The sequence below is a fragment of the Flavobacterium artemisiae genome, from assembly GCF_042678225.1.
GTDB classification, from domain to species: Bacteria; Bacteroidota; Bacteroidia; order Flavobacteriales; family Flavobacteriaceae; genus Flavobacterium; species Flavobacterium artemisiae.
In genome coordinates this window covers 1-57,671 of the sequence record NZ_JBHUDZ010000008.1, presented here as the reverse complement: position 1 = coordinate 57,671, position 57,671 = coordinate 1, and the positions used below count along the sequence as shown (strand labels likewise).

General features: G+C 33.8%; 55 protein-coding genes, 1 rRNA gene and 2 riboswitches (1 of these 58 running past the window's edge). Of the genes, 25 read left to right on the top strand and 31 right to left on the bottom strand.

The window, feature by feature from the left end; all coding sequences use genetic code 11:
* The 5 genes from ACFSC2_RS09020 to ACFSC2_RS09000 all read left to right on the top strand — a co-directional run.
* Window positions 1-959 carry the 3' portion of an efflux transporter outer membrane subunit gene (locus ACFSC2_RS09020; RefSeq protein WP_379817843.1) on the top strand. Its footprint begins 532 nt before the window's first position, so 959 of the gene's 1,491 nt are visible here — the last part of the coding sequence; its start codon lies beyond the left edge, outside the window; its stop codon occupies window positions 957-959.
* 160 nt (window positions 960-1,119) lie between these two features.
* Complete coding sequence (locus ACFSC2_RS09015; RefSeq protein WP_379817845.1) at window positions 1,120-1,680, top strand: Crp/Fnr family transcriptional regulator; 561 nt, start codon at window positions 1,120-1,122, stop codon at window positions 1,678-1,680.
* A gap of 230 nt (window positions 1,681-1,910) precedes the next feature.
* On the top strand, window positions 1,911-2,237 hold the full coding sequence (locus ACFSC2_RS09010; RefSeq protein WP_379817848.1) for a DMT family transporter: 327 nt from the start codon (window positions 1,911-1,913) through the stop codon (window positions 2,235-2,237).
* A 158-nt stretch (window positions 2,238-2,395) separates the two neighbouring features.
* Window positions 2,396-3,616: a DUF763 domain-containing protein gene (locus ACFSC2_RS09005; RefSeq protein ID WP_379817850.1), complete on the top strand. Its 1,221-nt coding sequence runs from the start codon at window positions 2,396-2,398 to the stop codon at window positions 3,614-3,616.
* A 337-nt stretch (window positions 3,617-3,953) separates the two neighbouring features.
* Complete coding sequence (locus ACFSC2_RS09000) at window positions 3,954-4,400, top strand: GNAT family N-acetyltransferase (protein ID WP_379817852.1); 447 nt, start codon at window positions 3,954-3,956, stop codon at window positions 4,398-4,400.
* 1 nt (window position 4,401) lies between these two features.
* Here ACFSC2_RS09000 and ACFSC2_RS08995 read toward each other — a convergent pair whose 3' ends face one another.
* Window positions 4,402-5,265, bottom strand: coding sequence for a LysR family transcriptional regulator (locus ACFSC2_RS08995; protein ID WP_379817855.1), 864 nt, complete (start codon window positions 5,263-5,265; stop codon window positions 4,402-4,404).
* Between the two features lie 235 nt (window positions 5,266-5,500).
* Here ACFSC2_RS08995 and ACFSC2_RS08990 point away from each other — a divergent pair, with 235 nt between their 5' ends.
* The 3 genes from ACFSC2_RS08990 to ACFSC2_RS08980 all read left to right on the top strand — a co-directional run bounded on the left by ACFSC2_RS08990 (window position 5,501) and on the right by ACFSC2_RS08980 (window position 7,863).
* Window positions 5,501-6,025, top strand: coding sequence for a GNAT family N-acetyltransferase (locus tag ACFSC2_RS08990; RefSeq protein WP_379817857.1), 525 nt, complete (start codon window positions 5,501-5,503; stop codon window positions 6,023-6,025).
* A 28-nt stretch (window positions 6,026-6,053) separates the two neighbouring features.
* Window positions 6,054-6,926: a DMT family transporter gene (locus ACFSC2_RS08985; protein ID WP_379817859.1), complete on the top strand. Its 873-nt coding sequence runs from the start codon at window positions 6,054-6,056 to the stop codon at window positions 6,924-6,926.
* 541 nt (window positions 6,927-7,467) lie between these two features.
* Complete coding sequence (locus ACFSC2_RS08980; RefSeq protein WP_379817861.1) at window positions 7,468-7,863, top strand: DoxX family protein; 396 nt, start codon at window positions 7,468-7,470, stop codon at window positions 7,861-7,863.
* 151 nt (window positions 7,864-8,014) lie between these two features.
* Here the strand turns inward: ACFSC2_RS08980 and ACFSC2_RS08975 are convergent, their stop codons facing one another.
* The 6 genes from ACFSC2_RS08975 to ACFSC2_RS08950 all read right to left on the bottom strand — a co-directional run bounded on the left by ACFSC2_RS08975 (window position 8,015) and on the right by ACFSC2_RS08950 (window position 13,970).
* On the bottom strand, window positions 8,015-8,782 hold the full coding sequence (locus tag ACFSC2_RS08975; RefSeq protein ID WP_379817863.1) for a LytR/AlgR family response regulator transcription factor: 768 nt from the start codon (window positions 8,780-8,782) through the stop codon (window positions 8,015-8,017).
* A complete protein-coding gene (locus ACFSC2_RS08970; RefSeq protein ID WP_379817866.1) occupies window positions 8,763-9,779 on the bottom strand; it encodes a sensor histidine kinase in 1,017 nt (338 codons plus the stop codon). Before ACFSC2_RS08970 ends, ACFSC2_RS08975 begins: the two co-directional genes overlap by 20 nt.
* A gap of 353 nt (window positions 9,780-10,132) precedes the next feature.
* Window positions 10,133-10,873 carry a DUF1223 domain-containing protein gene (locus ACFSC2_RS08965; protein WP_379817868.1) on the bottom strand — a complete coding sequence of 247 codons (741 nt, stop codon included), beginning with the start codon at window positions 10,871-10,873 and terminating at the stop codon, window positions 10,133-10,135.
* A 166-nt stretch (window positions 10,874-11,039) separates the two neighbouring features.
* Entirely contained in the window at window positions 11,040-11,450 is a 411-nt protein-coding gene (locus tag ACFSC2_RS08960; RefSeq protein WP_379817870.1) for an organic hydroperoxide resistance protein, read from the bottom strand.
* Window positions 11,451-11,868: 418 nt separating this feature from the next.
* Window positions 11,869-12,867 (bottom strand): alpha/beta fold hydrolase, encoded by a 999-nt coding sequence (locus ACFSC2_RS08955; protein WP_379817872.1) that lies wholly within the window; start codon window positions 12,865-12,867, stop codon window positions 11,869-11,871.
* 692 nt (window positions 12,868-13,559) lie between these two features.
* On the bottom strand, window positions 13,560-13,970 hold the full coding sequence (locus ACFSC2_RS08950; protein ID WP_379817874.1) for a cupin domain-containing protein: 411 nt from the start codon (window positions 13,968-13,970) through the stop codon (window positions 13,560-13,562).
* Window positions 13,971-14,490: 520 nt separating this feature from the next.
* Between ACFSC2_RS08950 and ACFSC2_RS08945 the strand changes: the two genes are divergently transcribed.
* The 4 genes from ACFSC2_RS08945 (at window position 14,491) to ACFSC2_RS08930 (ending at window position 18,448) form a co-directional block, all read left to right on the top strand.
* Complete coding sequence (locus tag ACFSC2_RS08945; RefSeq protein WP_379817876.1) at window positions 14,491-14,718, top strand: hypothetical protein; 228 nt, start codon at window positions 14,491-14,493, stop codon at window positions 14,716-14,718.
* Between the two features lie 208 nt (window positions 14,719-14,926).
* Window positions 14,927-16,849: a hypothetical protein gene (locus ACFSC2_RS08940; RefSeq protein ID WP_379817878.1), complete on the top strand. Its 1,923-nt coding sequence runs from the start codon at window positions 14,927-14,929 to the stop codon at window positions 16,847-16,849.
* A gap of 296 nt (window positions 16,850-17,145) precedes the next feature.
* On the top strand, window positions 17,146-17,562 hold the full coding sequence (locus ACFSC2_RS08935; RefSeq protein WP_379817880.1) for an OsmC family protein: 417 nt from the start codon (window positions 17,146-17,148) through the stop codon (window positions 17,560-17,562).
* Between the two features lie 112 nt (window positions 17,563-17,674).
* A complete protein-coding gene (locus tag ACFSC2_RS08930) occupies window positions 17,675-18,448 on the top strand; it encodes an alpha/beta hydrolase (protein ID WP_379817882.1) in 774 nt (257 codons plus the stop codon).
* Window positions 18,449-18,776: 328 nt separating this feature from the next.
* Here the strand turns inward: ACFSC2_RS08930 and ACFSC2_RS08925 are convergent, their stop codons facing one another.
* Both ACFSC2_RS08925 and ACFSC2_RS08920 read right to left on the bottom strand, forming a co-directional pair.
* Entirely contained in the window at window positions 18,777-19,745 is a 969-nt protein-coding gene (locus ACFSC2_RS08925; protein ID WP_379817884.1) for a hydrogen peroxide-inducible genes activator, read from the bottom strand.
* Between the two features lie 429 nt (window positions 19,746-20,174).
* Entirely contained in the window at window positions 20,175-20,918 is a 744-nt protein-coding gene (locus ACFSC2_RS08920; protein ID WP_379817886.1) for an SDR family oxidoreductase, read from the bottom strand.
* Between the two features lie 96 nt (window positions 20,919-21,014).
* Between ACFSC2_RS08920 and ACFSC2_RS08915 the strand changes: the two genes are divergently transcribed.
* Together ACFSC2_RS08915 and ACFSC2_RS08910 are read left to right on the top strand one after the other, a co-directional pair.
* On the top strand, window positions 21,015-21,350 hold the full coding sequence (locus ACFSC2_RS08915; protein ID WP_379817888.1) for a winged helix-turn-helix transcriptional regulator: 336 nt from the start codon (window positions 21,015-21,017) through the stop codon (window positions 21,348-21,350).
* A gap of 293 nt (window positions 21,351-21,643) precedes the next feature.
* Window positions 21,644-22,105, top strand: a complete 462-nt coding sequence (locus ACFSC2_RS08910; RefSeq protein WP_379817890.1) for a DUF1810 domain-containing protein — start codon at window positions 21,644-21,646, stop codon at window positions 22,103-22,105.
* Between the two features lie 98 nt (window positions 22,106-22,203).
* On the opposite strand, the gene metQ is transcribed toward ACFSC2_RS08910, so the two are convergent.
* The 13 genes from metQ to ACFSC2_RS08845 all read right to left on the bottom strand — a co-directional run bounded on the left by metQ (window position 22,204) and on the right by ACFSC2_RS08845 (window position 39,212).
* Entirely contained in the window at window positions 22,204-23,016 is an 813-nt protein-coding gene (gene metQ, locus ACFSC2_RS08905) for a methionine ABC transporter substrate-binding lipoprotein MetQ (protein WP_379817892.1), read from the bottom strand.
* Window positions 23,017-23,109: 93 nt separating this feature from the next.
* Complete coding sequence (gene metI / locus ACFSC2_RS08900; RefSeq protein ID WP_379817894.1) at window positions 23,110-23,763, bottom strand: methionine ABC transporter permease MetI; 654 nt, start codon at window positions 23,761-23,763, stop codon at window positions 23,110-23,112.
* On the bottom strand, window positions 23,756-24,787 hold the full coding sequence (metN, locus tag ACFSC2_RS08895) for a methionine ABC transporter ATP-binding protein MetN (protein ID WP_379817896.1): 1,032 nt from the start codon (window positions 24,785-24,787) through the stop codon (window positions 23,756-23,758). Before metN ends, metI begins: the two co-directional genes overlap by 8 nt.
* A gap of 299 nt (window positions 24,788-25,086) precedes the next feature.
* Window positions 25,087-25,557 carry a cupin domain-containing protein gene (locus tag ACFSC2_RS08890; RefSeq protein ID WP_379817898.1) on the bottom strand — a complete coding sequence of 157 codons (471 nt, stop codon included), beginning with the start codon at window positions 25,555-25,557 and terminating at the stop codon, window positions 25,087-25,089.
* A 199-nt stretch (window positions 25,558-25,756) separates the two neighbouring features.
* On the bottom strand, window positions 25,757-27,232 hold the full coding sequence (locus ACFSC2_RS08885; protein ID WP_379817900.1) for an aminotransferase class V-fold PLP-dependent enzyme: 1,476 nt from the start codon (window positions 27,230-27,232) through the stop codon (window positions 25,757-25,759).
* A gap of 196 nt (window positions 27,233-27,428) precedes the next feature.
* On the bottom strand, window positions 27,429-28,418 hold the full coding sequence (locus ACFSC2_RS08880; protein ID WP_379817902.1) for a redoxin domain-containing protein: 990 nt from the start codon (window positions 28,416-28,418) through the stop codon (window positions 27,429-27,431).
* A 244-nt stretch (window positions 28,419-28,662) separates the two neighbouring features.
* A riboswitch (SAM riboswitch) is annotated at window positions 28,663-28,762 on the bottom strand.
* Between the two features lie 212 nt (window positions 28,763-28,974).
* Window positions 28,975-29,922, bottom strand: coding sequence for a DUF4465 domain-containing protein (locus ACFSC2_RS08875; protein ID WP_379817904.1), 948 nt, complete (start codon window positions 29,920-29,922; stop codon window positions 28,975-28,977).
* 39 nt (window positions 29,923-29,961) lie between these two features.
* Window positions 29,962-31,179, bottom strand: a complete 1,218-nt coding sequence (locus tag ACFSC2_RS08870) for a hypothetical protein (protein WP_379817906.1) — start codon at window positions 31,177-31,179, stop codon at window positions 29,962-29,964.
* 4 nt (window positions 31,180-31,183) lie between these two features.
* Complete coding sequence (locus ACFSC2_RS08865; RefSeq protein ID WP_379817908.1) at window positions 31,184-32,425, bottom strand: cell surface protein; 1,242 nt, start codon at window positions 32,423-32,425, stop codon at window positions 31,184-31,186.
* A gap of 39 nt (window positions 32,426-32,464) precedes the next feature.
* Entirely contained in the window at window positions 32,465-33,748 is a 1,284-nt protein-coding gene (locus ACFSC2_RS08860; RefSeq protein ID WP_379817910.1) for a cell surface protein, read from the bottom strand.
* 6 nt (window positions 33,749-33,754) lie between these two features.
* Window positions 33,755-34,900: a DUF5074 domain-containing protein gene (locus tag ACFSC2_RS08855; RefSeq protein ID WP_379817913.1), complete on the bottom strand. Its 1,146-nt coding sequence runs from the start codon at window positions 34,898-34,900 to the stop codon at window positions 33,755-33,757.
* Window positions 34,897-36,942 carry a TonB-dependent receptor gene (locus tag ACFSC2_RS08850; RefSeq protein WP_379817915.1) on the bottom strand — a complete coding sequence of 682 codons (2,046 nt, stop codon included), beginning with the start codon at window positions 36,940-36,942 and terminating at the stop codon, window positions 34,897-34,899. Before ACFSC2_RS08850 ends, ACFSC2_RS08855 begins: the two co-directional genes overlap by 4 nt.
* A 112-nt stretch (window positions 36,943-37,054) precedes the next feature.
* Window positions 37,055-37,256, bottom strand: a riboswitch (cobalamin riboswitch).
* Between the two features lie 93 nt (window positions 37,257-37,349).
* Window positions 37,350-39,212, bottom strand: coding sequence for a TonB-dependent receptor plug domain-containing protein (locus ACFSC2_RS08845; RefSeq protein WP_379817917.1), 1,863 nt, complete (start codon window positions 39,210-39,212; stop codon window positions 37,350-37,352).
* 66 nt (window positions 39,213-39,278) lie between these two features.
* Between ACFSC2_RS08845 and ACFSC2_RS08840 the strand changes: the two genes are divergently transcribed.
* The 3 genes from ACFSC2_RS08840 (at window position 39,279) to ACFSC2_RS08830 (ending at window position 42,116) form a co-directional block, all read left to right on the top strand.
* Window positions 39,279-40,772, top strand: coding sequence for an aminotransferase-like domain-containing protein (locus ACFSC2_RS08840; protein ID WP_379817919.1), 1,494 nt, complete (start codon window positions 39,279-39,281; stop codon window positions 40,770-40,772).
* Window positions 40,773-41,057: 285 nt separating this feature from the next.
* The gene (locus ACFSC2_RS08835) at window positions 41,058-41,660 is read left to right on the top strand and encodes a Crp/Fnr family transcriptional regulator (RefSeq protein WP_379817921.1); all 603 of its coding nucleotides are present in this window, start codon (window positions 41,058-41,060) and stop codon (window positions 41,658-41,660) included.
* 75 nt (window positions 41,661-41,735) lie between these two features.
* Window positions 41,736-42,116 (top strand): helix-turn-helix transcriptional regulator, encoded by a 381-nt coding sequence (locus ACFSC2_RS08830; protein ID WP_379817923.1) that lies wholly within the window; start codon window positions 41,736-41,738, stop codon window positions 42,114-42,116.
* A gap of 4 nt (window positions 42,117-42,120) precedes the next feature.
* Here the strand turns inward: ACFSC2_RS08830 and ACFSC2_RS08825 are convergent, their stop codons facing one another.
* The 7 genes from ACFSC2_RS08825 to ACFSC2_RS08795 form a co-directional block, all read right to left on the bottom strand.
* Window positions 42,121-42,759 (bottom strand): NAD(P)H-binding protein, encoded by a 639-nt coding sequence (locus tag ACFSC2_RS08825; RefSeq protein ID WP_379817925.1) that lies wholly within the window; start codon window positions 42,757-42,759, stop codon window positions 42,121-42,123.
* 106 nt (window positions 42,760-42,865) lie between these two features.
* Entirely contained in the window at window positions 42,866-43,705 is an 840-nt protein-coding gene (locus ACFSC2_RS08820) for a DUF4249 domain-containing protein (protein WP_379817927.1), read from the bottom strand.
* A gap of 4 nt (window positions 43,706-43,709) precedes the next feature.
* A complete protein-coding gene (locus tag ACFSC2_RS08815) occupies window positions 43,710-46,322 on the bottom strand; it encodes a TonB-dependent receptor (protein WP_379817929.1) in 2,613 nt (870 codons plus the stop codon).
* 99 nt (window positions 46,323-46,421) lie between these two features.
* Complete coding sequence (locus ACFSC2_RS08810) at window positions 46,422-47,288, bottom strand: FecR family protein (protein ID WP_379817931.1); 867 nt, start codon at window positions 47,286-47,288, stop codon at window positions 46,422-46,424.
* Complete coding sequence (locus ACFSC2_RS08805) at window positions 47,273-47,482, bottom strand: hypothetical protein (protein ID WP_379817933.1); 210 nt, start codon at window positions 47,480-47,482, stop codon at window positions 47,273-47,275. Before ACFSC2_RS08805 ends, ACFSC2_RS08810 begins: the two co-directional genes overlap by 16 nt.
* A 46-nt stretch (window positions 47,483-47,528) precedes the next feature.
* A complete protein-coding gene (locus ACFSC2_RS08800; RefSeq protein WP_379817935.1) occupies window positions 47,529-48,050 on the bottom strand; it encodes an RNA polymerase sigma factor in 522 nt (173 codons plus the stop codon).
* Between the two features lie 245 nt (window positions 48,051-48,295).
* Window positions 48,296-49,192 (bottom strand): carbohydrate kinase family protein, encoded by an 897-nt coding sequence (locus tag ACFSC2_RS08795; protein WP_379817937.1) that lies wholly within the window; start codon window positions 49,190-49,192, stop codon window positions 48,296-48,298.
* 222 nt (window positions 49,193-49,414) lie between these two features.
* Here ACFSC2_RS08795 and ACFSC2_RS08790 point away from each other — a divergent pair, with 222 nt between their 5' ends.
* From ACFSC2_RS08790 to ACFSC2_RS08770, 5 genes are all read left to right on the top strand, one after another.
* Complete coding sequence (locus tag ACFSC2_RS08790; protein ID WP_379817939.1) at window positions 49,415-50,026, top strand: cysteine hydrolase family protein; 612 nt, start codon at window positions 49,415-49,417, stop codon at window positions 50,024-50,026.
* Window positions 50,027-50,132: 106 nt separating this feature from the next.
* Window positions 50,133-50,672 (top strand): hydrolase, encoded by a 540-nt coding sequence (locus ACFSC2_RS08785; RefSeq protein WP_379817942.1) that lies wholly within the window; start codon window positions 50,133-50,135, stop codon window positions 50,670-50,672.
* Window positions 50,673-50,679: 7 nt separating this feature from the next.
* Window positions 50,680-51,450 carry an alpha/beta hydrolase gene (locus ACFSC2_RS08780; protein ID WP_379817944.1) on the top strand — a complete coding sequence of 257 codons (771 nt, stop codon included), beginning with the start codon at window positions 50,680-50,682 and terminating at the stop codon, window positions 51,448-51,450.
* A gap of 163 nt (window positions 51,451-51,613) precedes the next feature.
* Window positions 51,614-52,399 carry a polysaccharide deacetylase family protein gene (locus ACFSC2_RS08775; RefSeq protein WP_379817947.1) on the top strand — a complete coding sequence of 262 codons (786 nt, stop codon included), beginning with the start codon at window positions 51,614-51,616 and terminating at the stop codon, window positions 52,397-52,399.
* 170 nt (window positions 52,400-52,569) lie between these two features.
* A complete protein-coding gene (locus tag ACFSC2_RS08770) occupies window positions 52,570-53,205 on the top strand; it encodes an NAD(P)-binding domain-containing protein (protein WP_379818617.1) in 636 nt (211 codons plus the stop codon).
* 72 nt (window positions 53,206-53,277) lie between these two features.
* Here ACFSC2_RS08770 and ACFSC2_RS08765 read toward each other — a convergent pair whose 3' ends face one another.
* Window positions 53,278-53,637: a hypothetical protein gene (locus ACFSC2_RS08765; protein WP_379817949.1), complete on the bottom strand. Its 360-nt coding sequence runs from the start codon at window positions 53,635-53,637 to the stop codon at window positions 53,278-53,280.
* A gap of 178 nt (window positions 53,638-53,815) precedes the next feature.
* On the opposite strand from ACFSC2_RS08765, the gene ACFSC2_RS08760 reads away from it, so the two are divergent.
* The 3 genes from ACFSC2_RS08760 to ACFSC2_RS08750 all read left to right on the top strand — a co-directional run bounded on the left by ACFSC2_RS08760 (window position 53,816) and on the right by ACFSC2_RS08750 (window position 57,498).
* Complete coding sequence (locus ACFSC2_RS08760) at window positions 53,816-54,622, top strand: helix-turn-helix domain-containing protein (protein WP_379817951.1); 807 nt, start codon at window positions 53,816-53,818, stop codon at window positions 54,620-54,622.
* A gap of 82 nt (window positions 54,623-54,704) precedes the next feature.
* Window positions 54,705-56,357 carry a serine hydrolase domain-containing protein gene (locus tag ACFSC2_RS08755; RefSeq protein ID WP_379817953.1) on the top strand — a complete coding sequence of 551 codons (1,653 nt, stop codon included), beginning with the start codon at window positions 54,705-54,707 and terminating at the stop codon, window positions 56,355-56,357.
* A 10-nt stretch (window positions 56,358-56,367) separates the two neighbouring features.
* On the top strand, window positions 56,368-57,498 hold the full coding sequence (locus tag ACFSC2_RS08750; protein WP_379817955.1) for a hypothetical protein: 1,131 nt from the start codon (window positions 56,368-56,370) through the stop codon (window positions 57,496-57,498).
* 93 nt (window positions 57,499-57,591) lie between these two features.
* On the opposite strand, the gene rrf is transcribed toward ACFSC2_RS08750, so the two are convergent.
* Window positions 57,592-57,671, bottom strand: a 5S ribosomal RNA gene (gene rrf / locus ACFSC2_RS08745); the annotation flags it as partial.

Genomic DNA, 57,671 nt, shown 5'->3' with positions numbered 1-57,671 from the left:
GCAATCGCAAAAAAGCGGCACAACAACGTTTTTTTGCTTCACAGCAAGGAATGCGATTATTACAGACAAGACTTCTTGGCGATGTTGCCGATTTGTATTTTAAACTAATTGCGCTCGACAAACAAGCTTTAATTTACAATGACAACTTAAAAACGCAGGAAAGAGCATTGGATATCGTTTCGGCACAAAGATCGGTTGGTAAAGCTACAGAATTAGCGGTACAACAATTTAATGCACAAAATAATAATATTCATGCCGAAGCTTCGGAACTTAACTTAAGCATCGATCAAACCGAAAAAGCTTTATTAACACTTTTAGGGGAATACGGAGGAAAAATCGACAGAAGCAACGATTTCTTGTCTGGACATTTAGAAGTCTTAAATCAAAAGATAAGTGTCGATTCGATCATTCATAAAAGACCAGACGTATCTGAAGCTTATTTTGAATTACTAGCAAGCAATGCGGACGCTAAATCGGCTCGTGCAGCCTTTTTTCCGACTTTGAATTTGGGAGGTTATGCAGGTTTTAACTCTTTTTCGTTCAGCACTATTTTTGACGCAGGTTCTTTCGCCTGGCAATTATTAGGCGGATTAACGGCTCCTGTTTTCAATAAAGGACAAATAAAACAAGAGTTTTATGTTTCGAACAGAAAACAGGAAATCTCTTTTCTTCAATATCAAAATTCGGTTACAACGGCTTTTAACGAATTAAGCGCTTTATTGCATAGAAATGAAGCTTTTGAAGATGTTTTAAAATTTAAAATGAAAGAAATTGATCATCTCGAAATTGCGGTAAATGTCTCAAATGATTTGTATTTAAGCGGTTATGCTAATTATTTAGAAATTATTAATGCACAAAAAAACAAACTGCAGGCAGAACTTGACTTTGTTGATATTCAATTACGAAATGCCAACTCTCAAGTATTATTGTATAAAGCTTTAGGCGGCGGAATTAATTAGCGTTTATATATTGGTCAAAAATTGCTTTTACATTTTGAATTAGTTTCTTGTGCGGGCGATTTTATATCCCATTTCAATTCTGAAATGGGATTTTTTTATAGAAACAACGTGCATTTCCCGTTTACTTTTTACCTTTATTCAAAATAATAAAACTCCATTGATGGATATTTCCAAAACCCTTGACCTCATATACCAGCTTCCAGATCAGTCAAAATTGGCACTACAAAATAATGTTACCGAAGTTTCTTTCCCGAAAGGGCATATTTTACTAAAAGCCAATAAAATAGAATCGAATATTTACTTTATAAAAAAAGGATTGGTAAGAGCTTTTGTAGAAAGAGATAATGAAGTTACGTTTTGGTTTGGAAAAGAAGGCGAAACCGTTATTTCAATGAAAAGTTATGTAGAAGATCAGCCTGGTTACGAAAATATAGAACTTTTGGAAGACTGCGAATTGTACGAACTTAAAACCGAAAATCTCAGAAAATTGTTCAGCGAAGATGTTCACATTGCCAACTGGGGAAGAAAATTTGCCGAAAAAGAACTAATCAAAACCGAAGAAAGATTAATTTCCAGACAATTCAAAAATGCTTCTGAGCGTTATTTGGAATTAATGAAAGATCATTCGGAAATTATTAAAAGAGTGCAATTAGGACATATTGCATCTTATTTAGGAATTACGCAAGTTAGTCTAAGCAGAATTCGAGCGGAATTAAAATAAATCAGTAATCGAAATTATATATTCAATTCAGATTAATTTAAATCCATACAAATCTGCTTTAATCTGTGTAAATCTGCGTGAAAAAAATCTATACGCAAAAAATATTTCATCCATATTAAATTAGATTTTTCCTGTTGATCGAAACAGATTAAAATAACTTCATTTTTTATCATTTGTTAAATTTTAAATCAATTTCATAAAAGAACTTTGCATCATAAATTTTTAACGTTATGAACTGGATTATTTTAATCATCGGCGGGCTATTTGAGGTAGCTTTCGCTTCTTGTCTTGGAAAAGCAAAAGAAACAACAGGCACCGAAATGTACTATTGGTATATCGGATTTTTCGTTTCTCTAACTATAAGTATGTTATTGCTAATGAAAGCTACAGAAACACTTCCATTAGGAACAGCTTACGCGGTTTGGACAGGAATTGGGGCTGTAGGAACTGTATTGGTTGGTATTTTTATTTTTAAAGAACCAGCTGCTTTCTGGAGATTATTTTTTCTAACTACTTTGGTTGGTTCTATTGTTGGTCTAAAGGCCGTTTCTCATTAATTTTTTTAGTTTTTTTAATAATTCTATAAAGGCGAAATACATAACGTGTTTCGTCTTTTTTTATATAAAATTTCAATTTCATTTATTCGCTTCCTGCAGCTTTCATTTAACAGTTCTCCGAAAAAAAATTCCGTAATTTTGCATCAAACCCAAATTACATGAAACGCTCCGGTACGGCAGATCTTCCTTTACATTATGGCCATGTTCCTTTATGGCTTGCCGACCGTATGTCAAAATTGGGTTTTGCGATTGTAGAAACTATTGCATTAGAATTTTCTACTTCCGAGGTAATTTCAAAACTAAGCAATCCGTTTTGGTTTCAAAGTTTTGGCGCCGTTATGGGCATGGATTGGCATTCGTCTGGAATTACAACTTCTGTTTTAGGAGCATTGAAAAAAGCTGTAAATCCGCATTCGCAGGAACTTGGAATTTATATCTGTGGCGGAAAAGGAAAACACTCCATGAAAACGCCGCAGGAACTTTTGTTTGTGGGTAATAAAACTGGACTCGACGGAAATGATCTCGCCAATTGCAGCCGACTTACTGCAAAGGTGGACAACACCGCAATTCAGGACGGATTTCAATTGTATCAGCATAATTTTATTGTAGATAATAAAGGACAATGGGCTGTGATTCAGCAGGGAATGAATCCAGACTCCAAAACTGCCAGAAGATACCATTGGCATTCTAAAGATTTACAATCATTTATAAACGAACCGCATACTTTTATTTACGGTGAAAATCAAGGCTCAATTCTAAATCTTACCGCTGGAACCGCTGAAAAATCAAGAAACGGAATCTTGGAATTAACCAAAGAATCTCCCACAAAAATCATCAAAGAAATGCAGCATCTTTCTATGCCTTCGCATCATGATGTAAGACTCGAAGATGTTAATATGAAACGTCTAGGAGCAATGTTGTGGACAACGCACGAAAACAAACCGGAAGATTTTGAAGAACTTTTGCTCTTAAAAGGAATGGGACCAAGGGCGTTACAATCTTTAGCTTTGGTAAGCGAAGTTATTTACGGAACTCCTACCCGCTTTGAAGATCCTGCACGTTTTTCTTTTGCACACGGCGGAAAAGACGGACATCCGTTTCCTGTTCCGATTACTATTTATGATGAGACAATTTCTACTTTGCAAAAAGCAATCAATAGAGCAAAAATTGGAAACTCAGACAAAATCGAAGCCATCAGAAAACTATCTGAAATTTCTATAGAAGCCGAAAAGGGTTTTACACCCAATAATAATCTAGATGAATTAATTCAAAAAGAAAGAGCTGAATCCTATAAATACGGCGGTAAAACGGTATTCGGAGACGCAAAACCTCCAAAAAACAAACCCATTAATCCAAACAATCAATTGGAATTGTTTTAATTCTATGAACAATTCACAATATATACACCCAAAATTAAACATAGCCCGCGGTTTCAACCGCGGGGAACGTATTGTAAAATACTGTGGAATAATTGTATGAAATTATATTGTGTCATTATATTGCGTCCCCGTGGTTGAAAACACGGGTTATATTGAGATACAGAATCTAAAAACATATATTTTACCAATCATCCATTATCTAATTACCCCAATTATCTAATTTTCTAATTATCTAATTAAAACAATAATGCATTTCCAGCATCACATGATAAAAAAATAGCATTTTTAAACATTATTCTCTGTTTTATCTTTGACAAAAAAAGAATAAAAATAAAACATGACATTCAGCTATTCCATTAAATCATTTGATGAATTAACCAATCACGAAATGTACGATATGCTTCGATTACGAAGTGAAGTTTTTGTTGTAGAACAAAATTGTCCCTATTTGGATTTGGACAACAAAGACCAAAAAAGTTTTCATTTATTATATTATGTTGATAATCAATTTGCGGGTTGTACGCGTTTGCTTCCAAAAGGAGTATCATATCAGGAAATTTCCATCGGAAGAGTCGTAATTACACCCTCACATCGCGGATTGGGTTTAGGCGTAAAATTGATGGAAGCTTCTATTTCGGGTTGTGAAGAAAAATTTGGAAAAGGTTCCATTCGTATTGGAGCACAATATCATTTATCCAAATTCTATCAATCTTTAGGCTTTGTAGAACAAGGTGAAGTTTACGACGAAGACGGAATTCCGCATATTGAAATGTTACGTTCTTAGTTTACGGAATAATTAATTTGAGAACATTGGCCAAAATCGGATTATGATCTTCAGTTCTCCAATTGATATACAAATCGGTTTCTAAAGGCAGTTTTATAAATCGGATTCCTGGAATTTCATGAAAAAGATACGAATCGGGCAAAATCGCAATTCCGAGTCCTTTTCGAACCAAAGCAATAATCGCAGAGCCAAATTCAGAATGGAGATAAACTTCGGGAGCATTTTCAAAAGAATTGAATAAACGGCGAATTAAATCGCTGTAACTGCTTCCTTCGTCATTTGTAGGTAAAATGAATTTCTGCGAAGCAAGTGTTTCTTTGGTAAGATCTTCGGGTTTTTGATACGGATGATTCTCGGGAACAACAATCGCTAAATTATCCGTATGAAATTTCTCCGACTGAATTTCACGAGAAGTATTAATATCTCTCGTAATCGCAAGATCAATTTTATAATTGAGCAGAAATTCCTGCTGATGTTCATATAAAACCTGAATGAGTTTGATTTTAAGTTTTGGATATGCAGCAGAAATACGAGATAAAATATCGGGCATGATCGAAGCCGAAATAGAATCAGGATGTGCAATGGTAATTGTTCCGCTTTCGCCAAGCTGAATCTGGCGGGCCGATTGATGGATAAATTCGAGTTTACTCAATTCCACTTCCCATTTTTCTTTTAGAAATTGGCCGGCAGCAGTAAGTTTGACATTTCTTTTATTACGCTCAAAAAGCTGAACACCAAGCTGATTTTCAAGAGACTGAATCTGACGGCTGAGTGCTGATTGTGTAATATTCATTTTTCCGGCCGTATTCCAGAAATGAAGTTCGCGGGAAAGCGCTAGAAAATATTTAATTTGCTGTAAATCCATTGATGCAATTTACGCATTTATAAAGAACAAAAAACAAGTTTTAATGCATTAAAATGATTTTTAAAACACATAGAATCATAGATTATAGATCTGGATAAAAAGGCGTTTCACTTATTTAAACAAACATAGGTGTTGGCAAACCTAAGGTTTTAAAACCTGTTAGGTTTCGGAACTAATAATGTGACATTTAAAAACGAGTTTCTTTTAATAACTCCTAAAAAACAAATAAAAAACTATGAACGATCTAAAAATAAAAAAAGCCTCAATTGACGATTTAGAAAAACTACAGTCAATTGGACGACAGACTTTCTCAGAAACATTTGCCGAAGTAAATTCAGAAGAAAATATGATTCAATATTTGGAACAAAGTTTTGCTACTGAAAAGCTTATCAAAGAATTGAATAATCCGTCTTCTTATTTCTATTTGGCAGTTTTGGATGAAAAAGTGATTGGTTACCTAAAACTAAATACGGGAGAAGCACAAACCGAAAAACAAGATTTGGATGCGCTCGAAATTGAGCGTATTTATGTAGCAAAAGAATTTCACGGCAAAAAAGTCGCGCAGGCACTTTACGCACAGGCAGAACAAATGGCGAAAGAATTAAAAGCTTCCTATATGTGGCTTGGCGTTTGGGAAGAAAATTATCGCGCTGCTAGTTTTTACACCAAAAACGGTTTTGTACAATTTGACACACACATTTTTAGATTGGGCGACGACGAACAAACCGATTTATTGATGAAAAAAGTCTTAATTCACTAAAAATAAATAAGCTGTAAAAGCTTCAAAGATGAAAAAACAACAACTTTTACTGTTATTATTAATCCTAGGAACTGCTTTTTGGGGAATCTCCTATTCTATTACCAAACTGGCGATCGGCGATTATTCTCCCAATACCTTTTTATTTTATCGTTTTTTATTGGCCGTAATTGTTTTGAGTATCATTTTTTGGAAATACGTTAAAAACATAAATAAAGAAGCTGTAAAAACAGGTTTTATTCTTGCTGTTCCGATGTTTTTGGGCATACAGCTTCAAACGGTCGGACTAAAACATACCGATGCTTCGCAATGTTCTTTTATTGCCGGAATGACCGTTATTATTATTCCTTTATTAAAATTGGCTATTTACAAAACCAACGCTTCTTTAAAAATCTGGATTGCCGCTTTGACCGCTTTAACGGGTTTATTTATTATTGCCATAACCGATAAATTCCAAATAAACATAGGTGATTTATATACTATTGCTGGTGCATTTGGTTTTGCTGTTTATTTGATTTCGGTCGAAAAACATTCGGCAAAAATGAATCTTTTGTATGCTATAGTTCCCATGTTTTCTTTCTGCGCTTTGTTTACCTTTTGCCTTGCAATTACAGATTCGCAGGCAGATTGGTTTCCAGAAAAAAATACATTCTGGATCGGTGTTGTTTATTGCGCTTTGTTCTCAACGGCTTTTATGTACACCGTTTCAAACATTTCACAGCGCTATTTATCTGCCGAAAGAGTGGCGGTAATTTATTTATTCGAGCCTGTTTTTGGAGCCATCGGTGCTTTCTTTATTTTAGGAGAAAATCTTTCCTGGCGCTTACTCTTCGGCGGAAGCTTAATTTTTGCAGCCACAATTATTTCTGAAGTGGATTTTAATCGTAGAAAAGTTAGGGGTTAGAAGTTAAAAGTTAGGGGTTATAAGTGAAAACTTGAAACTTTGAATAAAATTTAAACACATAGAATCATAGATTTTTAGGAGTGGTAAAAGGCGTTTCACTTATTTAAACAAACATAGCAAGACTTGCTTTTCTTTGCACAAAGCTTTGTCAAAGTTTAAAACTTTGACAAAGTTGCATACGCCCCAGCTATGTGTGAGAAACGAGTTTCTTTTTAATACTCCTTTTTTATAATTCTAAAAATCTATGTTTCTATGTGTTGCAAAATCAATTACAATATCAAAAATCAAATTCAATTACAATTTTCAATACCAATAGCTATCACGCTAAAATCTAAAATCTATATTCTAAAATCTAAAATCCACATTCTAAAATCTATATTCTATATTCTATATTCTATATTCTAAAATCTACAGTCTAAAAATCTAAAATCAACAACTGTCCACTTAAACCCCAACTTTGTCCGCTTCACTATTTTTCTGATATGATGGCGAGTTGTTTCGACGCACCTTTGTCTCGTTAAATAACTTAAAATCAAAAATCATGAACTCAAAAACAACAAAAACAATTTATTGGACAGGTGCAATTTTAACTTCTCTTTGGTTTGGTGCCAGCGGTTTTTTTGAACTAACAGGAAATCCATTAGTGTGGGGAATCACACAGCAATTGGGTTATCCGTCGCACTTTATTTACATTTTAGGCGTATTCAAATTATCGGGCGTAATTACTTTATTGATTCCAAACAAATTACTTCGATTAAAAGAATGGGTATTTGCAGGCGTATTCTTCGACATTATTTTCGCTTTCTTTTCAAAAATTGCCGTATTAGGTTTTTCTGCTGCAATAGATGCGATTATCGCTTTTGTAATGGTAAGCGTAACTTACGCCATGTACAGAAAATTATATACTGCGACGTACAGCCCGACATCTGTAAACTAACTTTACGTAAACAAAAATTGCCTAAGACAAATCTTAGGCAATTTTGTTTTTTTTATCTTAAACTTTAATTCAAATGAAAAAAATAGTCTTTATAATATGCTGCATTTTAGCAGTCGTACTTTCTTTAAAATGTTTTATTCCCGACTAAATCTTATCGGTTTTCCAGCCAATTCAAAAAAGCTGTTGATTTTTCTTTTCCTACCAATAATTTTTCTTCTGTTGGAACGGTTAGTTTAATCAGCAGCTTTCGCGAAAAATAATGTTCGGCTTCGCGAATGGCTGAAAAATTCACCAAATATTGTCTGTTCATTCTAAAGAACTGAATCGGTGCCAGTAACTTTGAAATATCATCCAAAGACTGCGTCAATTGATATTCATTTTTATCAAAAGTCATAATCGTCGGCGTTTCATTTTTAATGAAAAAATAAGCGATATTTTCTGTTAGAACGGTTTGGTATTTATTGTTTTTGAAAACCAAAAAACTGCTTTTTCCTTTGTTCTCGCCGCTTTTGGTTAACAGATAATCAAAGTCAGGCATCTGCTTGTTATTTCGCTGAAAAAAATTCTTCAGCTCTCCAGCTTTCTTCATTGCCTGTGCAATACTTTCGCGCGAAAAAGGTTTCAGCACATAATCAATTCCGTTTGACTTAAAAGCTTCTATTGCATAATCGTCAAAAGCGGTGCAGAAAATAACAGGCGAAACCACTTCGACATTTTTAAAAATCTCAAAAGACAAACCATCTGCCAGCTGAATATCCATAAAAATAAGATCGGGCTGATCGTTTTCAGAAAGATAACTAATTGCTCCGTCAATACTTTGGATATAAGATAAAATCTGAACATCGGGACGAATGCTCAAAATCAACTGCCCCAATGCTTTGGCGGTTTTTACTTCATCTTCAATTATTATGATTGTCATAAACTGCTGGTATTTTTACTTTAAAAAGGATTTCGTTTTTTTCTATTTCTATTTCTTTGTGAATGAGATGCGCAAATCGCTGTGTAATATTGTCTAAACCAACTCCAGTTGACAAAACGCCTCTTTTCGGCTGAATCTTATTTTCAACCACAATAAAATCATTTTCAGAATAGAGCTTTATAATCAAAGGTTTTTCTAAAGAAACTATATTGTGTTTGATGCAGTTTTCGATTAACAATTGCAGTGTAAAAGGCGGAATCTGGACATTTAAATGTTTTTGATCGACCTCATTCAACAATTCAAAACCTTCTTCAAAACGCGCTTTCAGGAGATACACATACGAATCCAGGATCTCGATTTCTTCTTTCAATAAAATCAAATCCAGTTTACGGCTTTCGAGTGTAAAACGATAAAAATCAGATAATTTTAAAATAAAATCAGAGCTGTTCGGATCGTTGATGTCGACCATCGATTTTAAAGTATTCAAACTATTAAATAAAAAATGCGGATTAACCTGCTGTTTCAAAAGATCGTACTGCGCACCAAGATTAAGCATTTTTGTACGCTCCAACTCTACTCCCATTTGTCGGGTTTGGTAATTTTGAAAAAGCAGATGCACAAACATATAAACGATCAGGTTGATCAAAACCCCGCGAAGTTCAAACATAATCGGCGCGTCCATTTGTGCAAACTGAAAAAGTTCCTGATGCGCCACAACCAGAAAAACCATGAAACCGATACCAAAAATCACACTGACGAACAATCGGCCGTTTACAAAATTTTTGGAAGTGCGTTTGGTGGTAAATTTTGGCAGACTGTAAATATTGTAATACCAGATAAACAGCGAAAATAAAAACGTAATCGAAGAGTTGATTACAATATCTGACGGCTTGGAAAAAGTATCAAATAATTTGGGAATTGAGGCTAAAACAGCAAGCAAAACAGAACTTCCCCAAACCAAACGCTGGGAAACCTGAAAGCGTTTTATTTTTTCCATATATAATTTGTTTTTTTAGAATCCTCTTGGTCAAAGATAGGATTTTTTGTTTTGAAGTATTCACTTTTGCAAACACGAAAAAGCTTCATGTAGAAGCTTGTTTTACGAAATATTTTTTAACACATAGCCCCGATAGCTATCGGGGATAGATATGTGAGGTCCAGAAAAGGCGTTTCACTTGTTTAAACAAACATAGACGTTGTGTAAATCTTTGCGAAAAGCTTTGTCAAAGTTTTAAACTTTGACAAAGCTGCCAACCTTAAGCTATCTGTGGAGAAACTAGTTTCTCGACCCTACTCTTTTAAAGAAAATAAAAACCTATGTTTCTATGTGTTTGATTTTTTTTCAGCCCATTATAAATTTTCTCGATTTATTGCCAAAACGGCTCCATTAGCAACATTCTGAACAAATCCGATAAGTTCAAAATCTTTAGCATTAAAATCTTTTGGAAGATTTAAGGTCATATTTCCTTTTACATTTGAAGCCAGATTTATACTTTGCAATTCGCGTACAATTTGATAATGAGACAAAACTCGATTGGCATTTTCGCCTCTTTTTACATTACTTTTTGCCGATTTCTGAACCACAGCCACAAACAGTCTATTGTTTTTAGAAACTTTATCAAGCGTATAATTAACCTTTAATTTTGAGTTCAAAATACTGGAATCGAGCGTTAAATCTAGATTTTGAGGTTTCGAAATTGTGTTTTTGATCGCAGACCGAACTTCTTTTTCGTTAGAACCAATTCCGTCGATTTTTCCGTTTACAATAAATTGCGGTGTGTAAATTGGTTCTTTCCCAAGCCATTTCGCATAATCGTATTGACGATCGGTAAATTTTGGCTGACTGAAAATATCTTTCCAACCCTGTCTGTCCCAATAATCAACATGATACGCTAAAATATAGATTTGATTATTGTTTTCATTTTCGATTTTTCCGAGCAATTCATCTGCCGGCGGACAGCTCGAACAACCTTCTGAAGTGAATAATTCTAAAAGAGTAAAACCTTTAGTATTGGCGTTTTGACTAAAAATTCGATTTCCCTGAAAGAGAAAAAGAACAACCAAAATGAGTATTATTTTTATATTTTTCATTTGATAAAGTTTCTTTATAATTTCCTGCAAGGTTTTCAAAACCTTGTAGGTATATTTTTTTAGGTAATACGGCAAACCTGCAAGGTTCCAAAACCTTATAGGAATATTTTTCTCAGGTAATACGACAAACCTGCAAGGTTTTGAAAACCTTGCAGGATTAACAGTTTTAAAGAATATTGAATTCTACATCAATATTTCCTCTTGTCGCCTTAGAATACGGACAAGTTTGATGCGCGCCTGCTACAATTTGTCTGGCAGTTTCGTAATCAATTCCTGGAAGACTGATGTCTAATTTTGCCTGAAGCGAATATTCACTTCCTGTCAGACACAAATCCACCGAAGCATCGACAGCCGTTTCTGCCGGAAGTTTTACATTTAATTTCGCAGCTGCAAATCCCATTGCGCCGATAAAACAAGCCGACCATCCCGCCGCAAACAATTGCTCTGGATTGGTTCCAGAACCCGCACTTCCCGGAGGAGTTAGTTTGATATCCAAATTTAAGTCTGAACTTTGAGAAGCTCCATTTCTACCGCCTGTAGTGTGTGTTTTTCCTGTGTATAAGATTTTTGTTTCCATGAGTTTTTTAAATTTTAGAATTTAGATTGTTGATTTTAGATTGTTTAAAAAATTATGATTGATTTTAATTTTTGATATTGAGATTGTGATTAATATTGCATTGATTTTTTAAACACATAGAAACATAGGTTTTTTATTTTTCATTAAAAGAGAATAAAAAAGAAACTCGTTTCTCACACTTAGCTGGGTCTTTTAGGCAGCTTTGTCAAAGTTTAAAACTTTGACAAAGCTTTTCGCAAAGAATTCCACATCGGCTATGTTTGTTTAAATAAGTGAAACGCCTTTTTAACCGCTTCGATAAACTATGATTCTATGTGTTTAAATTTTAGAGATTGATTTACATTTTGACCTCCTGAGCAAAGTCGAAGGATTTTTAGAATTTGAGATTTACTAATTATCTAATTGACAAATTATCTAATTATCTCAATTCCCCCACTACATCAATAATCGCCTGAGCAAAAGCTTTCGGATCTTCTTGCGGTACATTATGCCCGATGTCTTTTAAAATTCGGTGATTGTATTTACCTGTAAATTTGTTGGCATATGCTTTTCCGTCTGCGTTGGCACCGTCAAAATTGCTGGCAATGGTGATTGTTGGTATTGAAATTGAAGGTCTTGCAGCCAATTTTTTTTCTAAAGCATCGTATTTAGATTCACCTTTTGCAAGCGACAAACGCCATCTGTAATTATGAATTACGATTGCTACGTGATCTGGATTGTCAAAAGACTGTGCCGTTTGATTGTATGTTTTGTCATCGAAATTCCATTTTGGAGAAGCCAGTTTCCAGATTAATTTATTGAATTCGTTAGTGTTTTGGGTGTAACCCGCCTGCCCTCTTTCTGTAGCAAAATAATATTGGTACCACCAGCCGTATTCAGCAGTCGGAAGAAGCGGTTTTTGGTTGGCTTCCAGATTTACTACAATATAACCGCTTACCGAAACCAAACCTTGTACACGTTCTGGCCAAAGCGCTGCAACGGCAACCGCAGTTCTCGCACCCCAGTCGAAACCGCCGATAACGGCTTTTTTGATTTTTAAAGCATCCATTAAATCAATTACATCTTGTGCTAGAGCGGCTTGTTGTCCGTTTCTGAAAGTTTGGTCAGAAAGAAAACGAGTCGTTCCGAAGCCGCGTAAGTATGGCGTGATAACGTGATATCCTTTTGAAACCAATTGCGGCACCACTTCATTATAACTGTGAATATCGTAAGGCCAGCCGTGAAGCAAGACTACTGTTGTTCCGTTTTGTGGCCCTGCTTCGGCGTAACCTACATTTAATAATCCGGCATTGATTTGTTTGAAAGTCCCAAGCGGATTTTCTGATTGTGCGTTGCTAAAGTTTACGCTTAATAATAGGATTGCCATTAGAATAAATTGGCGTAAAATCTTGTTTGTTGTGTTTTGTATCGTTTTCATAATTTATTGTTTTATAGATTATTTGATTAGTTAATTTCTTTGTCAAAGGTATTTTGAGAAGCCTCGTTTTGAAAGGAGAAAAAAGGTCAAGCGGACAAATTAAAGGTTGAACTGGACAGAAGTTTGGGTTGTTTTTTTTAACGCAAAGCACGCAAAGGTTTTTTACTTTGAAGGCTTACTAAAAGCGCTAAGAACGCAAAGCTTTGTGTGCTCATTAAAATAAACTTTGCGAACTTTGCGGTTAAATATACCACAGATTCCAATGATTAAAAGGATTTCTTTTTCTCGCAGATTTTTTAGATTCAATCAGCATGATCTGCCAAAATCTTTTTAAATCTGCGTGAAACAAAAACTTTTCGGTTAAATATGCCACAGATTCCACTGATTGAAAGGATTTATTTTTTCTGGCAGATTATTTTATATTCAATCAGCATAATCTGCCAAAATCTTTTTAAATCTGCGTGAAACAAAAACTTTGCGGTTAAATATTCCAAGATTCCAATGATTAAAAGGATTTATTTTTTTCTCGCAGATTTTGCAGATCAGCAGATTTTTTACTTTATCTGCTAAATCTCCCAAATCTGCGGGAGAATAAACTTTGCGAACATTGCGTAAACCTTTGCGAACATTGCGGTTAATTACACACAGCATTTCAACTTGAAACCTGAAACCTAAAACTTGAAACCTAAAATTTATTTCATCTTCAAAATAGGTTTTCCTTTTTCTACTATATAAGTTGCGAGTTCTGCCGCATTTAGATTCGTATTATTTTTTGCCGAATGAAATTTTCCTGCTGGAATAAAAAGTACTTCGCCAGCTTTTAGCGTTACTGGTTTTTCGCCTTCGATTTGATATTCTAATGTTCCTTCGATTACATAAATAATTTCTTCGCCGGGATGAGAATGATAGCCGAAAGCGCTGTGTTTTTCAAAGTCAATTCGCGCCTGAACCATTTCGCGTCCTGAAACACTAAGATCGTGTTGTTGAAGATTGGTTCTCTTTACTCCTGTCTGCGCCGCAATTTGATTCGGAACCAAAAAGGCGATGATTCCTAAAATGATTATTGCGATTACTACCCATGTTTTTTGTTTTTTAGTTTCCATAACTTTTGATTTAAATTATTTGTTATCAGTTAATTTCTGAGTCAAAAGTATATCTGTAATGATTCTTGCGGAATCAGAAAATAGGTGAAACGGACAAAGTTCGGGATGAAATGGACAATGCTTGGAGTGTGGATTTTTAACTACTTTGTTTTTTTAGCCGCAAAGAGCGCAAAGGTTTTTTTAATCTAAATGCGCGAAGTTCGCAAAGCTTTGTAAATAATAACTTTGCGACCTTTGCGTTCCCGATAGTTATCGTGATTGCAGTCTTTGGGATTAAATAGCAGTTAAATTTTTAATAACTTTGTTTCCAAGTACTCAGAATACTTCTTTAAAAATTATAAGAAAAATACTATATTAAATGCTTTTTTTGATATCTTTGGAGTCCTAAACACAAAGTACAATGAAATCAAAAAAATTTTTGCCCGTGCGGTATGGTGGCGGTATTGGAAACAACCGTAACGCTCTTTGTGGCGTAGGACACCTTAGCTGTGCGGGTTCTTTTTTCCTAAACACAAAGCTTATGAGTACCAACACCCTTTCAAAAGAAGCTGAAATCAGGCTTTTGGATTTTTTCAATGACAGAATTGATCCTATGTCTATGGCGAAAGCATTACGAATGGTAAATTTTAACCTCGCTCTAAATGCCATGAACGACCAAAACTTCACAACCGAAAAGGCACTAAGAGACTGTTTCATTTGGTTGAATGAATTAGCCGAAACTTTAAATCCGTATCTGGATTTGGAATAAGGTTTATCTTTTGAAAAATTTAAACCCTTGATCTTTAAGAAGATTGAGGGTTTTGTTTTTTATTATGATATATAAATTTACAGATTTACACAATAAAACTTTAAAAAATTATTTTATACTTAAATTAAATCCAATAAAACTACACATATGTTTTTTTTATTGTTAAATAAAAATTTATAATTTTATCAAAACACAAATAAAATATAAAATGAATATTGAGAAAATATATGAACTTAGAAAAAGCTTTACAATATTAGCTTTAACTGGACGAAAAGGATCTGGATGTAGTGAGGTAGCAGAAAGGTTAATACAAGGATGGACTGATGATAACGCAATTTTTAGGCATCCTGATACATCAAATATTTCTCATAATTCATATAGGAAGTATAGAATTGTTTACGAATATTCTAGGGAAAATTTTAAACCTCATATATTGATTTCATATAAAAAGATACTCTTTCTCTATATTTTGCTCAAAGATCACGATTCGTTAATAGATTTTTTAAAAGGAAGTAGATTAAAAGAAGATTTTGCTAAAAGCAATCTCGAACATCTTTGCAATTTTGAAGATGAAATTAAACATTTACAGAAGTGCAAAGATGAATTCCAATCACTTCACAATAAAATAAATACAATTTGGAAGAATCGCAGGAAAAATGAAAAAGCGGATCATTTAAAAGAACTTTACATTTCACAGGAATTTCAAAATTTATCAGACAATTTCTTTAATATTCTTGAAATACACTCGACTGTAAAGCGTAATAAGTTATTACAAATTATAGGTAATAATCTTAGAAAATCAAGTCACTACAATGATTCAACCAACTTTAATTTAGATAATGTTTTCGCTGTTGTAATATTAATAAATGATATTATTAAATCTTTTACAAGAAAAAGCAAAAAAGATAAAACTGTTACTGAAATTGTTATAGATTCATTAAGAAATCCACTAGAAATTATGTTTTTTAGACAACGATTTTCAGCATTCTATACAATTGCAGTAAATCGAACGGAAGAGATAAGAGAAGAAGTAATTAAAAAAAGATACGAAAAAGATGAACAGATAGACGTGCATAAACTAATTTCAGAAGAGTACAATGGAGCAAAAGCAAAAGACTTTTATAAGCAAAATGTTTCCCAATGCATTCAAAATGCTGATATTCATTTAGCTTTTAAAGACTACAAAGAGATCGATGAATTAAATGAACAAGTTAACTTAAAAAATGAAAATGTATCTCCATACTTTTCTTGGCAAATGCAACTTCTGAAATTTTTATCTTTAATTGATCAACCTGGAATTGTAACACCCTCTCCAGAAGAAAGATGTATGCAACTTGCTTTCACAGCTAAATATAATTCAGGTTGTATATCGAGACAAGTTGGAGCTGCAATTACAGATGAAAATTATGCAATAAAGGCGATTGGATGGAATAATACACCTGAAGGTCAAGTGCCTTGCGCATTGAGAAACGCAGATGATTTATTGTCAGGTAAAGATGATTATGATGCTTTTACAACCTATGAAAAATCGAACCCTGAGTTTCAAAAAACTTTTAAGGATAACTATAATAATACAAGAGTTGAAGAGAAACGAAAAGATTTAAAAGGAAGAAATCTTTGTTTCTGTTTCAAGGGCTTAATAAACTCATACTCTGATGGAAAAAACCAAGTACATACTAGGTCTTTACATGCAGAAGAAAGTGCTTTTTTACAGATTTCAAAATATGGAGGACAAGGAATTTTGAATGGTAAACTATTTACAACAGCCAGTCCATGTGAATTATGCTCAAAGAAAGCATATCAATTAGGTATTAAAGTAATTTATTATATAGATCCATATCCAGGAATATCCCTTGAACACATATTAACTGCAGGTTCAAACGATCGAAATCCAAAATTACGATTATTTCATGGTGCTATAGGAAATGCATATCATTGGCTTTACGAACCATTTATGGCATATAAAGATGAACTTAACTTAATATTAGAACACACTACTAAAGATTTAGCTTCAATGAAAGAGGAATTATTACTCATTAAGACTAATGAACTTCTTTCTGCAAAAAATGATTTACAAGCGATGATAGAAGAAAATGAAAAATTAAAAGAAATAATTGCATCAAAAAAGTAATACTAAATCGTTACTGATAGTTTAGATTCGTGATCATGAAGAAGTTTATAGACATAAAAGAAACTAAATAATATAAATATTTTAAAAAATAAAAAAGCGCATCTCTTTGGAGTTTGCGCTTTTTTATTTCATTAGACAACAATATTTTCATTTCATAAAATCAATAATTATAAAAAAATTTTATAACAACAAAAAATTATTAATTTGATTAATAAACACCTTCCCTATACCTTTGTCTCATCAAAATCAAAGAAATGATTTGATCATCTAAAAATTAATCATAAAAAATAGAAATCATGAAATTTACAAGAAGAGCAAACGCAAACTGGAAAGGTACAGGAATGGAAGGAAAAGGAACCATTAGTACACAAAGCACAACTTTGGATAATGCACAATTGTCTTTTAAAACTCGTTTCGAGCAAGGTGTTGGAACCAATCCTGAAGAATTAATCGCAGCAGCACATTCTGGCTGTTTTACCATGCAGTTAAGCTTTTTATTATCAGAAGCTGGTTTTGTTCCAGAAGATTTAGACACAACCGCTAAAGTAACTTTTGAAGACGGAACAATCACTTTAATTCAGTTAGAACTTACCGGAAAAGTTCCTGGAATCTCTGAAGAAGTTTTTCAGCAAACAGCACAAAAAGCAAAAGAGATTTGTCCTATTTCTAAGTTATTAAACACTGAGATTACTTTATCAATCACTTTACTTTAAATAAATTCCAAATTTTTAAAATCCCAAATTCCAAACTCTGAATGGAAAATTGGAATTTGGAATTTTTGTATTGGAATTTCTAATTAATCTAAAATCTAAAATATTTAAAATCATGAAAACACTATATAAAAGCTATTTAGCATTCGCAGCAATAATCTTTAGTTTATTATTAACATCAGTAAATGTAAACGCGCAAAAAACAGCGCCACAAATTAAAAACGTAGTATTAGTACATGGCGCTTTTGCAGACGGTTCGGGATGGAAAGGTTTGTACCAGATTCTAACTAAGAAAGGCTATAATGTAACCATCGTTCAGAATCCGTTGAGTTCTTTGGAAGATGATGTGAGAGCAACAAACTTGGCTTTGGACAAACAAGACGGACCAACAATTTTGGTAGGACATTCTTGGGGCGGAACGGTAATTACTGAGGCTGGTAATCATCCAAAAGTTGCGGAATTGGTTTATGTTGCGGCTTTACAGCCTGATAATGGCGAAAATTCTGTTCAATGGCTTCAAACTGCGCCTCCAGCTCCAGAAAATGGTGTATTGAATCCAGACGATAAAGGAATCGCGTATTATGATAAAGCGAAATTCCACGCTGGTTTTGCAGGGGATTTAAGCAAAGAAGATGCCGATTTTATGTATGCTTCGCAAGGTGCTTTTTATGCTAAAGGTTTTTTAACACCGATCACAAAAGCGGCTTGGAGAACTAAACCTTCTTACGGAATCGTAGCGACTGAGGATAAAAGTATAGTTCCGAGTATTCAGTACGCTATGTACAAACGTTCAAACACTAAAATCACTGAAATTAAAGGAAGCCATGTGGTGTTTATTTCACAGCCTGAGAAAGTGGCGAATGTGATTATTGAGGCTTCGAGAAAATAAATTCCAATTATTTTTAAATTCCAAATTCCAAGTTTTTCTTGTCATTTCGACCGAAGGGAGAAATCACACTCGTAACCACAAAGATTGCTGATTTTCTTTGCGGAAATTCTAGTGCGATTTCTCCCTTCGGTCGAAATGACAAGATTGCGTGTAATTGGAATTTTTAATTTTAATTTTTACTCAAGTTTTGTCATTCCGAGGAACGAGGAATCTTCGCCAGTAGCTCCGCAATTAGAATCGACAATCTTTGTAGAGCTACTGGCGAAGATCCTTCCTTCGTCAGGATGACAAGATTATGTGTAATTGGAATTTTTTCAAATATTGAATTTTAAGAAACCTTACTTACCGCCTTAATAAAATAAGGCGAATCATTCCAGCGGATTTTTCTGTAATTAAAATCTTTTTTAAGTGATTCGGGAAGGCAGTTCCAGATGGCTTCGTTCATTTTTTCGAGCAATAATTTCTTGGAGAAAGAATCGGAAACTACAAGGCTGATTTCTCTTACGGGAACCGGCTCTTTGAAAGGTTTAAAAAGTCCGCCTGTTTCGTTTAAGGTCGAAAGTTTCGGAATAATCGCAAATCCTAAATGCGCGCGAACCAGATTTTTTAAGGTTTCTATAGAATTGATATCGTATGTAAACTGCTCTTTTATTTTGTCTGACGTTTTTAGTCCGCAAATGTCAAGCAATTGTGCGTTGTAGCAATATTCGTGATGCAGGAGTAATAATTCGGTTTTGTCGCCGGGCTGCATTTCGTAAAATTCATCATTCGCCATTGGGTGCGATTGATTTAAATACGCTACAAAAGGTTCTTTAAAAATAACATGCTCAATTAAATTCGGATTTCCGGTTGGCGTCGCCATAATCGCAACGTCAATAGCGCCGTTTTCTAAATCCCTCATTAAGTGTCCGGTGTAACCCTCTTTAATTATAAAATGCACTTTTGGCGCCGCTTCTTTCATGGCCTGAATAAACAGCGGAATTAAATAAGGCGATAGCGTAGAAATAATACCAAGCTTCAACTCTCCTTCCAGCAGATTTTTTTCGTTGATCACAAAATCACGAATTTCATCGACTTCTCGAAGAATTTTTTTGGCTTTATTGATAATTTCAATTCCTAAAACGGTTGGAGTAAGTGGCACTTTATTTCGATCAAAAATCTTGATTCCAATTTCTTCTTCCAGATTTTTTAACTGAATCGTAAGTCCAGGCTGCGTTACCATACAAACTTCAGCCGCTCTTGCAAAATGGCGTTCTTCGTCTAAGGCAACAATATATTTTAACTGCTGGATGGTCATTTTTTTTTTAAGATTCTAAGATGCTGAGTTACTGAGATGCTAAGTTACTTAGATTATTAGAAACTTAGTTACTGAAATGCTAAGATACTAAGTTACCGAGTTTTTATTTTAAGTTTCTAATGAAACTTTGAGAAAGTTACCCCAAAACGTAAATTATTTAGAAATCAAAATATTATGATTTTTTTCACAAAAAAACAAAATCCAAAACATCCAACTTATCGTACATATACAAAACGGCTTTAGGAATGGAGTAAATGCAGATGGAGTAGTTTTTGGAGCATGTTGCATTTATCATTTCTAAATCTTGTTTTTTAAATTAAACTTATATGCCTTAAAAAAAGCGATCTTAAACGGATCGCTTTTATTTTTTGTATTTGATATTAAAAAACTTTAAAGCTCAGCAAATTAGTAGCTTAGAATCTCAGCACCTTAGACTAAAACCATTCCTCCGTCCATAATAAAATCGGAACCTGTTATAAAAACAGCCGCATCACTGCTTAAATACGAAACCATTTTAGCAACATCTTCTGATTTTCCCATTTGTTTTAGCGGGACTTTTTCTATTACAACATCCATAATGTTTTTAACGGTTTCGGAGTCAAGTCCTACTTTGTTCATTACTTCGGTTTCTGTCGGTCCGGGACTAACCGAATTTACTCTGATTTTTCTAGGTGCTAATTCTACTGCAGCCGATTTCATTACAGAATTTAAAGCTGTTTTACTAGCCGAATAAACCGATGATCCCGGCCCTGGCATACTTGCAGTGTTTGAAGAAAGAAATACTACCGAAGCACCATCTTTGAGCATTGGTACAAAGTTACTTAACGTAAAAAATGCACCTTTTAGATTCACATTCATTATATTGTCAAACAACTCTTCTGAGGTTTGTTCGATGGTGCCTAAACCTGCAATTCCAGCATTGATAAATAAGGTATCAATCGAACCATAATCGGTTTTTATCTGGCCGGCTAGTTTTTCGATATCCGAAACTTTAGATTGATCGGCTACAAACGGAATCGCGTCTAATTCTAAAGCAGCTTTTTCGATTGCGTCTTTTCTTCTTCCGGTAATTATTACAGTTGCGCCTTCGGCTTTAAATTGTTTAGCTGTCGCGTAGCCAATACCGCTGTTTCCTCCTGTTATTACTACTATTTTGTTTTTTGAAGTATTCATTTTGAATTTATTTTAAAATTATTTGACAAATTTAAATCCAAAATGGTATAACTTTGTAACCAGTATCACGGAGTATACCAAAGTAATTTTTTAATCATGGAAAGAAATCAAAAAGAAGAAGTACAAGCGCTTCAGGACACGCTGCATGTTTTGGGCGGTAAATGGAAACTGCCGATCATAAATTCGATCTGTAACGGAAATCATCGTTTTAGAGAAATCGAACGTTCGATTCCGGGCATTACTACACGCATGCTTTCGCGCGAACTTAAAGATATGGAACTCAATATGATGATTGAACGTATTGAAGACCGTGATGCCGAAATTCAGGTAAAATATGTATCTACGCCCTACTGCAAAACTTTTGCGCCTGTTATTGAGGCGATGATTGCTTGGGGAAAACAGCATCGGTCTGAGATTGTTCGTCAGTATTAATTTTTTACTATCAATTTTGAACGCGGATTGGGCGGATTCGCTATCGCGAAGACGCGGATTTATACGGATTTTTTAATTATAAATTTGTTTGTTGATTCTATAAAAGCATCTTTTTCAATCGGTTAAAATCTATAGCTACGTTTTATATAATTATCATTTCACTAAAATTGTAATTATATAAAAACGGAAGAAAATTGTATAACTAAAAGCAAGCACTGTCCGTCTACTTTTGGGTAAAGAAATTCATAATTGCTTTCTCAAAATTACGAACCATTTAATACCATAATCAAAAGATGATTTACGCAAAAAATGATTTGACACGCTTTTTAGATGCACAAAACAAACTCTATCTAACTGCTTTTTCTGAAATAAAAAAGGGTAAAAAACAAACCAACTGGATGTGGTTTATATTTCCTCAAATAAAAGGATTGGGCAAAAGCACACTCTCTGATTATTATGCAGTAGCAGATTTAGAAGAAGCCACTGCTTTTTTAAATCATCCTATTTTATCAAAACATTTGATCGAAATTTCGAAACTGCTTTTGACTTTAAGTAAAAAATCAGCAGAGAATATTCTTGGAGAATTAGATTCAAGAAAACTTCGTTCTTCTATGAGTCTTTTTGTTCAGGTAGAAAATGCAGATCCTGTTTTTCAACAAGTTCTGGATACATTTTTCTATGGGGATTTAGATTTGCTTACTTTAAATTTTACTCAAAAATCAACTCAAATTGCTGCGGAGCCAGTTCTCTCGTAACCTAAAAATACACAATTAAAATCGACAATTAATTGGAAATAAAAACGTCCGTAAACCTAAAAATTTACAGACGTTTTTTGTTTTTAATCTATTTTATTTTACCAGCCTTTTACAGCACCGCCTTTAAATTGTTCTTCGGCAGCTTTTTCTACTTCTGGAGATTGAAAAGCCTGTAAAAACTGTTTTACTTTTTCATCGTTTTTATTGTCTTCACGGCTTACCACTAAATTTACATAAGGTGAATCTTTATCTTCAACAAACAAAGCATCGTGAGAAGGAACCAATCCTGCAGCAGAAGCAAATGTATTATTGATAATCGCGATTGAAACATTTTCATCATCTAAAGCACGAGGCAATTGAGGTGCTTCTAATTCTAAAATTTTCAAGTTTTTAGGATTGCTTACGATATCAGTAACTTTTGGCAGTAAACCAACTCCGTCTTTTAGTTTCAGCAAACCGTTTTTCTGTAAAAGCAACAACGAACGTCCACCATTTGTCGGGTCGTTTGGAATAATGATCGTGCTTTCATTTTTAAGTTCCGAAAGGTTTTTGATTTTCTTTGAATAAGCTGCAATCGGGTAAATGAATGTTTTACCGATAATGGCTAATTTATAACCTCTCTGTTTCGATTGTTCGTCCATATACGGTTTATGCTGAAAAGCATTGGCATCGATATCTCCTTGGCTTAAAGCTTCGTTTGGAATAACATAATCGTTAAAAGAAACTAATTCTACTTCTAATCCGTATTTTTCTTTGGCTACTTTTTTTGCCGCTTCGGCCACTTTTAATTCTGGCCCCGTTGCCACACCCACTTTAATAAAATGCGGATCATTTTTTTTATCGCTTCCGCAATTTGATAAAACCAATGCTAAAGCTAAAAGTCCAGCTGTTTTTAAAATTTTAAATTTCATAAGATATATTTATTTACAATTCTCTATTCTCTATTTTCTATTTTCTATTATCTATTTTCTATTATCTAATTGACTAATTATCTAATTATCTAATTACCTATGATCAAATCGCTTCGATAAAAAATCCCCAACAAACTGAATCAAGAATACCAAAATGACCAATAAAATCAATACCGAATTCATCGTAACGGCATCATAACCAATATAACCGTATTGATATCCAACTTGTCCTAAACCTCCCGCTCCAACGGCACCGCCCATTGCAGAATATCCTACCAATGTGATTAAAGTAATTGATGCGGCATTTATTAAAGATGGCAAAGCTTCTGGTAATAATACTTTGTAAACAATTTGAAACGGCGTTGCTCCCAAAGCTCTTGCAGCCTCAATTAATCCAGAAGGAAGACTTAATAAACTATTTTCTACCAAACGAGCGATAAAAGGCGCTGCACCAATGCTCAGCGGAACCAAAGCGGCGCTGACACCTATTGAAGTTCCAACAATGGCACGCGTAAACGGAATCATCCAAACAATCAAAATAATAAATGGGATTGAACGAAAAACATTTACTAAAAATGATACTGTTCTGTTTAAAACAGGCTGTTCTAATATTTGATTTTTACGGGTCAGGAAAAGTAAAATTCCTGTTGGAAGACCAATAAAAAAACCAAAAAAGCCCGATACAAAGGTCATAACAATGGTTTCCCATGTTCCTTTTAACAATAAATCTATAATCGAATCAGACATAACCTATAATTTCTGTTTTAATATGTTTTGAATTAAAATATTGAATCGCCGCATCATAATTCTCGCGTTTTCCTGAAAGTTCGATCAGCATTACACCAAAATTAACGTCTCCCGCCTGATCCATTTGTGCGCTTACGATTTTGAAATCGGTATCAAAAAGCCTTGAAACTTCTGAAATAACTGGTTCGTTTACTGATTTTCCTGTCATTTCTAATTTCAATAACGGATTCAGATTTCCGTTATCTTCTTTTTGTAATTTTTCCTGATAAACCGCAGGAACATCAATATGAAGCGAAGAAGAAATAAATTCTCTAGTCAATTCGTGTTTTGGGTCGGCAAAGATTTCGCCTACACTTCCCTGCTCTATTAATTTTCCATGGCTGATTACGGCAACCTCATCACAGATAGATTTTACAACTTCCATTTGGTGTGTAATCAATAAAACGGTGATATTTAAACGTTTATTGATGTCCTTCAATAAATTTAAAATAGAACGTGTCGTTGCAGGATCTAAAGCGCTTGTTGCCTCATCACACAACAATACTTTCGGATTATTGGCTAAAGTTCTCGCAATGGCAACTCTTTGTTTCTGCCCTCCCGAAAGACTTGCAGGATAATCGTTTGCTTTTTCTGCCAAACCTACCAATTGCAGTAATTCTGAAACGCGTGTTTTAATTTCACTTTTTGAAGTTCCGACCAATTCCAGCGGAAAAGCTACATTCTCGAAAACGGTTCTTGAAGAAAGTAAATTGAAATGCTGAAAAATCATTCCGATTTGTCTTCGTTCAATCGCCAATTGTGCGTTTGACAATTGCATTAATGCTTTTCCATCTACGATAATTTCGCCCGATGTTGGTCTTTCTAATAAATTGACACAACGAATCAAAGTACTTTTTCCGGCACCCGAAGTACCAATAACGCCAAAGATTTTCCCCGGCGGCACCGTAAGCGAAACATCAGACAAAGCCGAAACTATTCTGTCTTTTTGATGAAACGTTTTGGTTACATTTTTTAATTCAATCATTTGTTATTCAGATTTACAAAACAAAAAAGCCTTTCAGATTTTATGAAAGGCTTTTTGAAATACATAATATCATTTATATCGAAGCCAAATCAGAAAATTTCATAACTGCATCACAGCACATCATTGTACAGCTGTTATAATAATTCTTCATATTCAGGCTATTATTTCTCATTGTGGCTGCAAATTTAAATAGTTAATTTTAATTTTAAAGCATAAATCATTAAAACTTTTATTATCCTATCAAAATTATAGACTACTATAACGATTGCTGTCGATTTTAGCTTCTTTTTTCTTCAATTTTAGTCTTGTTTTGCATCTAATAATATGGCTAATTGGATACACGGAAATTCGGAACGATTGCTCCAAGCATGATTTGTACCACGCTGAATTACAATATCTCCAGCTTTCAATAAGGTTTCTTCTTCATCGACTATTAAATAAATTTCGCCCGAAATAATTATGATATAATCTAAAGTATCGGTCTGATGCATCAAAGGATGCGGTTGTCCTTCAGTAGCCACAATTCCTAAATCTTTATCGGGCGGAATTTGTACGTAGCGAAAATAACTTCCGTTTTTGGGCGTATTTGGAAAAGCGGTATTTTCTATACTTTTTTCTTCGAATTTTGCAGGTGTACTGTCAGTTGACCAAATATCAGAAATAATTAATCCCGGAAAATGTTCTGACACATTGGTTACGATTGCATCTTGTTCTATTATTGATTTTCCATTTCGTAAACCTGTTACTATTCTTCTTGGAATTGTTTTCATTTATTTTTTTTATTTATAGCCACAGATTTAAGTGATTAGTAAGATATTTTTAAACACATAGATTCATAGTTTTTCTTTGTGTTTAAAAAGGCGTTTCACTTGGTTTAAACAAACATAGCTGCAACTCGAAACCAGACAGGTTTTAAAAGCCTGTCTGGTTTAAAGCTGCAATTTTTATCATAAAATTTAGGAAAAGAAATTACCCAAGTTTAAACCATTCTTGAACTTCTTCTTTAATATTTTCTTCTGTATGAATGTTTTCAAATTCATTTGCAGCTTTATTATAGCGATAATCTTTCTCCCATTTTTTGTAGTTTAAGGCCACTTGTTCAATTGCATTACAAACAAACAAAAGTTCCGCGTCGGTCATAATGGGATGCAATGACAAACGAACCCAGCCTGGTTTGTTGGTTTGATTTTTCTCTAATAATTCACTTGTAATTGCTTTAGAACGTTTTTCATCAATATTGAATAAATAATGCGCATAAGTACTCGCGCAAGACCAGCCTCCGCGTGTCTGAATTCCGAAACGATCATTTAAAAGTCTTACGATTAAATTGTAATGAATATCTTCAATCACAAACGAAACACAGCCGATTCTATCACTTTTAAGATCACCCAAAATTGACAAACCTTGTATTTTTTGAAGTTTAGAAAAACAGAGACTCAAAAGTTCTTTTTCTCTTTTTGCAATCTGCTCCACTCCCATTTGATCTTTTAATTGTAAAGCCAAAGCTGTTCTCATTACTTGCAGAAAACCTGGAGTGCCGCCATCTTCCCTAACTTCTATAACATCGCTGTAACAATAATTCCCAAGTGGATTTGTCCATTTTACATTACCGCCGCCAGGATTATCTGGAAAATCAGATTGGTATAATTTTTCGTTGAAAACCAAAACACCGCAAGTTCCGGGTCCGCCGAGGAATTTATGAGGCGAAAAGAAAATCGCGTCCAATTGCTGTTCAGGATCTTTTGGATGCATATCGATTTTAACATAAGGTGCCGAAGCTGCAAAATCTACAAAACACAATCCGCCGTTCTGGTGCATGATTTTGGCTAATTGGTGGTAAAGCGTAATAATTCCTGTTACGTTCGAACAGGCCGTAAACGAACCTATTTTTAAACTTCTGTCTACATATTTTTTTATTTCTAATGAAAGAATTTCAGGATCAACCAAATTGTTTTCATCAGAAGGCAGAATAACTACATCGGCATTGATTTCATACCACGGAACTTGATTAGAATGGTGTTCCATATGCGTGATAAAAACTACTGGTCTGTCTTTTTCTTCTGCATTTTTTCGCAAACCTATAATACGCTGCAGTTTAGATAAAGCAGCCGTCATTCCGGTTCCTGTTGTTACTAAAACGTCTTGATCATTGGCATTAACATGTTTCTTAATAATCTCTCTCGCATGTTGATAAGCGTACGTAGAAGCTTTTCCTGTTTGACTTGAAAATGAATGTGTATTGGCAATCATCGGACCGATTTTGTTGAGCATGACATCCTCAATCGGAATGTATAATCTTCCGCTGGCAACCCAGTCTGCATAAAGCAGTTTCTGTTTACCATAAACCGATTCAAAATTGTGGTTTACACCTATTGTATTTTTTCTGAACTCTGAAAAGTAACACTCCAATTCAATTGATTCTGTTGGTGTCTCAATAGCATTCATATCCTTATCATTTTTAATTATTATTTATTATCAGTTTTATAGAACAAACATCCTTGCGAGCAAAGTTCTCTATGAATCTTTGTCAAAGTTTTAAACTTTGACAAAGATCTAATCGTTTGACTATGTTTGAGAAACTAGTTTCTTTTAATTCTCCTGTTATAAGATCAAAAAATCTATGTTTCTATGTGTTTAAATCTTAACTCTTATTTCCTAAAAGCGATTTAAGTGTAGTTTGTAATTCTTCTCCATGAAGGTTTCTCGCAACGATAATTCCGTTTGGATCTACCAAATAATTGGCTGGGATGGCTCTTACTCCATATAACTTAGCTACAGCACTGTTCCAAAAAAGTAAATCTGAAACATGTGTCCAGTCCAAATGATCATCTTGGATTCCTTTTACCCAGTTTTCTTTCTTTTTGTCTAAAGAGATTCCAATTATATTAAAACCTTTATCATGAAATTCTTTGTAAGCCGCAACGATATTTGGGTTCTCTCTTCGGCATGGACCACACCATGAAGCCCAAAAATCTACTAAAGTGTAGCCTTTTAAGTTTTCTGAAAAACGAACTGGCTTTCCGTCTGGGTTATTGGCGGTAAAATCAGGGGCTTTTTTACCAATTGCCAATCCATCCAAAACAATTGCCAGTTCTTTTAGTTCTTTCACGTAAGTAGAACTTTGAAGGTTTTTATCTAACAAAGCAATATTTTGTGTGATTTGTTCTGGCGTTAATCGGTACGACCAGTTTCTGTATAAAACATATGCCGACACTATAGAAGCGGGATGTTCTGTTATAAATTTGCTGATTTCTATATCATTGGATTTTTTATATGCCTCAAACAAATCTTGCGATGCAGAACCTTCAACAACAGAATTGCTGTAATATTTCTTCGGATTTAATTTTACCGAAATTGGTCCTTTTTCTAGGAAAATATACAACGGACTTTGTGCTGTATTAACGCTTAAACCATACAATTCTGGAGTTTTGACTTTCGTTTTAAAACTAAAATTTCCGTCTTTCACTTTAACCGAATCAATCGTAGTGAACATTTTATTATGAAACTTTTGCAGATAAACATATTGTGCAACAGTATCTACTACAGTTCCTTTTAACTGTATATTATTTTCTTGTGCCTGAGTTTGTGTCAGACTAAAAATCAATGCAAAACTTAAGAGTATTTTTTTCATATAAATAAAAGTTTAAAATTGGATATAAAAATTCATGGACCGATAGCAAAATGGCCTTTGTTAGATTGCAAAAAATGGGAAATAAAAATTAACGACCGCGCATTCGGAAAACTACATTCGGGCTTTGAATGGCAGAAAAAACAGATTTTGCTGGTTGGCCTTTTAAAAAGAATAGCTTCGTTTTCATTTTAATAATTTATACGTTTTTCAAAATTTAAAGCTTATTCAGAATTTCCAACGAAATCTCTTATCTGTCCGCTTCTGCGGAAGGATTTAGCACCTTATTTGGCAACAGGTTGCTAAGACATCACTGGGCCGATTCCCTCAGTCTTTCTGGATAAGTCATGCAAATATATATTAATTATATCAAATTAGTAGAATATAAACTTATTTTTTTTGAAAACTTTTTATTTAGAGAAATAAAATGACACATTTTAGGCAATAAAAACCACAGTAAAACTCTTTTAATCAAAATATTATCATTCTAATTTTAATATAAGCACCTTCAAAGTTTATCAAAAAGAAAAGAGCCATTAAAAAAATGGCTCTTTAAATATTACTCTACTCGTTTTACCGATAATTTATCTAGACAAAAATAAGCAGCTGTATTCATTCCGTAAATAGGATCCGAATCTGTTGAAGCCATTTGGAAAACAAGATATTTTACATCTCCTAAACTCGCTAATTCAGTTGTCGAAACATTTATCCAGCCTGTAGGCATTACTAAAGACGATCCTGTATAATCTGCCAAAGAATGCTCAATCGGATTTGTGATTGTTCCGTTTTCATCCACACCATAAATCAAAAGTTCAAAATGATCTCCAGAAGCAAATGGCTGTGCAAAACCGTCTCCGTTTAAACAACCATAATAAGGCCAAGGATGAATATTAATTTTTAATCCTTCAACTGAATACAAACCAGTGTTTCCGATTTTAATCCAATTTGAAAAACTTGACTCACTAAAAGTAGTTCCTTGTGGTGAAGCAGGATCCATATAACTAGACCAATAAGCAACAATATACGGATCTCCCGTAGTTCCTGGCGTTCCAGCTGCAATAGTTGAAGAAGTTCCAAAACCGCTTCCTGCCATAGTCCCCCACTGATGAGCCACCCAGCCGTCTGAGCCGCCTGGACCCGCACCAGAACCGTAATCTGTAATATCATTTACGTTTGAAACAATAAATCCGTCCCAGTAATTATAGCCAACAGAAGTTGCTGTGTGAGAAAAAGTAAAAATATCAACACTCAAATTGGTATTAGACACATAGGTGTTTTCCCAGTACTTCCCTCCTGTTGTTGTCGTTCCGTTGGTCAATAAAGAACTCGTCAGGTTAAGCGTCGTAGTAGTTCCTATAGAAGGATCTGTAACTGCTGTTCTGGCTGTTTTTGCTGAAGCACTTTTTAGCGCCGAGGCATTTTCACTACTTAAAACGTCATCGTCGCTGCTGCAGGATGCAAATCCAAGCATTAAACCAAGCGTCAAAAAATAAACTGCTTTTTTCATAATTTATAAAATTTAGGGTTAATATTTATTTGGTAGTAATTATTGTTTCGGAAAATTCAAATCTGAAATTTCCTGAAAAGTACTTGTCAATAAATCATTCGATCCTAATGCTTCAAATGTTGAAACATACACTTTTACGAAATCTACTCCCGGTAAATGCACTTTTTTACCGTCTTTGTCCACTGCCCAGCTAATATCAATTGAAGGATCTTTGATACCGCCGTAACCCCATTCAAAAGTTCCAACATTGTAACTTGTGCCAGCACCATCACTGACATCTTTTACTGGTATTGCCAATTTTGTTCCTTTTAAAGTATAAGTATCAGCTTGCCATGCAGGGTAATAGTTGTTTCTTCTTCTGGTATTTGTTCTCGTAATCGAACCAGATCCGCCTTTATTATCTGTCCACGGAATATAAGCTGTGTCGTACTGCCAGCTGAGAGTTCCTGTTACAGGAGTTGCGGTGGGATTCGGTTTTTTATAGGTAATCTCATAATTCTTAACCGTTGTTGATTTATAGTATTCGCTTCCTGCGATTTCGTACCATTCGTTTTCATCTGCAATTCCGTTTTTGTTTGCGTCATATGCTACTGCAATACTTACAGGCGAATATTTTGCAGTACTAGAAGTTTCTGCCATTTTAACCACAAAATCGCGTTTACCGTAAGTATTAATTACGGTGTGGTCAAACGCAGTTACGATGTATCCTCCAAAAGTTCCTAAATAAACTGCGCTTCCGCTTTTTACACTTTCCTGTGTTTTCTGCAAAGACTCTTCTTTTGTTGCATAGGCAATCGTATTAAAACTTGGCGCTGGTAAAAAATCGACAAGTGTCAGCGCTTTGGCTGTATATGTTTTTCCACTTTCAGAAACTGTAACTTTAGTTGACGCTTGTTTTACAATTTTATCTACCGTTACAGTAAGATCAACATTATAATCGGCTGCTTTTGGCGTTATAAACAATAACGTTTTGCTGTCGCCAATAATCGAATCTTTTGCGACACCATCTTTGCCTGTAACTTTAGTAGACCATTTGTATAGTGCTGTTTTGCCTTCACCATTTTCAATTGTTACTTCTGGTGCAATTTCTGTCACATCGTAACGCTGAACAGCAAATGCTGCTGCTAATTTTATAGAGATAACCGGATCTTTTACAGGCTCTTCTATCACTTCATCTGTTTTCGAATCGTCGTTACTGCACGCATTAAAAGAAATACAAGCCATTAGAAATAAACTATACTTTAAATACTTTTTCATGTTGTTAGTTTTTTGCTTGTTTTAAATTGTATTTTTTTAAGATGTGAAGATCTCCTGCTCCCGAAAATACTGTTGCCATTGAAGATTGCTGCTGGCAAAGTCCCATAGGCTCGCTCACACAATTCACCACTTTGATGAAATCGATTCCTGGAAGATTGGCTTTGTTACCGTTTTTATCAACTGCCCAATCAATATCAATATCTGGATTTACGGCATTTACATATCCCCATTCTGGAGACTTAGAATTCCACAAAGTAGTCTGACCTGGACGTGCCGTTTCAAAATCTACATCCAGCTTTGTTCCTTCATAACTTACTTCTGTCTGTGTTTTCCATAAAGGATAAAATTCTTTCTTCGCTTTTGGTCTGGCCAGATAATACTTTTCTTCTTGATTATTTTCGCAGTATACATGTTCGTAATCGAGGAAAAGCGCACTTGATGTTACCAAAGGTTCGTTTGCCCCTTTTTTACGATATGTAATTTTAAAATTCTTTACTGTATTTGATTTAGTATGCTGACTTCCGATTATTTCGTACCATTCGTCCTCGTCTGGTTTTCCGTTTTTATTTTTATCATAAGCAACAAATATTATCCCTGGTGCCGGCGGATTGGCTTTAGGAACCGTTGGATTCGAAATATCTCCTCCGTACACTCTAAAATCACTTGCTCCTGCAACATTCACAATCGTATGATCGAATCCAACCACAATAGAACCTCCAAAACCTCCTAAATCTACAGCATAGCCCACACTTGTTTTGTCAATTCTTCCTAAAACGGTTTTCATTACATCTTCTTTAGAATTTCCGTCTTTGAATAAATCGTTGGCAAACATTCCTGGTGCTGGATCAAAATCAAAAATTCGAGTAACATACGCATTGTAATTTGCTGTTTCGTTTACAACATTTACAATCGTACTTTTCGTTCCTTTTTTATCACCAGAAGTAACATTCAAGATAAATTCATAAGAACCCGCGTAAATTGCTATAAATCGTAAGTCTTTTGTGTTTCCAACAATAGAATCTGTAACCTGATCTACAGGATTTTTAGTCATGATCCATTCGTATTTTGCAGTTGCACCAGCATCAGAAGCATTAATATCTAAAACTGTAAAAGTCGGCGTCTCATACTTTTCCTGAAGTGTAATTTCAATTTTATTGGCATTTTCGTCTGGCTTGTCGTCACTGCTGCAACCAACAAAAGCAAACAAAAAGGCAGCCAACAAAAAATGGGTAACATTTTTTTTCATAACTTGGATATAATAATTTGGTTTGATACTAGTTAAAAATTATCGGGTTGGAATATTTTCTCCCAAAAGATGTAAATCGGTCGCACCTGAAATCTCTGTTGAAGTTTCTCCCAGCCATCCTGCCTGCTGATTCAATCCGTTATAAACTTTTACAAAATCTATTGCTGGAAGCTGGACTTTATTACCATTGTTGTCTATTGCCCAATCAATATCAATAGCAGAATCATCGTCGTTGTTTGGCGCATTATCTGCATATCCGTATAGAAAAGCATATTGAACATAATAGCTTCCGTTGCCGCTTTCGTCAACCGCATTATCTGGCAATCTTGTTCCTTTAAAAGTAATCGTTGCCTGATCTTTAAGCCATTTTGGCCAATAATCTAAAGAATGATTATAGGCGTTATTTTGCGCCAGATACCCCTCTTTTCCTTGATTGTCTTTCCAATAGATATATTCCATGTCAGTAAAAAGAACCGATCCTGTTCCGCCTCCTGGAACCGGCGTTTTGTTTGGATCAGGTCTGTGATAAGTTATTTCGTAATTGCGAATTGTTTTTGCCATTTTATGACCTCCGCCTTCAATTTCAAACCATTCATCATCTGGAAGTCCGTTTTTGTTTTTATCATACGAAACCATGATTACTCCTGCTTCACTGCTTCCGCCTCGAAATTCCGCATTTGGATTTGGATTGGCTTCTGCCCAAAAAGCATTTCCTAAAACCCTGAAATCACGTTTCCCTTTTACGTTTACAATACTATGGTCAAAACCAAAAACAACATAGCCGCCAAAAGCTCCAAGCGAAATAAGATCTCCGTTTTTCTTTGCCAGATATGAATTTGCTCTTCCCAAAACCCTATCCGCAGTATCTCCATCATTGGCAACTGGGAGGTCATTTACAAACTGCCCCGGTGCTGGTTTAAATTCAAATACTTTAGAAATAAAGCCTTTTAGTTCTTTGGCTTCAGCAGTTACGGTAACGGTTACTTTTTGCGTTTGAGTCGTTCCTTTGTCTGTAATAACCACATTAAACTGATAGGTTCCTTCCGTAGCAGCGGCAAACAAAGCTTCTTTTGAAGTAAGATTGGTCAATGAATAATTTTCTGATGAAACATTTGCAGCCGACCAACTATAAGTCGCATCTGAGCTTGCAGTTGTTTTTGGACTTAAAGTCAAAATCGTAAAACGTTGTGTTTTAACCTCATTAGTCTGCGATTCGCCACCCGTTTCAGGATTGTCATCACCGCCGCCTGAACAGTTTGCGAGCATGATGGCCAAAATGGTCAATACTGTTATTCGAAAATGTTTACGTATTCTTGAATTCATATTTTTTTATTTTTTGGTTATAAAGGCAATATGTGCAGGAATATTTCCCGCTGTAGTTTTCCATTTTAATTTTCCCTCTGGTGTAAAACAGTAGATATAGCCCGTTACGACATAGTTTTGCGCATCGGTAATGTAGATTTCTTTGGTTTCTGGATTAACTTGAAGTCCATACGGAATCATGATGTTTTTGTCGGTTCCGTCGGTAATAATTTTGTCGCTTATAACTTTTTTGGTTCTGGTGTCGAGAATTCCGTAAGCAATTTTATTGCTGTTGGTAAGATAACTCCAGGAAACACTGTAATAGTAAAGCAGATCGTCGACTAAACACATTCCCAAAGCAGGAATATCGAGTTGCATTTTTTTCTCATCGGTTTTAGTATCAATTACAAAAAGATTTGATGGCGTGTTGTAGTAATCACCGCGTGAACTCACATAAATATCACCGCGGCTGTCGATCTGCATTCCGTAGAGATTTATGCCGACATCTATTTTTTTGATTTCTGTGAAAGTTTCCAAATCAATAACCGAAACCGTTCGATCATAATTCGGAACGCGATAACCGCCTGAATTTGCTACATACAATTTTCCGTTATGAACCACCATTTGTTCCGGCTGATAACCAACGGTTACTTTTCTTTTTATTTCTAAAGAAGTCGTATCAATTTCGGCTACAAAACCAATCTCTGCATTTGGGCTAATGGCAACCGGACCCGCATACGAACTCACATACGCTTTGTCTTTGTAAAAAGTCACATAACGGCAATTTGGAATATCAATTTTTTTGATGCGTTTTGCTGTCCATTTTTCGAGAACTTCTACTTTGTTCGAAACATTAATAACTGCATATACTTTATCGCCGTAGATTTGAATATCGTTTCCAACATCGCCCAGTTCTTTAACCACATTCGGGTTTCGTTCCGAATAAACATCGGTCGTGTAATTTCCCGTTCGATAATTAAAAACGTCAATACTGGCTCTGTTCATTCCCATATTACCTTCGTTAAGAAGATAAAATCCTTCTATATTTCCGTCACTTCTCGGCGCCGCAACACTTACGTCTGACGAAAGAAATATTGTTTCATCTTCACGGCAGGAAACCAGCGAAATGGCAACGGTTAAACCAAATAGTATTTTTATAATGCTCTTTTTCATATTTCAAAACTGATTATAAATTTGAATGTTCGCCCCGGCATCGGATAATTGTAAATCACTTCATAATGCTGATTAAAGGCATTGTTGACTTCTACCGTTGCATTCAATTTGTATTTATTGAAAATAAAGGCCTTTTGAACTGCCAAATCGTGCGTATACCACGGCTGCACTTCGTTTACTTTAATATTATTGACGTTTCCGTTGTATCGTTTTCCAACGTAGATAAAACTGTAATTGAAGTTCCATGATTCGTAACCTGCATTCAAAATTCCAGAACCACTGTGCCAAGGAGTGTACGGAATCTGATCGCCGTAAGAAGACAATTCTAAACCTGAAAATTTGGTAAAATCCTGACTTTGAGAATACGTATAAGTCAGATTGACAGCGAGATTTACTTTATCAATATGAGTTCCCAGATTGAGAATTGTTTCAATTCCTTTTCCTTTTACCTGACCAATATTCGTCATCATCCAACGGAATAAATTTCCTGTCGGAGCCGCCACAATCTTGTCTTTGGTATTGGTATAATATGCATCTGCCTGAATGGAGAATTTGTCTATAAGGCTTTCTTTTAGTGAAAAGTTATAAGTAAAACCAACATCATATTGGTTCATATATTCGGGTCTTAACGTACTTGAACCCACCATTGTATAATACAAATCGTTGAAAGTCGGCATTCTGAAAATGCGTTTGGCAAACGCTCTTAAATTGAAATCGTACTTTTTAAAAGGTGTATAACCAAGGAATAAAGCGGGTGTAAATTCGGTTTTGTTTGGCGCTTTTGCATTAAATTTTACTTCTTCGATTACGCGGGTTGCCAAAACGTTTCCTAAAACTTTAAAACCTTCATATCGGTAAGAAGTCGCGAGCGCAACAAGCGCTGTAAAACGCTGAGGGAAAGAAAACTGAGTCTGGATTCCTCTTCTGGTAGCGTTTAATTTATTATATTGAAAATCAGTTGAAAGCGAAACATCCCAAGTGGGTAAAATGCTGTAAAGATTAACCGCCGAAAAATACGCTTCCTGCTGAAAGTAACTGTCATCTGATTGTGCGCCTTCCGTTACGATTTCGCCTAAAACACTAGTGGTATCTCGGGCAATATAATGTGTATAATCGTAAGCAAATTTCCCTTTTGCCTGAAATTTATATTTTTCTGAAACATCTTTGGTGAAAAAACCCTGCGCAAAAAAGTTTTTATCAAACTGTCTGAAACCGTCTCTGAATTTATTCTCTACAATCGCTCCCGGCGCGCCTCTTTCAGAATCGTAATAATAAACTTTTGCGTCCCACGAACCGTTGTTTATTTTGCCGTAAACACCAGATTCAAATCGAAAAGCTTCGATATCGCTGTTGTATCTTGTTGCTGTGGTATCGTAGGCAATACTTCCGTCCTGATTTTTTCTTTTGTATCTAAATTTATATTCTCCGTTTGATTTGATGTATTCGAAACTCATACTTAAACTAACTTTATCGCTCAGTTTTTGCTCCCATCTAAAAGAAGGATCGTGATAATCAATCGACATGGTTTTATAACGAACGAGGAGATTTGTTTTTTTACCTCCAATAAAAACAGGACGTTTTGTTCTTAAATAAATGGCTGAAGCTGAAGCAAAATCTTTAGCCGACTGAAAAATTTCACTTTTCTGACCATTGTACATTGTCAAAGATTCCATATCGTCAAGCGAATATTTTCCGAGATCGGTTACACCGTTTTGGGCATTGCCGAGCTGGATTCCGTCATAAAAAACACCAACATGATGCGTACCCATGTTGCGGACATCGACTGTTTTTAGTCCGCCTACACCGCCATAATCCTTGATTTGAGTTCCTGCAAAATACCGAAGTGCGTCTGCCACATTATGACTGGCTAGTTTTTCGAGCAGAACACCCGAAAGACTTTGTACCGGAATAACTTCCTGATAAGGTTTTCCTTTTAAAATAACTTCTTTTAAAACACGCGAACTATCTGTGACTGCCTGCGAATGAAGCCAAAAAGGAAATAATAAAATAAAAGCTAAAAGTGTTTTTCTAAAATTGTACATCACGATTTATTTAAAAAAACTCTCGGTGATGTAATTACAAAAACATAGATATAGGCCTGCTGTCCTATAGCAGGTTACCATCTTGTGTCGTCAACTTCATACCACGAAAGTTTTAAACTATGTGATCGTGGCAGGTCTCCTGACTTGTTCCATCTTTAAACGGCCTTCTCATCCCGCAGGGCGGGGCAATGGCATAAGTAATGTTTAAAGACTTATATAGAACTTACAGTAGCGGGTCTGTTCAGGATTTACACCTGATTCCCTTTTAACTATTTTTTCCTAAGAAAAAACAGACCAAAATCAGGCGCAAAGATATAATTAAAACATACAAAACCCTGCACAAAAATGTAAAAAAACATTTCGTGCAGGGTTTTATCCAATAACTAATTCTAAAAAAATAAGTAAAATTAAAACGTTACAAACTTAGCTCCCAAAGTAAACCATCTTGAAGGCAGCGGAATTGCTCCGACTTCATAATAAGTGGTATTAAAAATATTTTGAGCATCTAAGAATATCGTGAATTTCTTAATTGACTGACTAACTCTAAAATCGTTAATCCAATAAGAAGGTCCTGTAATTCTTTCGTTAAAACGAGTAGCAAATAATACCGATAAATTTCTATACTGATAATCTATTGTATTGGTTACTTGGTGCTTTAAAGACGAAATTAAATACTTAGAATATATTTCTGTTCTTGAACTCTTAAATTCTGAATCTAAATAAGTGTATCCTAAAACGATATTCAATCTTGAATCTTTAGAGAAATCAAATCTGTAATTACCGCGAAGATTTACTCCGTTTGTGCTTAAATCTCCCGTATTTTGACTCTGCCAAGGCTGCGTAGTCAAATTACGCATCCAATCGATATAATTGTCAATTTTTCTGTAGAAATAATTCGCATTTAAGCTCAAAGCTTTTCTGTTGAATTTAAATCCGATTTCGCTTTGAAAAGCATTTTCTGAATCTAAATCAGTATTTCCAATATTTCCTGTTTGTTTCAAATACAAATCGGTAAACGATGGAATTCTCTGGCTTGTGCCGACATTTGCAATTACTTTAAACTCTTTTGTAATATCGTAACTCGCATCGATTCCTGGATAAATCTGCCATTTGTAATCCGAATTATAGTTTAAATAAGTTCCGATATTTACATTTAATCGTTCTGTAAAATTCGTTCGGTATTCTGCGTAGATTCCAACATTTTCGCGATCGTGATCACCAATATTAGACGAATGGATATCTTCGTTTCTAAATTCAGCTCCAAAACCCAATTCGCCTTTGCCTAATTTTACTGTTGAGTTTAATTCTCCTGCAATCGAATTGGTATAGTGCTGGCTTCTTCCAACGTTTAAATTTGCCATTCCTAAATAACGATAATCGTCATAATTGTATCTGTAAGTTACTCTAGGCATAATTTTCCAACTGTCAGTAATCGAATGTTTTGACTGAATATTAGCAAAAGTTGTCTGTACAGCTTCGCTTGAATTTTTGTCGCCCGGTGCCGCGTAGAAAGCATTTGCGCCAAATCCGTTATTGATGTAACCTGCAGAAGCTTGGATTTCGTTTGCATCATTAAACTGTACATTTCCTTGGTAGAAAATTTTATTGTTTTCGAATGCCGTGTTGTAACGGTAACCGTTGCTTTTATCATGCGAAGCAAAAATCATGTGCTGTTGTTTTTCTTTTCCTAAAACAGCACCAACCTGAACACCGTTTCCGTAAAAAGTATCACCGCTTCCTTCAGTATCTTTTTCAAAATTAGAACCAGCATAAGTGCTTACTAAAATTCCAGAATCACTCGGTTTTTTAGTAATAATATTAATGGCTCCCGTTAAACTGTTGATTCCGTAAGTTCTTGCCGCTGGTCCGCGCACTACTTCAATTCTTTCGATTGCTTCAACCGGAAGAGGCAGGTTTAACATATTGTGAGCTGTTTGTGAGTCAATTACTTTTGCTCCGTTTAATAACACAACAGTCTGCTCAAAACTGCCGCCATCAACGCTGATGTCAGCCTGAGTTCCAAAAGGTCCTCTTTGTCTGATATCAACTCCGTTAGCATATTGTAATACTTCTTGAAGTGTTCTTCCAGGAAGTTTTTTAATTGTTTCACTTGTAATTACGTAAACGTTTCTATTTTCTTTAGAAATCGGCGTACTAAAACGGTTCTGATTAATAATTACCTCGTCAAATTCGAAAATCGAATCTTTTTTAGTTTGAGCGTAAAAATTAGTACAGATTGATGTTAGTACCAATAGATAGATTTTTTTCATTTTGGTTAAAAATTTTGGCAAAAGTAGTACCTTGCCGTACTAATAAAGTATGCCAGTTTTATAATTATGAATAGTCCGGTTGAAATTCCTTTTAAAAGTTTTATCGAGCTTAAGCCAGAAGAAAACACAGCAATATATTTACAGATTGTTTTTGAATTTATAAAAGCCATTCAAACCGGATTTCTTCCCGAAGGAACAAAACTTCCCGGCACCAGAATTTTATGCAAAGTATTGTCTGTAAACAGAAATACAATAATAAAGGCTTTTCAGGATCTGGAATCGCAAGGCTGGATAGAAACGCTCCCGAACAAAGGAACGTTTATTTTATCGCAGCAAAAACAAAAAAGCAAAGCCGATTTTACGATTTCAAAAGAACAAATTCCTGCTGATGCGACGATTGGTTTTACTTTTAAAAAATCTACTATTCTAGAAAATCCGACAGAAATAAGTAATCTTCCGTACCAATTTAATGACGGACTTCCTGATTTACGTTTGGTTCAAACCGATGTTTTGGCAAGATTGTATGTTTCTAAATTAAAGAGGCAAAAAACATCTAAAACCTACGAACAGATTCTGCTTCGCTCCCACTCTAATTTTAAAACTCATTTTTCTAATTATCTAAATTTAACCCGCGGTCTGCGTATTTCGACTTCTAATCTTCTGACTACAAGCAGTCATGAAATTAGTTTGTATCTGGTTACAAAAGCATTGATTGCACAAGGAGATAAAGTAGTTGTGGCTTCTCCAGGCTATTATAATTCGAATATGACACTGACCAATACTGGCGCACAGATTGTTTCAATTCCTGTAAATGCTGACGGAATCGATACTAAACGACTGAAAGAGATTTGCGAAACTTCTAAAATCAGAATTTTATATCTGACTTCCAATTATCACTATCCAACTACGATACCGCTTAGTGCGAAAAAAAGAATGGAGGTTTTGGAATTGGCCAATCAATACGGATTTATTATTTTGGAAGACGATTATGATTTTGATTTTCATTACGACAATAATCCCGTTCTTCCGTTAGCTGCTTTTGATTCTAATCAGCGTGTTATTTATATCGGATCATTTGGAAAATCGCTGCCGTCTGGCTTTAGTTACGGCTTTGTAACTGCTCCTGCCGAATTTATAAAGGAATTAGAAAAACATCAAAATATCCTAGAACCTGGAATTGATGTGATCAAAGAACAGGTTTTAACAGAATGGATTTCTGAAGGTGAAGCGCATCGCCTTTCAAAAAAAAATAAAAAAATCTACAAAGAAAGACGCGACGATTTTGTTTCAATTCTGAATGAAAAATTAGGCGATAAAATAAAATTTAAAATGCCGCCGAGAGGTTTAGCAATCTGGGTAGAATGGCTGGATCGTTTTAATTTGATTCAGTTTCAAAAAGAATGTGCTGCAAATGGTTTATTTCTTCCTAAAACTATTTTGTATCAAACTAAAGATTTAACAGCAACGAGATTGGGATTTGGGCATTTGGAAAAAGAAGAAATGGAAAATGCTGTTTCTATTTTGAGCCATTGTTTGGAGAATATTATACAAAAACTTTAATACTCTCTCGCAGATTTTGCAGATTGAGGGAATTATAAAAATAAAAATCTGCAAAATCTGCGAGAGAAAAATTAAAACATAAAGTATGTCATCCTGACGCAAATCTGCGCCAACTATGCCTTCTGTTTTAAACGAATAATTTGCCGTCGTTGTGAATTATATAACAAATTATTTCAAAAAAGTAAAGTTCCAAAAAATCCCATCATCTAATTTTGACGCACTATTCAAAAAAAATCTTCGTTTTTTTAGAATACTATTTCCCCATAACATTTTTATACGCGCCGAATGATAGATAAACAAATTGATAATATACGCCAATTAATACTTAATTATATAGAATTAAGTGATGAAGAATGGAAACTTTGCTCAACCATGTTTAAAGTGGACCGCATTCACAAAAAAGACATTTTACTCGATCAGGGTTCTGTTTGCAAAAATATTTATTTTGTTTTGGATGGTCTTTTGAGGATTTATTTTGTAGATCAAAATGGTGTTGAGAAGACTTTTCATTTTTCTACAGAAAAAACTTTTGCTACAGATTATGAAAGTTTTCTAAAGTCGATTCCATCCAGTTTTTATATTCAGGCAATGGAAGATACAATCGTAATCACCATCACAAAAGATATCTTGCAGGATGTTTACAAAATAATCGGACAAGGACAAAAACTAGGAAGACTTATTGCTGAAGATTATTTTTTTATGATTAATGATAAAATAAAAGCTTTATATACACAATCACCAATAGAGCGCTACAATACAATGAATGCCAAATTTCCGAAAATATTGCAGCGCGTATCACAACATCATATAGCTTCTTATCTCAATATTAGTTCTGTTCATTTGAGTCGTTTGAAATACAGTGAGAAAGATGGTTCAGAAAACCATTAACAAATGTTATCATTTAGAATAAAATTTTCACTTTTCTTTGTGTTCCTTCAACACAATGAATTATACTCCAAGAAAATGATAACACACTCCGTCAAAAAAAACATCAGAAGCATTCGAGAACTAAAAAATTATACGCAGGAATACATGGCCGACGAATTAGGGATTTCACAAGCTGGCTACAGCAAAATTGAAAAGGGAAAAACCGATTTGAGCTTTAAGAAATTAACCCAAATTGCTTCTATTTTTGAAATAAGTCCAGAAGTTTTATTTCATTTTGATACTCAAAACTATCTTGACAATCTCGGGCATCACGAACCAGAATTAATAAAAACAGCTGATGAACCTTTGATTACTGTACAAAAATTATACGAAGATAAAATCAGGCTTTTAGAATTACTGCTTTCAAAAACCGATTTAGAATTAAAACGTTACACCGAAAAATACGGCAGAATCTAGTGGATTAAAAATCAAAAATATGCTGTAACGTAATAACCGTTTTTCCTTGTGGAAGAATTTTTGGTGCTTTTGCCAGTTTTTGAGCCAAAAGTAAAGTTGAAAGCGGTTTGAATTTTCGCAATATCCCAAACCTATTTAAAAAGGAGATTAAATTTACTGAGATTTTCTCTCCCATACGCGTTGTGCCTTCTCGTATCAAAGATCCGGGTTGAAAAACAATATATTGGCTAAAAAGAAATGATTCAACTTTTTCTTCCAACTCGCCTTTCATTTTAGAATAAAAAACACTGCTTTTTGAAGAGGCTCCATAAGAAGAAAGCAAAACAAAAGAATTTACGCCATTTTCCTTGGCAATCTGAGCAAATAATGCGGGAATATCAAAATCGATTTTCCACTGCTTTTCTTTTGAACCGGCATCAGCCAATGTGGTTCCTAAACACGAAAATGCAACATCTCCTTTAATGGAATCTCGCAATGCATCGAGATCAGAAAAATCGGTTATGATTTCTACTAATTTAGGATGATTTCTACCGGTTGCTTTTCGCACCAAAATAACCACATTTTTATAATCGTTATCTTCTAGAAGTATGTCTACAAGATGTTTTCCTGTAGAACCTGTTGCTCCAATTACAATTGCTTTCATAGAAATGAAATTTAAAATTCAGATTCAACTGAAATTATTAAACTTCTAAGGTACAAAAAAAATATCCGGCAGAACTTTCGCTCAAATGCCGGATATTTTTTTTGTGTTATTTTACCTGATAACTTATTTTATCGGCTTCACAAAGCCTAAAATAACCCAGTGCAAAATTGTTTTGTTCGTTAACATTTACAATATTCCCTCTAATATTTGCCGGCGGCGCCATAAACGGATTGGCACTTTGGGCTTCTAAAATCAAATTCATATAATTAAAAAAATTCTTAGAAATACCTCTATGCGTAATATTCACAACATTACCAGCTACCATATCTTCATTAGAAAAACGAGTATTGATTTCGTTTCCGTTGTACAAATCATCATCAGTTAGTTCGTATTCAGGAAACAATAAAAAACTACTTTGATAATCTGTCAAATAGTAATTGGTTTGATCTACTGGATCTGTGTAATAAAAAGTCAATTCGATAGCATCTTCTCCAGAAAAATCGGGAACCATTTTTTGTTCTATTTTGTTAATCGGTACAACAGAAGTTAGTTTTTCTACAGCAGTAAAACTTTTTCCTTCGGCCGTTACAAATAGTGTATAATCTGCATTAAGAACGGGAACAAAATTAGTGCATTTGTAAACCCCAGGTTCTGATTCTGCAAACGTAAAAACATCTCCGTTACTGTTTTCGATTCTTACAGCAGCACCCGAAACTTTTGGCGTGGAAGTACTATAATACGAAGCCATTTTACTAATTTTTATAATCTGTTCGTTTCCTGCAGTTCCTTTCTGCCACATAATTTCGGCATCAATTACAATTTTTGCTTCTCCAGTCTGCAAATCGACATCTACAACTTCTTCGCAAGACGAAAAAAGGATTATCATCATAAAACTAAATAAAGCCAATACTTTATTCTTCAAAATATCTTTTCTTAATCCCTGCATGTTATTAAAATTTAAAATTATAAGATATTCCCGGCACAAGTCCGAAAATAGATAAACTTCTAGCTTCGTTTACTCCTGTATCATCGTTTGTTGTAAATCGCATCGAAGCTGTATTTTTTCTGTTGTAAATATTGTAAATACTAAATACCCAATAGCTTTGCCAGCCTTTCTTTTTATCTGGTTTTGGCGTATACGTTGCAGCCAAATCTAGATGATGATATAATGGCAGTCTGTTTTCGTTTCGTAAAGAATAATTCGGAATATTAATACCTCCAAACTCATAATAGCCATCTGGATAAGTTGCTGGACGTCCTGACTGTAAGGTAAAATTGGCATTAAAAGACCATTTTGGATTCAGTAAATAATTTCCAACAATATTCAAGTTATGTAATTTATCATAAGACGATAAATACCATTTTCCATCTGCAATTCCTGGTTCATCAGGCGTTCTTCCCGGAGTTTGCTGTTCTGCTCTCGAAAGCGTGTAGGAAAGCCATCCTGTCAATTTTCCTGCATTCTTTTTAAACAAAATTTCCATTCCGTACGATCTCGCTCTTCCGTTCAAAATAACTTGCTCGATATTATTGTTTGCCAAAATATTAGCTCCATCAATATAATCGATTCGGTTTTGGATTTTTTTGTAAAAAAGTTCCCCTTCAAAAGAATAATCCCCGTCTTTAAAGTTTTGGAAATATCCTGCTGCATATTGGTCCAAAAGCTGGGGTTTTGTAAACGGTCCGCTTGGTGTCCAGATATTCATTGGCATTGGCGACTGTGTATTCGATAGCATATGAATATACTGCGCCATTCTGTTGTAACTTGCTTTGATAGACGTATTATCATTAAAAGCAAATGAAATTGCCGCTCTTGGCTCAAAATTGTTGAAATTGCTTATTGATTGTCCTTTTTTATAAGAAATAGTTCCTGTTGGAGTTCCTTCTTCATAAATATTATACAACGGATTATAAATTACTGCTTTTCCGTCTTCATAAGTACTAATATCTTCTCCTCCTAAACGGAAAAATGAACTGTAACGAAGACCATAACGAATGGTTAATTTATCAAAAAACTGATTTTCTAAATCCAAATAAGCGCTGTATTCTAAAGCTCGTTTTTTGTCTAACTGTTTGTAATTAAACTGAGAAGTAGAACTAGTTGGTCTTACAACACCCGGATTAAAATCATAGTATAATCCGTCAATTCCGTAATTAACTTTGAATTTTTCTGATTGCGTATAATTCCAATTGTATTTTAAACCGTAACTTTTAATGTTGCTGTCCCACTCAAAATCTTCTGCGGCCATTCCGAGATTAAATTTATAATCACTGTAAAAAACAGACATATTAGTAATCAATCGATCAGAAAAACTATGTTTCCAATTTAAATTTCCCATCGTATTTCCGTACGTACTGGCAAATCTTTCATTGATATCAAAAACGTCGCTTCCAAAATAACCTGAAAATGCAAGACTGTTTTTAGAATTAAAACGGTAATTAATTTTTGCATTCAAATCATAAAACATGGCAGAGTTTTTATTGTCTGCCAGTTTTAAGAATAAATGCGCGTATGAAGTTCTTCCTGCTAAAATGAAAGATCCTTTCTCTTTCTGAATTGGTCCTTGAACCAAAAGACGACTCGAAATTAATCCGATTCCCCCGTTTACTTTATATTCATCAAAATCTCCAGTCTGCTGACTTACATCAAGTACAGATGAAACGCGCCCGCCGTATTTAGATGGAATTCCTCCTTTGTATAAGTCCAATCCGCTGATTACATCGGCATTAAAAACAGAGAAAAATCCAAACATATGCGAGTCGCTGTACACAGGTGCGCCATCTAACATTACTAAGTTTTGATCGGCCGCGCCTCCGCGAACGTTAAAACCAGAAGAAAGATCACCTCCGTTAGTAACACCTGGAAGACTCAAAATCGATTTTAGAGGATCTGGCTCTCCCATTGCAACGGGAATACGTTTAATATCTTCCATCGTAAGACTGCTCACACTCATTTGAGTATTTCTGACATCAGTCTTTTTTGATGTTTTTACAATTACTTGATCTAATTCCTGACTGTTCGATTCTAGATTAAAATCTATTCTGAAATCTTTCTCTACTGTAATCTGTTTTTCTTTGTTTTGAAACCCTAGGTAACTTATTACAACAGTATAATTTCCTTTTTCTACATCTATCGAAAACATTCCGTTTAGATCTGTAGTTGCACCAACTTCTAATTCTTTAATAAAGATATTAGCCCCTATAATTGGTTGATTTGTTTCGTCCAAAACCTTTCCACTCAGCCGGCTTTTTTTTTTAGTCGTTTTAGCTGCTTTGTGCTTCACAAAAATATTGTTTCCCACTATAGAGAACTGAATCACAGCATTTTTGTTCAACTCATTTATAAGACTTTTGATGTCAACATTCGTATATGTTTTCTTTTCTGTAAAATACTTTTGACTTGTATCTATTTGATCTGTAAAGGCAAATTTAAAATCGGTCTGGCCTTCGATCTGTTTAAATAATTCTTTCAATGTCAATGATTTATCTACTGTTACCGTCACCTTTTGTGCGAACATTGATAAACTGAATAAAAAAAAGCACGCGGAAATTATATGCTTCATGAATTTTTGTATTTTTGATTTATATTAAATGGATAGTCTTGTGCTATCCTGACCTTGAGGAGGATGTGTAGTTTCGCGGCTAGTACATCCTTTTCTTTTCTACTGAAAAGTAATTTCTTTTAATTCTTCATTTATTTCAAAGTTTAGGTTATACATTTCAGCTAATAATTGGACTAAATCTTTTAAATCTTCTTTTTTGTTTATTCTAATCGTAATCGGTTTTTCAAGATACTCCGAAGGAATTGTTACTTTATAACCATAACTCGTTTGTATATAAGCCACTACCGCAGAAAGTTTTTCGTTATCAAAATCGGTAAATCGGTTAAAATCGGTAATCGATGCAATTTTTTGACCGTAAATAAATTTATCTCCCGGCTCCAGAATCCATTTTTTATCTTGATTTTTGATGTTGATTTGAACACTTCCCTCATAAAGTTCGACTACAGTTCCGTTTTCAGTATGTTCCTTCACAATAAAAGAAGTTCCTAAAACAGTTGTTGTAATATCATTACATAAAACCTGAAACGGATGTTTTTTATCTTTTTTTACCTTGAAAAAAGCTTCACCTTCAATTTCGATTTTTCTGTTAACAGCAAAATTAGAGGCATACGTAATTTTAGAATTTGCATTCAATTCTACTTTTGAGCTATCTGGAAGCATTACTGTTTTTACAATCGAAGTTGTATTTTCGACCACAGTTGAAGTTAACAAAAGATCATTCTGCAGCGGATTACTATTATAAAAGAAAACCGATCCCGCAATTCCAAACAGCAAAACTGCAGCCGCCGCAAACTGCCAAACCTTAAATTTCGATTTTTTAGGAGTAAATGCTTTCGATTGAAAAGATTCCCAAGAGGCTTCTTTTTCATTCTCAGAATGTGAAACCGGAGTTTCGTTCCAAATCTTTTTTAATTCTTCTTCTAATTTTTTCTCGTCCATTTCTTTCAGCCTTACATTATTTGACAATTAAATCCTTGTTTGGTAAAAACTCCATAAACCATCTCTTTGATTTCTCTGTTGGTTTGGATTTTTAGAACATGATCGGAATCTTCCAAATCAAAATTCATGACACAGTCGGATATAACAAATTGTAAAAGCTGTACCAAAATATCAGCATCTTCTAACTTTGTTACATCTGTTTTGTACGATTCAATATTCATTTTTGTCCTTCGTTTTTATATATAACAAACGAGATCAAAAAAGTTCCTAATGATTTTCGATTTTTTTTCTAATAAATTTACTGGCGAGATAAATATGATTAGCAATTGTCTTTTCAGAAAGATCAGTCATTGCTGCAATCTCCTTATAGCTAAGGTTTTCCAGTTTATGAAGTGTATATATTTTTTGTTGCTGTTCGGGAAGCAGATTTATGTAGGTATCTAATTTTTCTTTTCTTTCTTCAAAAATTCCGATTTCAGAAATTTCTTCGACAAGATCAATTCCTAAAGGTTCAAGAGAAATTATTTTGTTTTCGCGATTGACGTGATTAATGATGATATTCTTGCATATTGTAAACAGCTGCTTATCAAAAAGCACTTCTTCATTAAGCAGTTCTCTTTTCGCGTGAAGCCTTAAAAAAGTTTCCTGAACAAAATCTTCTGGAGTTAAAACTTTAAAATCAAATTTTTTAGCAATATGGATTAGTTTATCATAATAGTTTAGGTACACTTCTTTAAAAGAAGCTTCGTTTCCCTTTTTTAAACTTATTATTAATTTTCTATTTTCCATAAAACAGATTGGATATTGTTTTAACGCAAATTTTCCAAAATAGTGTAGAAACGCGCAGTTATTTGTTTTATTTCAAAGCACTCAAAATTGCTTTCAATAACTGTTTCTAATCCTGATTAAATATCGCTGCAAAGAACTGCAATTTAATTTAAATCTTAAGCAAGAATTTCTTTCAATTATAGACATAAAACAAAAAAACAACCCGAAGGCTGTTTTTAAAAATTTCATTTCAATTATTATCTGCTTTATAAATTCATCAAATCATTAATTCGAGAATCAGAAATCTCAGGATTTGCGCCAGGCGAAGCAGCAACCAAAGCCCCTATCGCGCAAGCCAGATTAATAGAATCCTGCGGTGATTTTCCTGTTAGAAGAGAAGTTATTAAAGTCGCCAAAAAAGAATCTCCAGCGCCAACTGTATCTACAACTTTAACTTGATAACCGCTGTTTTCATACAGTTTTCCTTCCCAGAATAAAATCGCTCCATCTCCACCTTTCGTAATACACATTGCTTTTACATTTGTCATCTGCGTAATAAAGTCAATGTTCTCTTCTAAAGTCTTAAATGGTGATTTTAAAGCCGAAGCAATTTCCAAAATTTCTTCATCATTAAACTTTATAAAATCTGCGGTTTTCATTAAATGCTCCAGCAAATCATAAGTATAATGCGGTTTTCTTAAATTGACATCAAATACTTTATAAACATCATTTTGCAATAATTCTTCTAAAGCATTTCTTGAAACTTCGTCACGACAAACCAAACTTCCAAAAATCAATACATCAGCTTCTTGAACCTTCTTTTTTGCCAGATCATTTAAGACGATTTTATCCCAAGCCGACGGGTAATTAATATCATAACTTGCAGCACCTTTTTCGTCTAAATTTACTGTGACCAAACCCGTCGGAAAAGCGTCTGAAGTTACAATCGAATCCGTTTCTAATCCGACGTTTTGTACATAGTTTTTAATTGCTTTTCCGTCTTCATCATTTCCTACACAACTTATCATCGCGACATCGGCTCCTAAACTTTTCATTCGTAAAGCAACATTTAAAGGTGCGCCGCCAATTTTTTTCTCGTTCGCAAAAACATCCCAAAGCACTTCTCCGTAAGCAACTGCTTTAAGTTTTTTTCCGTTGTTCATTCTAAATTTGTTTTTATAATTAATGCTATTCCTTAAAATTATAAAATTTCAATTAAAAAAGATACTAATCTTTACTCTAATTATTATTGAAATAAAGTAAATCGTTTATCAAATTCTCTAAATATAGTGAATCGAAAATCGGAAAAGACTTGATATTGCTGATTTTTAAAGCATTGTCTTTTTAGGTACAATTATGGTATTCCTTGCAGAAAATTTAAAATTATGGCAACGTTTCAATCAAATAAAAAAGCATTAATACTTATTGATCCTTTTAATGATTTTCTTTCAGAAGGAGGCAAATTATGGGATACAGTGAAAGAAACCGTAATTGGAAATAATATGATTTCTAATTTGAAAAAAATAATTTCGGAATGTAGAAAAAAACAAATCCAAATTATTTACGCGCCACACAGGAAAACGCAAAAGGGAGATTATTTAAATTGGAATTTCTTATCACCTTCGCATCTTGGAAGTTATAATTTAAATCTTTTTGAAATTAATAGCTGGGGAGGTGAATTTCATCCCGAACTACAACCACAGGAAGGAGATTTAATTGCTCAAAATCATTGGACTGCCAGCGGATTTGCAAACACAGATCTTGATTTTCTTTTAAAACAGCATGGCATTAATCAAATTGTTTTGGCAGGAATGAGGGCCAATACCTGTATTGATTCGACGGCCAGATATGGCGTTGAACTTGGGTATCATGTAACTTTAATTAAAGACGGAATTGGAGCTTTTAATTGGGAAGAAATCAAGGCAACTGTCGAAACTAATTTTCCAAATTATGGACATTCTTTACTTACAACCGAAGAATTTATTGCTTCATTATAATATAAAAAGCAGTAGCCTAAAAAACATATATCACTGAAAACAAATAATTTAACTAACTTTAATTCATTGAAATAATATTTTTAATCTGTTCTATAATTGTAATAATATGCTGCACCCAGAAAACACCGGCTTAATTATAATAGATGTACAAGGTAAATTGGCACGTATTGTTTATGAAAGCGAAAAATTAGTATCTAATCTCGAAAAGCTGATTAGAGGCTGTCAAATTTTGAAGCTGCCAATTGTCTGGGCCGAACAAAATCCTGCGGGTCTCGGACAAACTATTCCCGAACTTGAAAAACTGCTGGTAAACCAAAAGGCAATCGAAAAATTTTCTTTCAATGCTTTTGAAAATGATTTGTTTAAAGAAGCTGTTCTTCAATCTAATCGAAAAAAATGGATTGTATGCGGCATTGAAACGCATATTTGTGTGTATCAAACTAGTATTGGACTGCTGACTTCTAATTTTGAAGTAGAAATTGCTGCTGATTGTGTTTCTTCTCGTCTAAAAGAAAATAAAATTTTAGCATTGAATAAGTTACAAAAAAAAGGTGCTTCCCTTACGTCGGTAGAAATGTGTCTTTATGAATTACTCGCAAGTTCTAAAAACGAAAATTTCAAAGAAATCTTAACCCTAATTAAATAAAATAATCATGGCAAAATCAAAAACTATTGTACTTATACACGGAAATTTTGTGAACGAAAAAACTTGGGAGAATTGGAAACAATATTACGAACAAAAAGGTTACAATGTTTATACTCCTTCTAATCCGGGACACGACGGAAATCCGGCTGAACTGCGTTCAAAAGTACATCCAGCACTTATAGCAACGGGATTTATTGACGTTGTAAACAATATCAATACATTATTAAATACATTACCTGAAAAACCTTTGATTATTGGACATTCTATGGCTGGAATGGCGGTTTTAAAATTAATAGAAATGGATAAAGCTGTTGCTGGTGTCAGCATTGACGGCGCGCCGCCAAAAAATGTTTTTCCGCCTTTTCAAACTTTAAAAACTGTAATTCCTGCTTTTGGATTTTTCTCTTCAAAGAAATTCTTCATGGGAAGCCGTGATTGGTATGATTATGCTTTCTTTAATACAATTGCTGAAAATGAAAAAAAACTAGCATTTGAAAAATTTGCTGTTCCAGAAAGTTATAAAGTGAGTCGCGAACTTGTTTTAAATTCATTTTCGAATATAGATTTCAAAAAACCACACGCTCCTATTTTGTTTATTGGAGGCGGAAGCGATCACATCTTTCCTCCTGCACTTACCAGAACAATTGCCGGAAAATATAAAGATGCAGGCAGTCAGGTTTCACTTAAAGTTTTTGAGGGAAAAAGTCATTTTATCTGTGGAGAACCGGGATGGGAAACCGTTGCCGATTATATTCTAGATTGGTATGAATCACTATAAGGCTTTAATTTTAAGTTTAATAAAAACATGATTACTCATATTTCATCTTTTTACTATTATAAAAATTAGAATTAAAAAAATAAAGTTTCGCATATATTTATTTTGATTAAGGATGTTCATTTTAACAAGAAAGTTTTTAAATTTGAGCAAGAACTAAATGCTCATGAAAAACCTTTTTGCTACTGCCATCGTTTTTTTTATACTCTTAACTTTAGTTTCCTGCGAAACTAAAAAACAAAAAAATGATCTAAAAACCTATAAGCCAGGAGTAATTTTATCTTTTGACGATGCATATGTTGATGAATGGCATGAAGCAGATATGGCTTTAAGAAAGTATTCTTGGAAAGCAACCTTTAATGTCTGCCGAATCGATTCGATTGGAACGCCCGAAATCAAGGAATTGCTTGAAATGCAAAAATACGGACACGAAATAGCCGGACATGGCTATCATCATTTTAATGCCGTAAAATTTACTGCTAAATACGGAATCAAAGAGTACATCAATCAGGAAATAAACCCAATGATGGTCTCAATGAAGAAAAAAGGATTTCATGTAACAACATTTGCATACCCGTACGGCGAAAGATCTGATGAACTGGATAAAGCATTATCAAGCAGATTCAAAATTATTAGAGGAAGAGCTTTTGGCGGTGAAGTACCAGAAAAACAAGACAGTTATTTTAATAATTCTAAAATAGTTTTTGCCTTTGATATAGATAACAGTCATATCCATTTTAGTATTCCATACGTTTTAGAACTTTTAGATTACGCCAAAAAGCATAATAAGATTTTGATTCTATGCGGACATAAACCTGTTAAAGAAGTAACTGAAAATTATCAGACAAAAATAGAAACATTAGAATTTATCTGCCGTTATATGAAATCTCACGATCTCAAATTTTACACGTTGTCTGATTTGGATGAATTGCTTCCAAAGAAATCGAAATAACTCGACTTAAATAAAATTCTTAATAATTTTTTTAGATTTTATTTTTTAATAAAAGTTAAAAACAAAGAAATAAATTCTACTTTATAACTGTATCCAAATTGATTACTGAGGTTGGAGCTTGTAACAAAATAAAAAGTGAAACAATCTTAATTTAAAACAATTAAAAACTAATTTGTTTTCTTGCCCAAAACCTGCTTTTTAGACTTTATATCAATACTTTTATCAAAAACAATAAGGATTACCTAGAATTAATGAATAAAAATAATACCATTGGAATCATTGGTGTTGGGAGTTTTACTTTAGATTTCGCACAAAGAAGTGCCGATTTCGGATATAAAGTTTTAATCAGCGCCACAGATTGCAATCACAGAATTAAGAATACAGCCGAAAAAATCGGCGAAAACGTAAAAATTTCTACAATACAAGAAACTGCTGCTTTAAGTGACATTATCGTTCTTTTTTTACCGAAAGAAAGATTAAAGGAAATCATAACTGAAATGCCGGATCTTTCTAATAAAATAATAATTCATCACAATTACTTGATATCAAGTGGAATTCCGATTTCAAAAGATTTTTATAAAAATACTGCCGCTCAAACGTTAGCTTCACTACTTCCAAATTCTCACATTATAAAAGTTTATAGTCTTTTAGAGTCTTCTGGTAATAGTTCCAAAAATAAAAACGACGCAAAAACGCTTTATTATACAACTAACAATTTACAGGCAGGAGAACGTGTGAAAAATTTATTAATAATTTTAAATTTTACCGTTTTCAATCTTTTAGAACTTTCTGAACTAAATATGTAACTTTTAATTTCAAATCTCTGGACAGCTAAACTTATTTACCAAGAACAATCAAATCTTGTTGAAATACTAAAATTAGTTTAACTGTTCAGAAGTTTTAATTCTTAAACAATTTTCGGTTCCCAAATAAAGTGGATTTCCATGTTTTTCAGACCAAAACCCTTCTAAAACATCTTTAGTTATACATTTGTAAACTACAACACCTTTATAGGTTTTATGATCATCTCCTTTGTAACTAAAATTGATCACTAAGATATTATCTTTAAAGAAACCATGTCCTTTTTGTTTTTGACTGTTATTAATAAGCCAATGCGCAACGATTCGGTTATTGGTATCCAAAGTCAAACTTAAAACACCCTTATAAGTCATTTCACCGCTTTCATCCTGATTACTTCCCGTAATAGCATAATCGCCAGTTAAATCTTGTATAGTCATTTAAATAAATTTTATTTTCTTCCGCATTTGTAAATTGGAAATTCTTTTTTAGCCGACAAAATTAATAAATATTTAAATGATGTTATTTTCTGAAGCTTTTTTCCGTCTTTTTTAAATTAATACATTTAAATTCACTACATTACATTCTCAAAAAATACCGCAATAATTGTTTTACAAAATGAAACAACTACAAACAGGACAGTTTTTCGGGCAGACCAATAGACATATTCAATTGGACGGTCTCACTATTACTGATACTGAATATACGCACGAAAAGGTGGATTGGCATTATCATGAAAAACCGTATTTTACTTTTATACTTCAAGGTAAAGTTTTAGAAGGGAATAAAAATGAAATTCATGAATGTGCCGCGGGATCGCTTTTATTTCATAATTGGGACGATGCACATTACAATATAAAACCTCCAGGATTCACTCGCGGTTTTCATATCGAAATCGATCAAAATTGGCTGCATCGTTTCGATATTTCTCTTGATAATTTAAAAGGAAATATTGCTGTAGAAACTCCAGATGCAAAGATGTTATTCTACAAACTTTTTACAGAAAGTAAAATTGAAAATAATTTCACAAATACAGTAATTAACAGTCTTTTGATTAATTCACTTGAGAACATCAAGAATAGAAATGAACAAAATTATAGTTCAATTCCAAATTGGGCCAAAACTTTAAAAGAAATTCTTCACGAAAACATTGCCGATGATTTATCTCTTCTGCAATTATCCGGAATTTTAAATATTCATCCAGTTCATCTTTCTCGCTATTTTCCAAAATATTTTGGTTGTACTTTAGGTGAATACAATCGTAAACTTAAAGTCGAAAAATCTCTTGCATTATTGATCGATAAAGATAAATCAATGGCGGAAATCGCTTATGAAACAAATTTTTCAGATCAAAGTCATTATATAAGATGTTTTAAAGAACAAATGGGACAAACTCCTTTACAATATCGAAAATTATTGTTTTGAAATTGAAATGTTAATTTCATTCTATTTATAAAATACGGCATAACATATATTTGCTTATACCAATCTTGAAATATTTTTAGACATGAAAACAAAATTTTGGATTATCGTCAGCTCTTTTTTATTATGTTTTACAGCAAAATCACAAAACATAACAGAACCTGAAACCATAACAAACTCACTGCAGGCTGTAAACGTCGGAAAGATTGTATTTCTCAGAAATTCTATTCCGCTTGAGCAATTAAAAGAAAGCGATTTTTTAGAAACTGTTGAAATAAAAAAAGAAAACAATTTCTATATCCGAATATTTATGGGTAACTCTTTGACTAATTACCTGCACCAATTAAATAGCAATCTATCTGTAGATGAATTAAGTAAAAACGGAAATTTTCAATTTACCTTTTCTGTTGATGATAAAACTATTTATACCGAAAATTTAAATTTAGGAGCAGGAACACCACAAAGCAAAAATAAATCTACAACATTACAAATTCCATTTTTCAGCACTTTACAAGAAGATTCTTGGGGACGTTTTTTATGGAGTCGATTTTATTATGGAAATGGTGGCGAAGATGCATTGTTTACTGGTACACATGTGCTGAAAATTGAAGTTAGGCCTTATTTAAAATATGACGATAAAACGAAAGTTGGAAATGTAATTGCTCAAGGAATCGTAAAAACTGAAGCTAAAGAAGTTGAAATAAACGAAAATCAAATTTTAATTCAAAAAACAGCGCCTCAAAATGAATGGAAAACTTCTTCTGCAATTTACGATACCATTATTATTCGTGAACTAAATAAAAGAATAGAAGAAAAAAGATTTAAAAATATAACGAGTATTGCTGTTATAAAAAATGGCGAATTACTTCTTGAAGAATATTTTAATGGTGCAGACCGCGAAAAACTTCATGATACAAGATCTGTCGGAAAATCGTTTGCTTCCACCATAATGGGAATAGCAATAAAGGAAAACTACATCAAGAATGAAAATACGACTTTGAATCAATTTTATGATTTAAAGAAATACAAAAATTATTCGCAGGAAAAAGAAAAAGTTACTTTAAAAAGTCTTCTAACGATGAGCTCAGCTTTCGACGGCTCTGATCAAAATTCTGATTCTCCTGGAAACGAAGAAAATATGTATCCAACAGACAATTGGGTAAAATTTGGTCTTGATCTGCCAATGGATGCTACTAAACAAATTGAGAAAAACTGGGATTATTTTACCGCTGGTGTTGTAATGCTGGGTGACATATTGCAACAGCGTGTTCCGAATGGTCTAGAAACTTATGCCGAAAAAAAATTATTTGGCCCATTAGGCATTAAAAATTACAAATGGCAGTATACACCGCAAAAAGTTGCGAATACTGCAGGAGGATTAGGTTTAAGAACTTTGGATTTAGCGAAATATGGACAGCTTTATCAAAACAAAGGAACTTGGAAAGGAAAACAAATTTTACCTAAAAATTGGGTAGAAAAAAGCTTTACCAATTATTTTCCTGAAAATAAAAATCTTACTGGATACGGTTATCTATTTTGGAAAGAAATTTTTACAGTAAACGGAAAAAAATATGAAACTTTTGGTTGCAGCGGTAATGGAGGCAATAAAGTTTATATTTTTAAAGACCTCCCTCTCGTCGTTGTTATAACAGCAACAGCTTATAATAAACCTTATGCACATCCGCAGGTTTTTAGAATGATGCAGGAATTCATTTTACCCGCTATAATCAAACCCTAAATAAAATTAAATGAAAAAATCAATTATTATTATCTTAAGTTTTTTTACTCTTATTTCAAATGCGCAAAAGAAACTGCCAATCCTACAGGCAACTTCTTCTAAAGCGTTTATAAAAGAAGAAAATGAGGAAAAAAGAATTTGGTATCTCGATTCTAAAGCAAAACCCGATGTTTATACATTAAATAAAAGTGTGAAACCAAAATCAATTAATTTTTATACCGATATTGATTCTCTAAAAGTGAAATTAAAACCTGGAGAAAAGTTTAATTTTATCGTATTACTAAATAAAAAAGATAGTTGTTTTATTCAACTTCAAAGTCCGATTATAAAGGATTATTCAAAAAGTAAAATACAAATTCACGATACTATTCCTTTTGTACTTTCACCATATAATAATATTATTTTTAAAGTAGTACTAAATCAAAAAGACACATTAAATTTAAAATTCGATTCTGGAACTACCGATTTTCTACTAACAAATGATGCGATTAAAAAGTTAAAATTAGAAAATCTAAGCAACCATACATTTCAGCTCGGAAATCATCTGTTTGAAAATCAGCAAATCTATCCTGTAACATTGTCTGGACAAGGTACAGATGGACGTTTTGGCTGGAATTTATTTGATGGCAAAATTGTAGAGATAGACTATGATAAAAATATCTTTATCATTCATACCCATTTATCAAATATTAATAAAGATTTTCAAAAACTTCCCATTGAATATACACATACTTTATTCTGTATTCAAGGAGAATTACAGCTTAAAGAAAAGAAATACAAAAGTAGATTTCTTTTTGATAATGGTTACCAGCGAACCATCATGTTAGACGAAAATCTAATGAAAGAACAAAATTATCCAAAAGAAAAACTCTCAATCATCAAAAAAGTGATCATAAAAAACGGAGAAGGTAAAGAAATTCCCGTTTTGACCGTAAACAATGATCAATTAAATCTTGGAAATTATTCTCTAATGAATATTCCTGTACAATTACTTACTACTGCAAATCCAGCAAGATTTACCACGCATATTTTGGGCAATGAAGTTTTAAAAAGATTTAATACCATTCTTGACTTTCAGCACAATATTGTTTACTTAAAACCCAATAGTCTGTCGAATGAAAAATATACAGAAGGTATTTAATAAACTAGAAATTCGTTTCGTATAAAATTTAAATGTTTCCAAACCGATATAAAACAAAAAACCCCGTTTCGTTAGAAACAGGGTTTTTCAAAAGAAAGGCGACGACATACTCTCCCACAAAACTGCAGTACCATCTGCGCAGGCGGGCTTAACTTCTCTGTTCGGAATGGGAA

Bases quoted from the DNA above. Each gene is read 5' to 3' on its own strand.
- ACFSC2_RS09015 (WP_379817845.1), top strand. From the start codon at position 1,120: ATGGATATTTCCAAAACCCTTGACCTCATATACCAGCTTCCAGATCAG.
- ACFSC2_RS09010 (WP_379817848.1), top strand. From the start codon at position 1,911: ATGAACTGGATTATTTTAATCATCGGCGGGCTATTTGAGGTAGCTTTC.
- ACFSC2_RS09005 (WP_379817850.1), top strand. From the start codon at position 2,396: ATGAAACGCTCCGGTACGGCAGATCTTCCTTTACATTATGGCCATGTT.
- ACFSC2_RS09000 (WP_379817852.1), top strand. From the start codon at position 3,954: ATGACATTCAGCTATTCCATTAAATCATTTGATGAATTAACCAATCAC.
- ACFSC2_RS08995 (WP_379817855.1), bottom strand. From the start codon at position 5,265: ATGGATTTACAGCAAATTAAATATTTTCTAGCGCTTTCCCGCGAACTT.
- ACFSC2_RS08990 (WP_379817857.1), top strand. From the start codon at position 5,501: ATGAACGATCTAAAAATAAAAAAAGCCTCAATTGACGATTTAGAAAAA.
- ACFSC2_RS08985 (WP_379817859.1), top strand. From the start codon at position 6,054: ATGAAAAAACAACAACTTTTACTGTTATTATTAATCCTAGGAACTGCT.
- ACFSC2_RS08980 (WP_379817861.1), top strand. From the start codon at position 7,468: ATGAACTCAAAAACAACAAAAACAATTTATTGGACAGGTGCAATTTTA.
- ACFSC2_RS08975 (WP_379817863.1), bottom strand. From the start codon at position 8,782: ATGACAATCATAATAATTGAAGATGAAGTAAAAACCGCCAAAGCATTG.
- ACFSC2_RS08970 (WP_379817866.1), bottom strand. From the start codon at position 9,779: ATGGAAAAAATAAAACGCTTTCAGGTTTCCCAGCGTTTGGTTTGGGGA.
- ACFSC2_RS08965 (WP_379817868.1), bottom strand. From the start codon at position 10,873: ATGAAAAATATAAAAATAATACTCATTTTGGTTGTTCTTTTTCTCTTT.
- ACFSC2_RS08960 (WP_379817870.1), bottom strand. From the start codon at position 11,450: ATGGAAACAAAAATCTTATACACAGGAAAAACACACACTACAGGCGGT.
- ACFSC2_RS08955 (WP_379817872.1), bottom strand. From the start codon at position 12,867: ATGAAAACGATACAAAACACAACAAACAAGATTTTACGCCAATTTATT.
- ACFSC2_RS08950 (WP_379817874.1), bottom strand. From the start codon at position 13,970: ATGGAAACTAAAAAACAAAAAACATGGGTAGTAATCGCAATAATCATT.
- ACFSC2_RS08945 (WP_379817876.1), top strand. From the start codon at position 14,491: ATGAGTACCAACACCCTTTCAAAAGAAGCTGAAATCAGGCTTTTGGAT.
- ACFSC2_RS08940 (WP_379817878.1), top strand. From the start codon at position 14,927: ATGAATATTGAGAAAATATATGAACTTAGAAAAAGCTTTACAATATTA.
- ACFSC2_RS08935 (WP_379817880.1), top strand. From the start codon at position 17,146: ATGAAATTTACAAGAAGAGCAAACGCAAACTGGAAAGGTACAGGAATG.
- ACFSC2_RS08930 (WP_379817882.1), top strand. From the start codon at position 17,675: ATGAAAACACTATATAAAAGCTATTTAGCATTCGCAGCAATAATCTTT.
- ACFSC2_RS08925 (WP_379817884.1), bottom strand. From the start codon at position 19,745: ATGACCATCCAGCAGTTAAAATATATTGTTGCCTTAGACGAAGAACGC.
- ACFSC2_RS08920 (WP_379817886.1), bottom strand. From the start codon at position 20,918: ATGAATACTTCAAAAAACAAAATAGTAGTAATAACAGGAGGAAACAGC.
- ACFSC2_RS08915 (WP_379817888.1), top strand. From the start codon at position 21,015: ATGGAAAGAAATCAAAAAGAAGAAGTACAAGCGCTTCAGGACACGCTG.
- ACFSC2_RS08910 (WP_379817890.1), top strand. From the start codon at position 21,644: ATGATTTACGCAAAAAATGATTTGACACGCTTTTTAGATGCACAAAAC.
- metQ (WP_379817892.1), bottom strand. From the start codon at position 23,016: ATGAAATTTAAAATTTTAAAAACAGCTGGACTTTTAGCTTTAGCATTG.
- metI (WP_379817894.1), bottom strand. From the start codon at position 23,763: ATGTCTGATTCGATTATAGATTTATTGTTAAAAGGAACATGGGAAACC.
- metN (WP_379817896.1), bottom strand. From the start codon at position 24,787: ATGATTGAATTAAAAAATGTAACCAAAACGTTTCATCAAAAAGACAGA.
- ACFSC2_RS08890 (WP_379817898.1), bottom strand. From the start codon at position 25,557: ATGAAAACAATTCCAAGAAGAATAGTAACAGGTTTACGAAATGGAAAA.
- ACFSC2_RS08885 (WP_379817900.1), bottom strand. From the start codon at position 27,232: ATGAATGCTATTGAGACACCAACAGAATCAATTGAATTGGAGTGTTAC.
- ACFSC2_RS08880 (WP_379817902.1), bottom strand. From the start codon at position 28,418: ATGAAAAAAATACTCTTAAGTTTTGCATTGATTTTTAGTCTGACACAA.
- ACFSC2_RS08875 (WP_379817904.1), bottom strand. From the start codon at position 29,922: ATGAAAAAAGCAGTTTATTTTTTGACGCTTGGTTTAATGCTTGGATTT.
- ACFSC2_RS08870 (WP_379817906.1), bottom strand. From the start codon at position 31,179: ATGAAAAAGTATTTAAAGTATAGTTTATTTCTAATGGCTTGTATTTCT.
- ACFSC2_RS08865 (WP_379817908.1), bottom strand. From the start codon at position 32,425: ATGAAAAAAAATGTTACCCATTTTTTGTTGGCTGCCTTTTTGTTTGCT.
- ACFSC2_RS08860 (WP_379817910.1), bottom strand. From the start codon at position 33,748: ATGAATTCAAGAATACGTAAACATTTTCGAATAACAGTATTGACCATT.
- ACFSC2_RS08855 (WP_379817913.1), bottom strand. From the start codon at position 34,900: ATGAAAAAGAGCATTATAAAAATACTATTTGGTTTAACCGTTGCCATT.
- ACFSC2_RS08850 (WP_379817915.1), bottom strand. From the start codon at position 36,942: ATGTACAATTTTAGAAAAACACTTTTAGCTTTTATTTTATTATTTCCT.
- ACFSC2_RS08845 (WP_379817917.1), bottom strand. From the start codon at position 39,212: ATGAAAAAAATCTATCTATTGGTACTAACATCAATCTGTACTAATTTT.
- ACFSC2_RS08840 (WP_379817919.1), top strand. From the start codon at position 39,279: ATGAATAGTCCGGTTGAAATTCCTTTTAAAAGTTTTATCGAGCTTAAG.
- ACFSC2_RS08835 (WP_379817921.1), top strand. From the start codon at position 41,058: ATGATAGATAAACAAATTGATAATATACGCCAATTAATACTTAATTAT.
- ACFSC2_RS08830 (WP_379817923.1), top strand. From the start codon at position 41,736: ATGATAACACACTCCGTCAAAAAAAACATCAGAAGCATTCGAGAACTA.
- ACFSC2_RS08825 (WP_379817925.1), bottom strand. From the start codon at position 42,759: ATGAAAGCAATTGTAATTGGAGCAACAGGTTCTACAGGAAAACATCTT.
- ACFSC2_RS08820 (WP_379817927.1), bottom strand. From the start codon at position 43,705: ATGCAGGGATTAAGAAAAGATATTTTGAAGAATAAAGTATTGGCTTTA.
- ACFSC2_RS08815 (WP_379817929.1), bottom strand. From the start codon at position 46,322: ATGAAGCATATAATTTCCGCGTGCTTTTTTTTATTCAGTTTATCAATG.
- ACFSC2_RS08805 (WP_379817933.1), bottom strand. From the start codon at position 47,482: ATGAATATTGAATCGTACAAAACAGATGTAACAAAGTTAGAAGATGCT.
- ACFSC2_RS08800 (WP_379817935.1), bottom strand. From the start codon at position 48,050: ATGGAAAATAGAAAATTAATAATAAGTTTAAAAAAGGGAAACGAAGCT.
- ACFSC2_RS08795 (WP_379817937.1), bottom strand. From the start codon at position 49,192: ATGAACAACGGAAAAAAACTTAAAGCAGTTGCTTACGGAGAAGTGCTT.
- ACFSC2_RS08790 (WP_379817939.1), top strand. From the start codon at position 49,415: ATGGCAACGTTTCAATCAAATAAAAAAGCATTAATACTTATTGATCCT.
- ACFSC2_RS08785 (WP_379817942.1), top strand. From the start codon at position 50,133: ATGCTGCACCCAGAAAACACCGGCTTAATTATAATAGATGTACAAGGT.
- ACFSC2_RS08780 (WP_379817944.1), top strand. From the start codon at position 50,680: ATGGCAAAATCAAAAACTATTGTACTTATACACGGAAATTTTGTGAAC.
- ACFSC2_RS08775 (WP_379817947.1), top strand. From the start codon at position 51,614: ATGAAAAACCTTTTTGCTACTGCCATCGTTTTTTTTATACTCTTAACT.
- ACFSC2_RS08765 (WP_379817949.1), bottom strand. From the start codon at position 53,637: ATGACTATACAAGATTTAACTGGCGATTATGCTATTACGGGAAGTAAT.
- ACFSC2_RS08760 (WP_379817951.1), top strand. From the start codon at position 53,816: ATGAAACAACTACAAACAGGACAGTTTTTCGGGCAGACCAATAGACAT.
- ACFSC2_RS08755 (WP_379817953.1), top strand. From the start codon at position 54,705: ATGAAAACAAAATTTTGGATTATCGTCAGCTCTTTTTTATTATGTTTT.
- ACFSC2_RS08750 (WP_379817955.1), top strand. From the start codon at position 56,368: ATGAAAAAATCAATTATTATTATCTTAAGTTTTTTTACTCTTATTTCA.